This is a genomic window from Bradyrhizobium glycinis, from assembly GCF_016031655.1.
GTDB lineage: Bacteria > Pseudomonadota > Alphaproteobacteria > Rhizobiales > Xanthobacteraceae > Bradyrhizobium > Bradyrhizobium glycinis.
Genome location: NZ_JACCHQ010000025.1, coordinates 57,170 through 112,429 on the forward strand (window position 1 = coordinate 57,170; position 55,260 = coordinate 112,429).

The following is a 55,260-nucleotide window of genomic DNA, read 5'->3' on the forward strand; positions in this document are numbered from 1 at the left end:
TCTACGACACCGCAAAGCTCGGCGTCGGAGGAACGCTCGTGCTCAGGAATGCGAACCAGGTCGTGCTCGCCGCCCGGGGCGTGGACCAGGGTTCCGTGCTGGGACAAAACGCGCCGAGCCGCGTCGAACACGAACTGGGCGATGGCTTCTATGCGCAATATTGGAGCGAGAATCGACCGGACCGCAGCGACCGGCTGATCACGGCGCGCAGGTCGCGCGCGTTTCCGCTCATCTTCACCGTCGGCATTTCGGTGCAGGAGATCTATTCCCGCTCCGCCTTCAGGCAGAAGGTCTATCTCGGCGGCGCACTGCTGCTTACGTTCATCATCCTCGTCGCGACGACATTCCATTGGCGACGGCAGCAGGCGCTGGATCGCGCCCACCGCGAGCGGCGCGATTTCGCCAGCAAGTTCGAGGATGCGCTCAGGAACCTTCCCCAGGGCTTGAGCATGTTCGATGGCCATGATCGCCTGATCGCGTTCAACCGGCAATGGCTCGAACTCTATGACCTCGTGCCGGAAGACATCCGGATCGGCATGGACTTCCGGGAGGTGTTCGCGAAGCAGACCGCCGTGCTCGACGTCGAGGCATACCTCGTCGATTTGAAGAACCGGCTCGCTCAGTCGGAGCAAATCTCGAATACCGTGCAGTTTCCGGATGGACGGGTCGTCTACATCTCCTACGGCCGGCGCGAGGGCGGCGGCTGGGTTGCCACGCATGAGGACATTACCGAGCGCAAGGCGTCGGCGGACCGCATCGAGCGGCTCGCGCATTACGATAGCCTGACCGGCCTTGCCAATCGCAACCTGTTCAAGGAGCGCATCGATGAGGCGCTGGCCCGCTCGCGCCGGCTGGAGCCCGCGTTCGCCGTACTCCTGCTCGATCTGGACAAGTTCAAGTCCGTCAATGATGCGCTCGGCCATCAATGCGGCGATGCGTTGCTGAAGCAGGTTGCCGACCGGATCAAGGCGCAGATCCGTGATATCGATACGGCGGCGCGAATCGGCGGCGACGAGTTTGCCGTGATCGTGGCACCCGGCCGGGCTGCGATGCGCGACGGCGCTGCAAGCCTGGCCGCGCGGCTGGTCCAGGCCATTGCCGAGCCCTATCACATCGATGGCCACCCCGTCGTGATCGGCTGTAGCATTGGCCTTGCGCTCGTGCCCGAGCACGGCACGCGGGTCGACGAGATCCTTCGCAACGCCGATCTTGCGCTCTACAGGTCGAAGAATGCCGGCAGAAGCTGCTTCCACGTCTATTCAGCGGAGCTCAAGGCGGAAGCGGATCAGCGCAACGTGCTCGAGATTGAGCTGCGTGAAGCGATCTGGCGCGAGGAGATAGAGTTGTTTTATCAGCCTGTGATCGAGCTCGGCACCGGTCGGGTAAAATCGGTCGAGGCCCTGGCGCGCTGGCATCACGGCACCAGGGGCTACATCCCTCCGGCGGAGTTCATCGCGGTTGCCGAGGCGGGGGGACTGATCGTCGAGCTCGGCCACCAGGTGCTCGCCAGAGCCTGTCGCGATGCGATGAACATGCCGGCCGACGTCAAGGTCGCTGTCAATCTCTCCGCCCTGCAATTTGCCAGCGCCAATCTTGTCGACACCGTGACCTTTGCGTTGACGCAGAGCGGGCTTCCGCAAACCCGGCTCGAGCTCGAGATCACCGAGAGCGTATTTCTCGCCGACACCGAGGAGAACCTCAGGACGCTGCAGCGCCTCAAGGCGCTCGGCGTCTCCATTGCCCTCGACGATTTCGGTGTCGGATACTCGTCTTTGTCCTACTTGACGGCCTTTCCTTTCGACAAGGTCAAGATCGACAAGTCCTTCATCGACAGGATCGATCGCTGCGAGACCGTCGCCGTGCTGAAATCCATCGTGCAGCTCGCAAAGACGCTGAAGCTGTCGATCGTCGCCGAGGGGGTCGAGTCCTCCGAACAGGTCAGACGGCTCCAATCACTCGGCATCCCGCTCGGCCAGGGATTTCACTTCAGCAAGCCCGTGCCGCTCGCAAACCTCTCCTGGCAAGCCCCCACGGCGCGCCGGAAGCGGCGGGTGGCGTGAGCTGAATGCCTCAGGCGTTTGTCATCATGACGCGCCGCTGCAGCCCCTTGGGCCCAAGAGAGAGCTGCTCAATTGTCGGTTCCGAAGCCTGCGCCCGCGCCCGCCCTCCTGGCACTCCCCTTGCTCAGTCATGACCCAAGGTCAGGTCTCGGCGGAGAGGCCGTTTCAGGTTGAGGCAAGTGATGCAGGAAGTGTCCCGTTCTGGTGCTGCTGACGAACTCCGGCTCGACGCGTTGATCGCCGATCTATGGTGGCGCGTTCGGCTGATTAATACCGACATTCTCGAGGAGGAGGCGCGCGCCGGGGTGTTCGATCCGGCTCAGCCGACCTATCCGCTTCTCGCGCTCAACCTTCGCGCCCGACGCGACAATTTGGTCGCGACGATCGGCATGCTCGAGCAGCGTGCGAGATCGGTGTCGGAAGCGGCTTGAGGCGGTCGCGGGGCGCGCAGCCTTGACGACTTCGTCAACCGGCCAGCTGCAGCGCCAGAGGCGGGCGCGGGATGCAACGCGCATCATCGCATGGCTCGAATGCCCTCCGGCGCTTTGCGGGTAACAGTTGAATTCAGGCCGCCGCCTGCCCGTGTTATGGCTGGTCTCTGCAACTCCGCGAGGCCATCATGCTCCCCATTCCCGCCGATATCTTCACCGAACCCGAGGACGTCTCGCCCGACGGCCTGGCCAATCTCGGCCCGCTTCGGCGTCTCGCCGGCACCTGGCAGGCGGACAAAGGCATTGACATCAATCCGAAGGCGGAAGGGCCGGAGCGGCGGACCTTCATCGAGCATATTCGCATGGATCCGATCGATCCGCAGGCCAACGGGCCGCAGCTGCTGTACGGGCTGCGGTACCACATCCACATCAACACGCCCGAGGAAGACATCACCTTCCACGACCAGGTCGGCTACTGGCTGTGGGAGCCGGCGACCGGGCTGATCATGCAGACCCTGGCGATCCCGCGCGGGCAGGTGCTGCTGGCCTCGGGCAAGTCCGGGCCTGATGACAGAGCACTCTCGGTCACCGCCAAGCGCGGCGACACCGCCTACGGGATCTGCTCGACCGATTTTCTGGAACAGGCCTTCCGCACCGATGCCTACCGCTGCGACATCACCTTCAACGACGACGGCAGCTGGACTTATCTGATCCAGACCGAGTTGTTCGTGCGGGGCGCGCCGTTCAATCACCGCGACACCAACACGCTCCGGCTCATGGCGCCGCCCAAGCTCAATCCGCTGGCGGCGATCGTGAACGATCGCGCCGCTCGCGGTGGACCCGCGGCCTGAGCGCTGCCCGGAGGATTGCATGAAACCCTACGTCATCTGCCTGATGCACTCCAGCCTCGACGGGCGCACGCATCCCAGCCGCTGGCGTCCGAAAGGCGCGGGCACGGACTGGTTCGAGAAGATTCACGACGAGCTCGGCGGTGATGCCTGGGTGATCGGCCGCGTCACAGGTTCGGAGTTCGCCAAGGGCAAGCCCTATGACGCGACGGACGCGAAATTTCCACGCGAGAACTGGTTCGCTCGGCGCGATGCGAAGACCTATGGCGTCGTGCTCGATGCAGAGGGCAAGATCGGCTGGGGGCGCGCGGAGATCGGCGGCGATCCGATCGTCGTCGTGCTGACCGAGAACGTCCCGGATTCGCATCTCGCCGGTCTGCGCGGCGAGGGCGTGTCCTACATCTTTGCGGGCAAATCCGAGATCGATCTCGCTCTGACGCTGGACATTCTCAGCCGCGAGCTCGGCGTGAAGCGTCTGCTGGTCGAGGGCGGCGGCGTCGCCAACGGCGCCTTCCTGCGTGCCGGCCTCATCGACGAATTCAACCTGATCCTCAGCCCCGCGATCGACGGCGCCAAAGGCGCCCCCTTTGTGTTCGATTCGACCGAGGCGGACAGCGACCGGCGCGCGCCGATCGCCACAATGACGCTGGAGAGCACGCGCGAGCTCGGGGGCGGCGTCCTCTTGCTGCGTTATCTGATCCAGAACGATCCGCAAGCCGTGAGCCGGTAAGGCGCGGCCATGTCCGACACATCCGAGCACATCGTCATCGTCGGCGCCGGCGCGGCCGGCCTGATGGCGGCGCGCGAGCTGGCGCGTGCCGGCCGCAAGGTGACGATCCTGGAGGCGCGTCAGCGCTGCGGCGGCCGCATTCATCCGCTGCCGGCCTCGGAATTCGGCTACGCCGCCGATGGCGGCGCCGAGTTCGTCCATGGTGAGGCGCCGGTCACGCGCGCATTGCTGCGCGAGGCCTGCCTGTCGCTTCAGGAGATCGAAGGCGAGCAGTGGAGCTTTGACGGGACGAAGCTCACACGCGAGGCGCGCGACGATCCCCATGAGGCGGAGCTTCAGGCCGTGCTGGGGGACTTGAAGGACGACCTCACGGTCGCCGACTTCCTGCGCCGGCATTTTGCAGGCGACGACTATGCGCGGATGCGCCATTCGATCGAGCGGATGGTCGAGGGCTACGACGCAGCCGATCCCGAACGCGCCTCCACGCTGGCGCTGCGCGCGGAATGGATGGACGGCGGACACGCTTCCTTGGCGCGCATCGACGGCGGCTATGGCGCGATGATCGACGTCATGGCGGCCGACTGCCGCAGGCACGGCGTCACCATCCGCCTCGGCAGCATCGTGTCGGCCATTGTGGAGGAGGGCGGCGCGCTGGCCGTTCGCTGCGCCGAGGGCGACGTGCACACCTGCGACCGCGTGATCCTCACCGTGCCGCTGCCGCTGCTGCGCGAGATCGCGCTGCCGACCGGCGCGCGTGCCAAGCTTGCGGCTGCCGACGACATCGGCTTCGGCAACGTCATCAAGATCCTGCTGCGCTTCGCGCGGCCATGGTGGCGCGAGCGCAAGGCAGACCTCGCCGACATGACCTTCCTGCTGTCGGATGAGGCGATCCCGGTCTGGTGGACGCGCTACCCGGACCAGCATCCCGTGCTGACGGGCTGGTTCGGTGGCCCGCGCACGGCGGAGCTGGAAAGCCTCGACCCGCAAGCGCTGATCGATGCCGGGCTCGGTTCGCTCGCCGCCGTCTTCGGCCTGCCGCGCAATGACATCGCGCGCGAGCTGGTGGCGTCTGCCGCGACCAACTGGGCGCATGACCGCTTCGCGCGCGGCGCCTATTCGTGGGCGACGCCGCGCACGCGCGCGGCACAAGCGACCCTCGCGCGTGGAGACGGACGGGTGCTGTTTTCTGGCGAAGCGCTCTATCGCGGCCGCGACATGGGCACGGTCGAGGCGGCACTGGCGAGTGGCCTGGAGACGGCGGGCACGGTCCTGCGGGGACAATAACGAAAGAGGCCCGCATCCGATGCGGGCCTCTCGTCGCGTGTCTTACCAGCGGCCGCCGCCGAAGCTGAACGTCACGCCGGGGCCTCCGCCGTAATAGCCGTACGGCCCGCCGCCGTAATAGCCGTGGTGCCGCGGATAATAGCCGTAGCTTCTGTAATAGGGCCGGTAATAGCTGTGATGACGCCGCCAATGATGATGGTGCCAGCGGTGGTGCCTGCGGTGCGCGCTGATGTCGGTGGTCTGGCTTTCCTGTGCGGTCTGCTTGGCGCTTGCGCTGCCGGCCGCGCTCGCCGATCCGCCGGCCAACGCCACAGCACCGAGGGCGATCGCGGCAATGAGATATTTCATGTCATCACTCCAGTTGAAGGTCGCGTGACAACACATGAGCATCCCGCGCGTTCCTGCCAACGTGGGCGTCGAAACGACGCAGATTTTCAGTTCCCGATGAACAGGCGTTAACGTTTGTGAACGATAGAAGGCCGCGCGTTCTATCGTCGCACGGCGAGGCGTCGCCTCGTTGTTGCCCAGTGTCGCGCGGCGCATCGTCTTGCATGTAGCTCGGCCACGCCTGCCGGAATAATCCCGGATACCCTGCTACGGATACACTATCAGGGATGCGGATCGGGAAAGCCGTGCCGCTCGGAGAGCGCAGCGAGGATCGCGTCCTTGTCTGCCATGAATGCGCGGCCATGATAGCTGCCAGTCTGATGCGGCGAGGTCGCCCCAGTCGCGAGCACGAGCAGAGGCAGCGATTGATTCTCCTCGCCGACCAGCGCGATCACGGCTTGTCGCGGCCGTGGCCAGGGGATCCGCTCGACGTCGAGCTTCTCGGCGAGCTCTGGAAATGAGGCCAGCACGCCCTCGATCAGCGCGCAGTGCCAGCAATAGAAGCGTTGGCCCGGAAAGGCCGGATCCTCGAAGCCGGGACGCAGCAGAAACAGGCGGTCACGTTTCATGGGTCGCTCCGAAGCGGGCCGCAATGTCACCGGGGAATCAATCGCGTCGTCGTGAAAGGACGCCACGGCAGGGCCGATCAGTCAATCGGCTCAACGCAACGTGATCTGCATGCAGGTCGCGCTTGATCCAGCGCAACTTTGGCCGCTGCCGCCCGATGCGATGTCGCTGCGACATTGGAATGAAGAATCGAGGCAGGTCATGAAGGCATATTTCATCGGCGGTGGCATCGGATTGCTCGCGGGCGCGGCGTTCCTCGTCCGCGATGCGCAGCTGCCGGGACGCGACATCGTGATCTGCGAGGCGCAGCCGCTGGTCGGCGGCAGCCTCGACGGTGCGCAGCTCGCGAACGGCGCCTATTCGCTTCGCGGCGGGCGCATGCTCACCACCGACCATTACGAATGCACCTGGGACCTGCTCTCGAGTATTCCTTCGCTCGAGCATCCCGGCCTCAGCGTGCGCGACGAGACGATCGCATTCAACGTGGAGAATCCAGCGCATTCGAGGGCACGTCTGGTCGACCGCAATCGCTTCAAGGTCGACGTCTCGCATATGGGCTTCTCCGCCCGCGATCGGCTCGAGCTGTTGCGGCTCACCGAGGCTTCGGAGGAGACGCTCGGCAACAGCCGCATCACTGACTGGCTGTCGCCCGGATTCTTCGAATCGAATTTCCAGGAATTCCGTCAACCTCGCCTTCGTCAGCCAGTTCGTCGAAATCCCTGATGACGTCGTGTTCACCGTCGAATATTCGGTGCGTGCGGCGCAGATGGCGGTCTATCAGCTCATGAAGATCGACCGCCCGGTGCTGCCGGTGACGCGGCACGACAAGTCGCTCGCCGTGATCTTCGCGACGCTCCAGAAAGCGTTTGCGTGATGGACGGAGTTACTTGAACGGATCCTGGATCGACGGTGCCGATTGCCGGATGCGCCGCACGCTGACCGGGGTGCCGTCGGAGACGAACAGCAGCTCGTATTTGCGGCCCTGGCTGTCGGTCGCCGAGCAGGTGACGTCCTTTACCTTCCTGGCGGCGAAGTTGCCGGTCTGGCGGCAGATGCCGGTCGAGGTCTGCTCGGCGGGCACCGGCAAGCCATCGACCTTGGGGCGGTTCTTGGAGTTGAGCAGCACGCGGTCGATCGGCAGCTCGTAGGAATTGTCGTCGGCGCGCTTGCCGTTCTCGCCGGAGAACGACACCACATGGCTGTCATCGGAGGGATCGTCGACCGCGACCGCGAAATTGACCCGGCCCGTGTCGCCGTGGGCATAGGCCACCGTCTTGCAAGGTAAGGTGCGGCCTGCGACCCTGAACGTCTTGCAGTGGCCCGACATCAGCGCCAGGAGATCGATGAAGGCGTTCGGCTGTGCCGGCGGATTGTTGACCGGAATGGGCTTGGAAGTCTCGGCAAAACAAGGACTTGCCGCGACCACGAGCAACGCGGCGAGGACCAATCGGCGAAGGCGCATCGTCGGGCTCACGGGCCAGGGGGCCATGGCGGCGGAAGAGTTCCGCACCATAACCATCGAACCGCAAATTGGTTGCGATCCCGTTTGTGCTGCAAGTCCCGACTGGAATACCACCGCGTCAACCCCGACGGCGATTCGTTCAAATCGCCCGATCCATCCCAGCGGCCACATTGCCATCAGGGCGGTGTTTTTTTCGTGGCGGAGCTAGAGCAATGATCCGGAAAAGTGCGTAGCGGTTTTCCGAAAAGATCATGCTCAAACAACAACCGAAAGCGCGATGAGGATTCATCCTTAGCCCATCGCCGCCTGCCAGCGCCCATCGCGTAAGGAGGGGCGGCGGTGGAGGCGGGCGTCCAGCGCGGCGCGGGCGCGGGGCAGCTCGCCGCTGCGCATGAGCGCGACGATATAGGTGTCCTCGATCAGCTCGCGCTGGGCGTGACTGCCGCCGATGCGCACGACCTCGCCAAGAACGGGCGCGAGCAAGCGTACGCAAGCCCCATAGTCCTCCTCGGCGAAGGCCGCCAGCGCGCGGCAGATCGCGGGGACCACAGGGCCGGCCGGCAGCTTGCCGTCGGCGAGGCGCTGCTCGATGGCGGCAAGGCGCGTTTGGAGCGCCTTCGGATCGTCACCCGCGGCCGCGAACAAGGCCATGTGGACGTCGACGAAAGGGAGGCTGGATTTCGGAAACAGGCCTTGCGCGACAGCATCAGCTTCCGACCAGAGACGTTTCGGCACGGTATGGCCATAGGCGGAGAGCCGCCACAACAGTGAGGCGATGTCGGTGACCATATTAAGCGGCGCCGCCTTCGTTACAGAGGGGTGCAGTACGTCGGCGTAGATCGCCAGCGCGCGTGGCGCGTCGTCCTTTTCCAGCGCGACCAATGCCTGGTGCCAGCGCAGATGGCTGTAGAGAAGCCCGGAGCGGTCGTAGGCCGGGATCCAATGCTCCACGAACCGGTCGGCTTCCTCGATCGAGCCATCCTCGAACATCGCGTGCAGCACGGTATGCGCACCATGGGCGTTCTCCCGTCGCAAGGCGAATCCGCGCTCGGTGATCGCGCGGCCGCGTGAGACGTTGCCGTTTTCGGTCAGTGTCCAGCCGTGCGTGGTGAGGAACCACCAGTCCTCGTCATAGTGACGCGCTACACTGTCGCAGAGATCCTGCCGCGCACGATCGTGGTCGGCCATGCCGGAGAAGGCGAACAGGCCGAAGGCGCCGAGCGGCAGCGACAGCACCACGGCATCGCGCGGCCAGGTGTCGATATGCTTCAATGTCGCGGCAATCGCTTCGGGAAGGCGTCCTTCGACCGCGAGCGCAAGCGTCTCGACATGGGACCGCTCACGCATCGAGCCGCGCCTTGCCACGAGTTCGCGCGCTATCGCTGCCTTCTTCCGCGCGAGATCGCCCTGCTGATAGAAGGAATGCACGCGCGCGCGCGCGATATGCGCCAGTGCAAAATCCGGATCGGCGTCTATGGCGCGCTCGAAAGCCTCGGCCGTCCCCTGCCAGCTCGCGAGCAGGAGGTCGACGCCCTCGCGGTAGGCATCCGCCGCTTCCTCCGACGACGTTGTGAAGGCATTCCCGTAGCGATCTTCATGCATCATCGACCGCTCCCTTTCACGCCGTCCGCGCGCGACGGCCCTCGATCGGATAGGCCGGGTCGTTATAGCCCGGCGTCGAGGGATGGCCCGGCGTCACCAGGCGGTCGATCAGCGCCTCGTCCTCGGCGGTGAAGCGATAATCGAGCGCGCTGATGTAGCCGTCCCATTGCTCCTCGGTACGGGGACCGGCGATCACCGACGAGACGAAGGCGGAGTTGAGCACCCAGCCGACCGCGAACTGGCCGGCGGTGATGCCTTTCTTCTCGGCGTGAGCCTTGATCTCCTGCGCGAGCTGGAGCGATTCCGGCCGCCATTCCGTCTGCATCATGCGGGTGTCGTTGCGCCCGGCCCGTGTCTCCTTGTCGGGCGCTGCATCCACCTTGTACTTGCCGGTGAGCACGCCGCGCGCAAGCGGGCTGTAGGGCACGATACCGAGACCGTAATAGGCGCAGGCCGGGAAGTGCTCGACCTCCGGCATGCGGTTCATGGCGTTATAATAAGGCTGGCTCACCGCGGGCCGGTCGATGCCGAGCCGGTCGCAGATGTTGCAGATCTCGGCGACGCGCCAGGCGCGGTAGTTGGAGACGCCGAAATAGCGCACCTTGCCAGCGTGGATCAGGTCACCCATCGCGCGCACCGTTTCCTCCAGCGGCGTCGCATGGTCTTCCTTGTGCAGATAGTAGATGTCGATGTGATCGGTGCCGAGCCGCATCAAGCTCTCGTCCGCCGCCTGCAACACCCAGCGCCGCGACAGCCCGCCGCGATTGGGATCATCGCCCAATTCGTTGCTCATGGGGTTTGCGAGTTTTGTCGCGAGCACCCAGGCGCCACGATTGCGGGCGATGGCGCGGCCGACGACCTCCTCGGAGGCGCCTTTCGAATAGGCGTCCGCCGTGTCGATGAAATTGATCCCGGCGTCGCGTGCCTTGTCGATGATCCGTTTTGACGTGGCTTCATCGGTCGCTCCGCCGAACATCATGGTGCCCAGGCAAATCGGCGAGACCTTGAGGCCGCTGCGGCCGAGCTGGCGGTATTGCATGAGCGAGTCCTCGAATTTGGTGGACGGCAGCATAGCCAGCAACGCCCGTCATTGCGAGCGCAGCGAAGCAATCCAGAGATGTGTCCGCGGAGGGATTCTGGATTGCTTCGCTGCGCTCGCAATGACCGCTGAGGGAACAGCCCGCCACACCCACAACTGTCATCGCCCGATCTGAGCCGGGCGACGACAGCGGCGGGTGTGGATAGCGGGTGCCTAACGTGGGCCTATCCCGGCCCCTTCAATATCTTGAACACGCCATTCGCCATCACGATGCAGCGGTCGTCCACGGTCACCTCGGTGCTCATGAAGATCAGGCTGCGGGTCGAGCGCACCACGCGCGGACGGGAGATCAGGGTGTCGCCGATCTGGCCGGCCTCGACGAAATGGGTGTCGAGCTGCACCGTCGCCAGGTACTCCTTGCCGGAGACGTAACGGGCCGTCATGCCGCAGGTGCGATCGGCGAACGTCATCATCACGCCGCCCTGCACCATGCCGCGGCGGTTGTGGTGCTTGTCCTCGGTCGCGAGCGCGAACTCGTAATGGCCGTCGACCTTGCGCTCCCACAAGGGGCCGATCAGGTGCAGGAAGCCCGTGGTCTCCAGGATGCTCCAGCCCTCTGATTTCAGCCTTGCGGCGGCCTTGCTGGTCATGTCGTCGTCCGTCCTTGCAACGCGATGTCTCCTCGTTTCATCAGATGCGGTCCTGGTGTAGTCAAGCATCATGAGAGCGTTCGACGATGCCACCAGGCGGAATATCGCAGAGGCCTGCGCGGCCTTCGCGCGGCTGCCCGAGATAGCCGAGCCGTCGGCGCTGAAGCGCGCCGCGGTGGTGCTGGCGCTGACTGAATCCGACGACCGTGGCGACACCGCCTTCCTGCTCACCAGGCGCGCCTCGCACCTGCGCGCCCATCGCGGCCAATGGGCGCTGCCCGGCGGACGCTGCGATGCCGGCGAGACGCCGGTCGAGGCGGCGCTGCGCGAGCTCGACGAGGAGCTCGCACTCGAGCTGGCAGCCGATGCGGTGCTCGGCCTGCTCGATGATTATCCGACGCGCTCGGGCTATCTGATCACGCCGGTCGTGGTCTGGGCGGCTGACAGTGCTGCGATCCGCCCGAATCCGGACGAGGTCGCCTCCGTTCATCGCATTGGGCTGGCCACGATCGAGCGCGACGATGCCTTCGATTTCACTGAGATCCCCGAGAGCAGCCGCCGCGTGATCCGCTTCCATCACCAGATGAGCCTGATCCACGCCCCGACCGCGGCGCTGATCTACCAGTTCCGCGAGGTGCTGGCGGGGCGGCACACCCGCGTCACCGACCTGGAGCAGCCGGTATTTGCCTGGAGGTGACGATGGTAAACGGCGCGTTAACGCGACGGTTACCCGATGCCTGCTAAGAAGGCAGCATGCATCATTCGATTCGAAATAACCTGGCGCTGGTTCCGCTCGCGCTCGTCCTGATCTCGCCTGCGGCGCGCGGCGCCGAGGCCGACACACTGCCGCCCGCCGTTCGCAATGCCAACGCCCAGCTGCTGTCGCAGTTTTTCGCACAAGGCGCGGGGGCTTCGCCCGCGGTGCTCGAATATCGCCGCAAGCTCGCCGAATATCAGGCCGCGCGCGCCGCCTTCGATGCCGAGGCCGGCGCCTATTGGAGCCAGATCTCGGAGAAGCGGAAGACGCGGAACGCCAAGCGGCGCAATGGACAGCAGATCACGCTCGATGATTACGTGCTGGAGCATCCGCCGCTCTATACCGGGCCGAAGAAGCCGATGAACCCGGAGCCGGAGGAGGCGCCGGACCGGCCGGTCCGCAAGCCGATTCCCGTGGTCGCCGATCTGCTGCGCGCGGCGCAGGAACTCTACCAGTTCACGCCGCAGCGCCCGTCCAGCGAGCTCGAGTTCAAGCGCGCCTATGCGCGCTACGCGCTGGCCTCCGGGCTGACGCGCGAGCAGGCGGTGCGGGTCTATTCGTTCGAGACCGGCGGCACCGGCAGTTACGACGTGCAGGCGGGCATCGAGCATGGCGGCAAGCGCGCGATCTCGACCGCGATGGGCTACAACCAGCTGCTCACCACCAACAGCGTCGAGCTGCTCGCCGAGCAGGGCAACGAATTCATTCGCGCGCTGTCCGAGAAGGTGGCGCGGAGCTCGGGGCCGGCGCGCCAGGCGCTGGAGCACAAGCTCGCCGTGCTCAAGAAGATGGTGGCGCATGCGAAGTCGGTGCCCGACACCTGGTCGGAGCACGAGAAGATCGGCAACACGCCGCAAGGCTGGGCCATGCATGCCATGGTGCTCGACATCGACATCGGCCCGATGCTGCAGACCCACAAACTGCTGACTTCAGTGCATTTCGCCCGGGCCAAGGGATACTCGCGCCCGCTGTCGGCGGCCGAGCTCGAGATGATGAACCTCACCGGCGACGGCACCGGCCTCGACATGGTGACGATGCCGCAGGCGATGCGCGAGCGGGTGCCGACCTCGAACTTCTTCCAGCGCGGCGGCTACGAGCGCAACCCGGTCGCGATCCGCCATAACACGGTGGCGAAGCTGCTGGCCGTGACCGATGAGCGGATGGACTTCAACAGCAGCAAACCCGGCGCAAGGGAGCTGGCCGGAGCGTTTTAGATATCGGTGTCGTCCCGGACAAGCGCGTCTCAAGCGCGCGCAGATCCGGGACCCATAACCACGGAATCAGATTTGGCGAAGACTCGTGGTTACCGGCTTCGCGCCGCAACTGCTCCCTGTGGTTATGGGTCCCGGGTTCGCGCTTCGCGCGCCCCGGGACGACAAAAAGGGACTACTGATCCGGCCCGAACTTGAACTTGCCGTCACCTTCCAGATACGGGCCGGTGCGCATGTAGAGCTGGCCGTTGTGGCCGATGAAGAACAGCGTGCCCTTGGGCACCTTCTTGGCGCCCTTCAAGAGCTCGCCGGCGTTGCTGGTGCCCATCTTGTAGGAATAGGTCTTGCCGTCCTTGTCGTAGGCATAGCCCGTGTCGGGCTTGAGCTCCCAGGGCATTGCTGCGGTTTGCGCCGATGCGGGCCCTGCCAATGCGCCGAGCGCGGCTGCGATTGCAAATGTCTTGATTGAAAATGCCGTCATCCCATCCTCCCGAGGTCGGGACATTCCAGGCTTGAACAAATCACGAACGATGCGTCCCGGTCAATTTGCGAAAGCGCCGCAGCGCATCACGTCTTGCCCAGCAGTTTGTGATTTTCCCTTCGTCCCCTCGCGACTATGTTCCGCTTTCCGTCTAGAACGCAACTCGACAAAAATATTGGTGGGGGTGATTCGAATGAACCTTGTCGTCAAAGCCTGCTCGGCTGCCGCGCTGTTGCTCACGGCGCTGGCGCCGGCCGCTCAAGCCGATGACTACCAGCTCAGCCACAACCAGCGGATTTCGTGCAGCCGCGGCCTCGCCCCGGGCAAGCTGAACACGGCGACCTGCAAGTCCTACACCTATCTCTTCAACACCAAGACCTCGGAATATTTCCGCTGCCAGGTCTCGCTGGCGCTGACCCGCGACAACAAGGAAGTCATCAACGTCCAGACCGACGGCGGCTGCACCAAGAAGCCGCGCATTTTCGAGACCGACGGCAAGTACGATTTCGACGCCACCGAGACCGAGCCGCCGAACACCAATTCGTTCTTCGGCCCCGGCGGCTATTCGGTCTGGGCCGCCGACGTCGGCGCGCAGAAGGTGCGCGGCTGCATCATCATCTCCTCCGGCCTCGGCTCCGATATCTCCAAATGCCTGGACATGACGTTCCAGTAGAAATTTGCGCGACGAGGCGCGCTCCACGGCTAGGCTGCGCTACCTCGCCGCACCATCCCGGTTCCAAAAACACCAGCGGGAACGACCCTTTGCCGCAGTCCTGTTGTGCCTTTTGGATGGGTTGACCCGCATCCCTCCTCCGGCCAATTTCGCCGCCGGTTTGGGGAGAACAACAACCATGAAACGGACCATTTTCGGCGCGGCCGCGGCCCTGGCCCTGGCCGCGTCGGCACCTTGCGCCCAGGCGCAATCCTTCATCAACGTGCTGACCGGCGGAACCTCGGGCGTCTACTATCCGCTCGGCGTCGCCATCGGGAAGATCTACGGCGACAAGATTCCGAACGTGAAGACTCAGGTGCAGGCCACCAAGGCGTCGGTCGAGAACCTGATCCTGTTGCAGCAGGGCCGCGGCGAGCTGGCGTTCACGCTGGGCGATTCGCTGAAAGCCGCCTGGGACGGCGAGGAGGAAGCGGGTTTCAAGACCAAGCTCGACAAGCTCCGCACCATCGGCGCGATCTATCCGAACTACATCCAGATCGTCGCGACCGCCGACAGCGGCATCAAGACGCTCGCCGATCTCAAGGGCAAGAGCCTGTCGGTCGGTGCGCCGAAGTCGGGCACCGAGCTGAACTCCCGCGCGATCCTGGCCGCTGCCGGCATGAGCTACAAGGATCTCGGCAAGGTCGAATATCTGCCCTTTGCCGAATCCGTCGATCTCATGAAGAACCGGCAGCTCAACGCCACGCTGCAATCGGCCGGGCTCGGCGTCGCCTCGCTCAAGGACCTCTCGACCTCGAGCCCGATCACCGTGGTGTCGGTGCCGAAGGAGACGGTCGACAAGATCGGCCCGCCCTTCGTCGCGGCGACCATTCCGGCCAACACCTATACCGGCCAGGACAAGGACGTGCCGACCGCGGCCGTGATCAATTATCTGGTCACCAGCTCCGCCGTGTCGGACGATCTCGCCTATCAGATGACCAAGCTGGTCTATGAATCGCTGCCCGAGCTCGTCAATGCGCACGCGGCCGGCAAGGAGATCAAGCTCGAGACCGCCGCCATCGGCAGCCCGGTCCCGCTGCACCCCGGCGCGATCCGCTATTACAAGGAAAAAGGGCTGATCAAGTAGTACAGGTGTCATGGCCGGGCTTGACCCGGCCATCCATCTTCCAAGACTCATCTTCGATGGATGCCCGGGTCAAGCCCGGGCATGACGATTTCAGGGCGCGGGGAATATCGATGTCGCAGGCAGAGGCCACCGAGGCCCCTATCAAGGTGGAGTTCGACAATTTCGAGCACGGCTTTCCGGAAGGCTTCGGCCCGGGCTGGTGGGGCCAGCTCGCCTACTGGATTGGCATCGCGTTCGCGACCTTCCAGCTCTACGTCGCCGCCTTTAACTATCTGCCGAGCCAGGTGGTGCGCGGCGTCCATGTCGGCTTCCTGCTGCTGCTGACCTTCGGCCTGATCGCCAACTTCACCGCGAAGAGCAATTTAGGCCGTGCGCTGGGCTGGGTGATCGGCGCCGCCGGCTTCTTCTGTGGGCTCTACCAATGGATCTTCTACGCCGACCTGATCGCGCGCGACGGCGATCCGACCAGGCTCGATCTCGCCGTGGGCACCCTGCTCGCGGTGCTGATCTTCGAGGGCACGCGGCGGCTGATGGGCGCGGCATTGCCGCTGATGTGCGGCGCGTGTCTCCTCTATTGGTTCTTTGGGCAGTACCTGCCGTCGCCGCTCAACCATCGCGGCTATGATTTCGACCAGATCGTCACGCATCTGTCGTTCGGCACCGAAGGCTTTTACGGCGTGCCGATCTACGTCTCGGCGACCTACATCTTCCTGTTCATCCTGTTCGGCTCGTTCCTGGAGCGCGCCGGCATGATCCAGCTGTTCACCGACGTCTCGCTCGGCCTGTTCGGCCGCACCCGCGGCGGCCCAGCCAAGGTCGCGGTGTTCGCCTCGGGCATGATGGGCACGATCTCCGGCTCGGGCGTCGCCAACGTCGTCACCGTCGGCCAGTTCACGATTCCCTTGATGATCAAGTTCGGCTACCGCCGCGCCTTCGCGGCCGGCGTCGAGGCCACGGCCTCGATGGGCGGCCAGATCATGCCGCCGGTGATGGGCGCAGTCGCCTTCATCATGGCCGAGACGCTCGGCGTGCAATATTCGGAGATCGTCAAGGCAGCCGCTATCCCTGCGATCCTCTATTTCGCCTCCGCGTTCTGGATGGTGCATCTAGAAGCCGGCAAGCACGGCCTCGTCGGCATGAAGCGTTCGGAGATTCCGAGCGCCTGGAAGGCGCTGGTGACGCGCTGGTACCTTGTGCTGCCGCTCGCAGCTTTGGTCTACATGTTGTTCGAGGGCTTCACGCCGCTCTATGCCGGCAGCATGGGTCTTGCGCTGACAGTGACCCTGATCCTCGGCACCGCCATCACGACGGGCGCCTCCTCGAACGTGATCCGCACTATCTTCTGGGTCGGGCTCGCGCTCGTCGTCGCGGCGCTGTCGCGCGACGGCCTCCAGATCGTGCCGGTCGCGACCGTCGTGGTCGGCCTGATCGTGATCACGGCGTTCGTGCGCGGCGGCTTTACGGCGTTGCGCGCCTGCCGCGACGCGCTGGCCGAGAGCGCGAAATCCGCCATCACCGTCGGCATGGCCTGCGCCATCGTCGGCGTCATCATCGGCATGATGTCGCAGACCGGCGTCGGCACCATCTTCGGCGGCTGGGTGATCGGTCTCGGCGAGAAGAGCCTGTTCCTGGCGCTGGTCATGACCATGCTGCTGTCGATCCTGCTCGGCACCGGCATCCCGACCATCCCGACCTACATCATCACCGCCGCGCTCGCTGCTCCCGCGCTGGCCAAGTTAGGGGTGCCCTTGATCGCGAGCCACATGTTCGCGTTCTATTACGGCATCATGGCCGACCTCTCGCCGCCGGTGGCGCTGGCCGCGCTCGCGGCCGCACCGATCGCCAAGGAGAACCCGGACAAGATTGGCTGGGAGGCGATGCGCATCGCGCTCGCCGGCTACGTCATTCCCTTCATCTTCGTCTATTCGCCGGCCCTGATGCTGCAGGGCGGCGATCCCATGGCGGCCAAGCTCGGCTTCTACGGCGCCGTGGCGTTGGCGAGCTTGAAGGCGCTGGTGGCGATCGGCCTGTTCGGCATGGTCGCGATCGGCTTCCTGTTCACGCGGCTGACGCTGATCGAGCGCCTGGTTGCGCTCGGCGCCGCGTTCTGCCTGCTCGGCGAATTCCCGTTCAGCGACACCGCGGGCTTCGTGCTCGCCGCCGCGCTCGTGCTGTGGCAGTGGCGGCAGCGTCCGTCGGCGCCGGTCGAGGCGGTGTGAGTCTCTGTCTTGCGACAGCCGGCGGCGTGAAGGCACTCGCCCTCTCAGCCTTCACGCTTGCATGGACGCATTCGATCGCGAAGGTCGAATGGCAGGAAGACTGGCGCCTCACGCCCGCCGGCCTCGAGCTGGTGCAGGCCCGCGTCAAGGGTACCGGCCCCGGATTGGAGCCGCCGGCCGAGGCGCGGCTGGTCGACGGCTGGTTTCAATGGCGGCCGCAGCGGGCGCCGATACCGGAATTGGTGCTCGGCAATTCCGGCGCGGCCGGGGAATGGCGGCTGTGCCATGAGGGAAAGTGCCGGACATTGTCCGAGATTGCCGGGCATCCCATTGGTGCTAACGTCACCAGGATGAGCGTCTGCGAAGAACAAGAGAAATAAGGGAGATCACGATGGATCGGCTCAAGGGCAAGGTCGCGATGGTGGTGGGGGCCGGCTCAATCGGACCCGGCTGGGGCAACGGCAAGGCGACGGCAGTAACCTTTGCGCGCGAGGGCGCGCAGGTGTTCTGCGTCGATCGCAATGGCGCCGCGGCCGAGGAGAGCGCAGGGATCATCAGCGGCGAGGGCGGCAAGGCGATTGCATTTACGGCCGACGTGTCGCGCGCGACCGAGATCGAGGCGATGGTCGCGGCGTGCCTGAAGGCCTATGGCCGCATCGATGTGCTCGACAACAATGTCGGCATCGCCGAGATGGGCAGCGTGGTGGAGGTGAGCGAGGAAAGTTGGGACCGCGTCTTTAGCGTCAACCTCAAGAGCGCCTATCTCGCCATGAAGCACGTGATCCCGATCATGGTGAAGCAGGGCGGCGGCTCGATCATCAACATCTCCTCGATCGCCTCGATCCGCCACATGGGCATCTCCTACGTCACCTACGGCACCTCGAAGGCGGCGATGAACCAGATGACGCGCACCACCGCGATTGAGTTCGCGCGCCATCATGTCCGGGTCAACGCGATCCTGCCCGGCCTGATGAAGACGCCGATGGTCGAGCACTCCGCCGGCCTCGCCGCCAGCTATGCCAAGGGGGATGTCGAGGCGATGTGGCGCGCGCGCGACGCGCAGGTGCCGATGGGCCACATGGGTGATGCATGGGACGTTGCCAACGCGGCGCTGTTCCTGGCCTCGGACGAGTCGAAATACGTGACGGGCATCGAGCTCGTCGTCGACGGCGGGATCACGTGCAAGGCGGGGGCTTGATCCAGCTCCAGCTTGTTCCGTCATCACAGCAGGGCGTATTGCGCGCGTTCGCGCCTGGCCAGCAGCGGCAGCGCCTGTTCAGCGATGTAGCTCCTGAAATGCGCGCTCTCCTGGTGCGCCTTGAAGGCGGCTTCGTCGCGGAACAACTCGTAGAACAGGAACTGAGCCGGATTGTCCTTGGCGCGCGAGATCAGGAACAGCTTGACGCCTGGCTCGCGCTGCGCCTGCGGCAGGAAGCGGCGCAGGATTTCGGCAACGCGGTCGGCCTCTTCGGCCTTTGCTTCCCATTGCGCCACGACGAGAAGTCCGCTGCCGGTGACCTGATGGATGGCGTGTTGGTTCGTTGCCGGTTCGTTCATGATGGAGCTCCTTTGGGACGAGAACCATGCGACCGGTAGCGAAGTCTCGGGTGAAGATGGTTCGATGATGATCGAAGTGCGGATGTTGCGGGAGCGGAGACTGACGTACACTCCAGATCCCGCGAGCGACCGCGACGCTGTCGTCTCGAACCCATGAAGGCTCGGCGGTTGCAGCTCGGCTTTCATCCCTCGAGACGCTTGCTGCGCCGAGCTCCCCGGGACGACGAAAGCGCCACGCTCGGGGGAGGCCGCCAACGTCCGCAACCCTCGTTGTTGCATTCGGATCGCTCACACAAAAAAGCCGCCGGTTGAGACCGCGGCGGCTGTTGTCATTGGCCTCTTTGGCAATTGCGAGACGACCGTCAGTAGCCACTCTTCGTGCTCGTGCCAGTGGTTTGGCCAGGAGCGTAGCCAGAAGCGCCGGGGTGACCTTTCTTGGAGCCCATGGCGTGCTTCTTATGTCCCGGAGCGTACCCGGACGCTCCCGGATGGCCCGCCTTGGAGCCCTTGGTTTGCATCTCGTGGCCCGGTGTCTTGCTTGAGACGCCTTGGGCAAAGACGGCCGGCGCAGTCCCGATGAGGGAGATGGCAGAAAGTGCAATCATCATTTTCTTCATCTTCATTCCTCCTCTTCAAACAACTCCGGTGATCAACGGGTTAAAAACTGTGCCGTTCCATGAACGTCTGTTCATCAGCTATCATCGCAGGTCCAGCAAATGCTGATATGCGTCGCCGGTCCTTGCCCGCGTCGGCCTGCCGAGGATAATCCCGTTCAGGACAGCCGAGCTATCCAGGCAAGATCACCACAGCACCAAAAACGACCTGCCCAACGACCGTGCGCAGGCGCGTTTAGGCCGCCGGCACGACAGGCCGATCCGGCTCCCCATTCCGTCCGAGGGCTCAGGTGGACTTGAGCACGCCGTTCATTCCGTTCGGATAGAACCCGCCTTTGCTGACACCCTGCTTCTCGGTCAAATAGACGATATGCAGCACCTCCTGCGGTGTGCGGCGGAAGGCGATGGCATCGGGCGTTGACGGAACGATATTGGCTTTGCCGTTCATCCGGATGCCCTGGTCCTTGTCCTGACCACCATCGAGCTGGTCTCGGGCGTCGGAAATGCCGTTAGCCGCATTCCAGGCCTTTTCACCCATCAAATAGAGCTGCGAGCGCGCCATCCCCATATGGTACGCCTCGACGGCCAGGATGCCCGCCGCAGCCTCGACGAACTCCTTGCTCTTGATCAGCGGCGCTGCCCCCGCATAGGCGGTCACGCCCACGTCCTCAAACAGCATGCCGCCGAGCAAGACACTCATATCGTCGGCAAACGGATCGAAGTCGGCAGGGAGACCGGCTGCCTGCGCGGCTGCCTTGAAACCCGCGTCGAAATCGATTGCCGGCCGCGACACCGCCGCCCTGCCCAGCGTCTTGCGATAGAAACGCACATGGGCAAGCTCGTTTTCGGCCAGCTCCTCGACAAACTCGCGGATTTCCTTCCTGTCGAATTTGGCTTCGTGTCCGCCAGCGACCCTCGCGGCGTCGGGTCCAGCGTCGGAATCGTCGACCCCCTTGCCGGTCGTGGCCCGCAGATAGAACTCGGCTTCCATGTATTCCAGATTCAACGCGAACTGAAAGATGTCCTCATCCTTCACTTCGCCGGCATGTATTCCCACGCCAGTGGTTTCTTGGCGCTTCTGTTGCGCTTTGTGCTGCGCATAGGCAGTGGGGATCAACAGACCGCTCAGGCCCAGGACCGATAAACCGGCAACGGATTGCCGTCGGGAGATACGAAATCGCTCCACGTTCATGGCAAACCTCCTCTTCGTGGCGATTGTGACGCGTCTTACAAGAGCAGCAGATCGCCTGCCCATTTTCGCCCGCTTCGCGCTGGCGCGTCGAATGCATGACAAACGCGGGAGCTCGCGTCCGTTCCTACCAAGGCTCTCACTCAAAGAGCAGAAACTCCTATGTTCGCAATCGCGCTGACGACAGTTCGTATTGCGCCTGCTGACGCTTGCCACCAAGGGAGCGCCCGGCCACACAGCGCTTCCGCGTTGCACCAGAGATTACCAGCCCCGGGGCGACGCAGTGTCTGACGGGTTTGATTTCCTGCGCGAATTTCGCTACCGCCTTTTCCCGTGGATACGCTCAAAGTCAGAGACGCCAAAGACGTCGAAGAGGTGGTGCGCGCGGCGATCGCGAGCGAGCAGCCGCTCGAGATCATCGGCCATGGCTCTAAGCGCGGCATCGGCCACGCGATGGCGACCAACGCCGTGCTCGACGTTTCCGCGCTTAGTGCCGTCACCGCCTACGAGCCCAATGAGCTGATCATCACGCTCCAGGCCGGCGCGCCGCTGGCCGACGTGCTGGCGCTGATCGACGCCAAGAACCAGCAATTCGCCTTCGAGCCGATCAACACCGCTCCGCTGCTCGGCACGCCGGCAACAGGCACCATCGGCGGCATGATCGCGGCCGGGCTCGCCGGGCCGCGGCGGATCCGGGCGGGCGGGGCGCGCGACCATCTGCTCGGCGCGCATGCGGTTTCGGGTTTCGGCGACAGCTTCAAGACCGGCGGCAAGGTGGTGAAGAATGTCACCGGCTATGACCTCTGCAAGCTGCTGGCGGGGTCCTGGGGCACGCTGTCGGTGATGACCGAGGTGACACTCAAGGTGATGCCCAAGCCCGAGGCCGAGCGGACGCTGTTGCTGCGCGGGCTCGACGATGCCACGGCCAACAAGGCCATGACCGCGGCGCTGGGCTCGCCCTTCGACGTCTCCGCCGCCGCGCATCTGCCGAAATCCGCGTTCCGGGCCGGGACCGAGGGGCTGGACGACATTGCGGGCCAGGGGGAGGGTAAGGCCGAGGCGCTGACGGTGCTGCGGCTCGAGGGCATCACCGCGTCCGCCGCGCACCGCGCCGGCTCGCTGCGCGACCTGCTGGCGCCGTTTGGAACCGCGACGCTGATCGAGGACGTGGCATCCGCGGCACTGTGGACCGCGATCCGCGACGTGCTGCCGTTCGCGGCGAGCGGCGCGCTCGGCGCCTGGCCGGTCTGGCGGATCGTCTGCCCGCCGGCCTCGGGCGCTGCGCTGGGCACGCAGCTGGCGCGCGAGACCGGCGGCGAGTTGATCTATGATTGGGGAGGCGGCCTGATCTGGGCGGCGCTGCCGCCGAAGCCGGACGCGCATGCCCCGGCCGTGCGTGCCCGCGCGAACGCGGTCGGCGGGCATGCCACGCTGATCCGGGCGGGCGAGGATGTCAGGCGCGAGGTCGACGTGTTCCATCCGCAGGCGCCGGGCATTGCCGCGTTGAGCGAGCGGGTGCGCGCCAGCTTCGATCCGAAGACCATTCTCAACCGGGGGCGGCTCACGCGGAGCGCTGGCTGAATGAAGACCGAATTCTCACTCGCGCAGCTCGCCGACCCCGATATCGCGGAAGCCGACAAGATCCTGCGCGCGTGCGTCCATTGCGGCTTCTGCACCGCCACCTGCCCGACCTATGTGCTGCTCGGCGACGAGCTCGATAGCCCGCGCGGCCGCATCTATCTGATCAAGGAGATGCTGGAGAAGGACCAGGCGCCGACCGGTGAGGTGGTCAAGCATATCGACCGTTGCCTATCGTGCCTTGCCTGCATGACGACCTGCCCCTCGGGCGTGAACTACATGCACCTGGTCGACCAGGCCCGGGTCCGGATCGAGCAGCGCTATCGGCGCCCGCTGACCGAGCGGCTGTTGCGCCAGGTGCTGGCCTTCGTCCTGCCGGACCCGCGGCGCTTTCGCATCAGCATGTGGCTGGCGCGGCTCGCCCGTCCGCTCGGCGTCTTGCTGCCGACGCCCCGGCCTCAAGCGACGCCGGGCTTGATCCAGCGCATCAAGGCGATGCTGGCGCTGGCGCCGAACCGGCTGCCGCCCGCAGGGCCCGCCGCCGGCAGCGTGTTCGCGGCGCTCGGCAAGAAGCGCGGGCGTGTGGCGCTGCTCCAGGGCTGCGCCCAGCAGGTGCTGGCGCCCCGCATCAACCAGGCCGCCATCAGTCTCCTGACCCGCCACGGCATCGAGGTTGTCCTTGTCCGGGACGAACAGTGCTGTGGCGCGCTGACCCATCACCTCGGCAACGACCAGGATGCGTTGGCGCGGGCTCGCGCCAACGTCGCGGCGTGGGGCAAGGAAATGGCCGGCGAGGGGCTCGATGCCATCCTGGTGACGACCTCCGGCTGCGGCACGGTGATCAAGGATTACGGCTATCTCCTGCGCGAGGACAGAGCGTCCGCGGTGGATGCGGCGAAGGTCTCGGCGCTCGCCAAGGACATCACCGAATACGTCGCCGGCCTCGAGCTTGCGCCGGCGGCGAGAGCGGACGACATCGTCGTCGCCTATCACTCCGCGTGTTCGCTGCAGCATGGACAGAAAATCACGGGCCTTCCGAAAGAATTGCTTTCCAAGAATGGATTCGTGGTGAAAGATGTGCCCGAGAGCCATTTGTGTTGCGGTTCGGCGGGGACCTACAACATTCTCCAGCCCGAGCTTGCGGGTCGGTTGCGCGATCGCAAGGTCGCCAACATCGCGAGCGTCAAGCCGGACATGATTGCCGCGGGCAATATCGGCTGCATGGTGCAGATTGCCAGTGGCACGTCAGTTCCGGTCGTACACACGATTGAGCTTCTCGATTGGGCGACGGGCGGGGCGCGGCCGGAAATGAACGCGCAAGTTTGAGCTTTCAGGAGCCTGAACTGTCCTCCCGGGGTGACGACTGAAGACGCCCGATCAAGCATTGTTCGGCGGCAACAGGAGGACCACGATGGCGAAAGCGAAGAAGAAGAAAAGCAAGAAGGCCAAGAAGGCCGTAGCGGCGAAGAAGACCGCGAAGAAGACGACGAAGAAGAAGGCAGCCAAGAAGACCGCGAAGAAATCTGCCAAGAAGGCCGCCCCGAAGAAGGCTGCCAAGAAGACAGCAAAGAAGGCGGCGGCCAAGAAGGCTGCTCCGAAGAAGGCCGCGAAGAAGGCGGCACCGAAGAAGGCGAAGGCAGCGCCTGCTCCGAAGCCGTCGGCACCGGCGGAGGCTCCAGCGCCCGCCGAGACAAGCTGGGCGATGCCTTCGTCTTCTGCGGAAGCGGCGCCGGCCGAGGGGCAGGGGTAGGAAGGCGGCCTCTCATCGCCTTCGAACTGTCACTTGGACTGTCACTTGGGACTGTCACTTGGGACTGTAACAACAAGGCCGCGGCACCCCTGGTGCTGCGGCCTTTTTGCATCGCGGCAAGCCGCCACGGCTGTTGCCGTGCCGGACCCAGCCTGATTCGGCAGCGAAGGTGTGGCGCCGCCTCGCGGTCCCGGGTTTACACGGGCCTGCCTTGCACCCTGGAATGCAAATAATGTGATCGGGAAGCCACACAGGCTGACAACCTTTCGTGAATTCGTCAAAACGCCTAAAAAGTCGGCAGATGCCCGCGCTTTTTGCTTCACGGTTCCTATCCATCGATCCAAATTGCCGCAGTGACGCAATTTTGCAGGTAGGCCGCATGCCCCGGGGGGCTTCCGGGGGCGACTGCTAAGTAAGAACGGGTAGATGGGGACCGAAATGAAAAAACTGGCTTTGTTGGCAACGGCGCTGGCAATGGTGACGACGGGTTCGGCGTTCGCGGCAGATCTGCGCGTGAAGGCATTGAAGGCTCCGCCGCCCCCGGCCTTCGATCCCTGGGATATCGCCTTCGGCGGCGGCATCATGAGCGATTACATTTTCCGCGGTATCACGCAGTCGAACCATAAGCCGTCGGTCACGGCCTATTTCGAGCCGCGCTACAACGTCAACAAGGACCTCCAGCTCTACATCGGTACGTCCGCCTCGAGCATCTCCTTCCCGAACCGCGCCGCGGCGGAAGTCGATATCTACGGCGGTATCCGCCCGACCTTCGGCATGTTCGCCTTCGACTTCGGTGTCTGGGGCTACCTCTATCCGGGCGGACAATGCTTCGGCTCGCAGGGCACCCTGCTGCAGGGCAATTGCGGCAGCGACATCGACTACTCGCAGGGCGCGATCGGCCTTCCCATCAACGGCAACTTCGCCAAGAAGAACGCGAGCTTCTACGAAGGCTATGCCAAGCTGAACGTCACCATCAACGATCAGTGGACGGTCGGCTTCAACGAGTACTATTCGCCGAACTTCCTGAACCTCGGCGCCTGGGGCAATTACGCCTCGATCACCGCCAAGTGGACCGCGCCGAGCACGATCTTCGGTGCCAGTGGCGTCGGCATGTATGTGTCGGGTGAGTTCGGCCGTCAGTGGTTCGGCACGTCCGACATCTTCTACGGCATCGCGGGCGATCCGGTGTACGCGAACGGCATCAAGGAGCCGAGCTACAACACCTGGAACGTCGGCGTCGGCTTCACCTACAAGGTGTTCACGCTCGATCTGCGCTACTACGACACCGACCTGAACAAGGGCGACTGCAACGCCTTCACCAGCGATCACACCGCGAAGTTCACCGGCAGCTTCACCCCCATCAACCCGGGCGGCTTCGGCTCCAACTGGTGCAGCGCGGCCGGCGTGGCCAAGCTCTCCTTCGACCTGACGGCGATGACCAACCTGAAGTAAGTCTCTTCCCGAGACTATCCACGAGGGCGGCAGAGCGATCTGCCGCCCTTTTGCTTTCTCCATGGTCATGGCCGGGCTTGACCCGGCCATCCACGTGTTAGCTCCGAGGCCAGAAAGACGTGGATGCCCGGGTCAAGCCCGAGCATGACGAGTGTATGGAGTGACGACTCGAACTTGACGACCAGCGGCCACAGAGTGCGCCTCAGCGCGCGGCGCTCGGCTCCGCCGCAGCCCGCTCGCCGCCGACGACGTGGATCGCACCGTCCTTCACCAGCGCCACCTTGCGGCTGTGGAAGGCATCGAGCGTTGAGCGGTGGCCGATCGAGACGATGGTGGCGTGCGGCAGTCTCTCCGCCAGCAACCGGTAGAGCCGGGCTTCCGACGGCTCGTCGAGCGAGGCGGTGGCTTCGTCCAGGAACAGATAGTCCGGCGCATGCAGCAGCGCGCGCGCAAGCGCGAGACGCTGCTGCTCGCCGAGCGAGAGCGTCCTGTTCCAGTGGCCATCCTCGTCCAGCCGCCCGGCGAGATCGGGCAGCCCGACCGCGATCAGGGCGTCGCGGACCTGCGCGGCGTCGAACGCGCTCGGCGCTGCCGGATAGACCACGGCATCGTGCAACACGCCGACCGAGAAATAGGGCCGCTGCGGCAGCATCATCAGCTTTGCCTTTTCCGGAACCACAACCGTGCCGGTGCCGAAGGGCCAAATGCCGGCGATGGCCCTGAACAGCGTGGACTTGCCGGAGCCGGACGGTCCGGTCACCAGCACGCGCTCCGAGGCCTGAATGGTGAAGGCCTTGGCGGCCACCAGCGGCGTGCCGTTGGGCAGGTTCACGCAGAGCTGCTCGAGGTCGATACGGCGGCCGGCGACCTCCAGCGCGATGGCAGGCTCATGTGCCGGCAGATTGACCGCCGAGGCGACCGACATCTCGAAGCCATCAAGGCGGGCAATCACCGCGCGCCATTCGGCCAACGAACGGTAGGCGGTGACGAAGAAGGACAGCGCGTCCTGCACGCTGCCGAACGCTGAGCCGGTCTGCATCATGTCGCCGAGCTGGATGCGCTTGGCGAAGTAGGCAGGCGCCACCACCACATAGGGAAAGATCGTGGCGGCCTGACCGTAGCTCGCGGTGAAGGCGGTCAGGCGCTTGGTCCGGCGCATGATCTCGTACCAATTGCCGATGACGAAGCCGAAACGCTGCAGCAGACGCCCGCGCTCAGCGTTCTCGCCTTTCAGAAGCGCGATCTGCTCGGAATTCTCGCGCACGCGGATCAGGTTGAAGCGGAAATCGGCTTCGAAGCGCTGCTGCTCGAAATTGAGATTGATGAGGGGAGAACCGATCCAGTGGGTCAGCGCGGTTCCCGCGATCGCGTAGGCCACCGCGCACCAGACCAGAAAACCGGGGACGACGATATCGGTGCCGTAGAGATACAAGGGCGCCTTGTAGGACAGGCCCCACAGGATGACGACGAACGAGGCCAGCGTCACGACCGAGGACAGAAGGCCAAGGCCGATGGTCAGCGTCTGTTCGACGAACGTCTTGACGTCCTCGGTGACACGCTGGTCCGGATTGTCGGCGGCGTCGCCCTTGAGCTGCATGCGGTAATGCGTGGCACCGTCGAGCCATTCGCCGAGATAATGTTGCGTCAGCCATTGGCGCCAGCGGATCTGGAGCCACTGGTTCAGGTAGAGCTTGTAGACGGCCAGCGCGACGAAGGTGAAGGCAAGGCCAAGGAAGATCCAGACTTCCTTGATGAACTCGGGCAGATCGTAGGCCTGCAGCGCGCTATAGAACCGGTTCTGCCATTGATTGAGCAGCACATTAATCGCGACCAGCACCAGCTCCATGGCGACGACGACGGCAAGCAGGCCGCGGCCCGCCCATTTGTCCTCCGACCGGAAATAGGGGGCGGCGATTCGCCAGACGATCGCGAGCGTGGCGCTGATGTTCTTCACAGAGCAGGGTCTCCTCGGGGGATGTGCACAAATGCCCGGAGCCAACGACTTGAGGCAACGGCGGAAACGGGCGCGCTTAGACTAAAGTCGCAAGTTCTGCAATTTGCGTTGGATTGTCGCAGCCAGCAACCCTAGCATGGCACCCGACGGTGCGGGGCGGGGTGCTCCGGGATTTCGCGACCTTGTGAGCGGCCGGGAACCGCCGCATCGCGAGGAATTCACGTCCAACGCGGGGGCTATCGCTTCCCGCGTCAAGCAGGACCGGCTCTCCACGCGGGCGCCTGTAGCGAACATGCGTGGGGAGGAAGACGATGTGGAATCAAATCTATGACCCGCTGCACAGCCCGGTGCTGTCGACGATTGCGGCGGCGGTTCCCGTCGTCACGCTGCTGGTTTTGATCGCGAGCGGCCGCGTCCAGGCGCATATCGCAGCAATCATCGCCGTGATCGTGACCAACCTGATCACGATCTTGGTCTTCACCATGCCGGCGAACATGTCGATCCGCGCTTCGGTGCTGGGCATCGTCACCGGGTTCTTCCCGATCGGCTGGATCGTCCTCAACGTCATCTTCCTCTACCAGGTCACGGTGACCACCGGGCGTTTCGAGCTGCTCAAGCGCGCGGTCGGCGGCGTCACCGAGGACCGGCGGCTGCAATTGCTGCTGATCGCGTTCTCGTTCGGCGCGTTCTTCGAGGGCGCCTCGGGCTTCGGCACGCCGGTCGCGATCACGGGCGCGGTGCTGATCGGGCTCGGCTTCTCGCCGCTCGCGGCGTCGGGCCTGTCGCTGATCGCCAACACCGCGCCGGTCGCCTATGGCGCGCTGGGCACGCCGATCCAGGGCCTCGCCTCGGTCACCGGCCTCGATCCCTACATCCTGGGCGCCATGGTCGGACGGCAATTGCCGTTCTTCTCGCTGATCGTGCCGTTCTGGGTGGTGTGGGCGTTCGCGGGCTGGAGGGGCATGAAGGACGTCTGGCCCGCGATCCTCGTCACCGGCGTCTCGTTCGCCATCCCGCAATACGTGATCTCGAACCACATCAATCCCTGGATCGTCGACATCGGCGCCTCGCTGATCTCGATGGGCGCGCTGATCCTGTTCCTGAAGGTGTGGCAGCCGAGGCAGCTCTGGCTGTCCCCGGCGCTGCGCGGCCGCGACGAATCGGCCGCGACGATGGCGGCGGCGAAGCCGCTCGACAAGACGCCGCTGACGCAGAGCGAGCTGTTTAGCGCGCTGTTGCCATGGATCATCGTCTGCGTCGTGATGCTGGTCTGGGGCAACGGCGCCTTCAAGGCCTGGGCAAACTCGATCTTCGTCTGGAACTATCCCGTTCCCGAGCTGCACCAGATGATCAACAAGATGCCGCCGGTTGCGCCAGGGCCGACGAAGGAGAGCGCGGTGTTCGCCTTCACCTACCTGTCCTTCACCGGCACCGGCATGCTGATAGCGGCCGTCATCTCCGGCCTGTTGATGGGCGTCGGTCCCGGCAAGCTTTTGATCCAATATGGCCGCACCATCCGGCTCTGCGCGATCTCGCTGATCACGATCTCGGCGATGCTCGCGATCGGCACCTTGACGCGCCTGTCCGGTGTCGACGCCACGCTCGGTCTCGCCTTCGCCGCCACCGGCGTGCTCTATCCCTTCTTCGGCACGCTGCTCGGCTGGCTGGGCGTCGCGCTGACCGGATCGGACACCGCCTCCAACGTGCTGTTCGGCAACCTGCAGAAGATCACCTCCGAGCAGCTCGGCCTGTCGCCGGTGCTGATGGCGGCGGCGAACTCCTCCGGCGGTGTGATGGGCAAGATGATCGACGCGCAGTCGATCGTGGTCGCCTCCACCGCCACCAATTGGTACGGCCATGAGGGCACGATCCTGCGCTTCGTGTTCTGGCACTCGATCGTGCTGGCGTGTCTCGTCGGCGTGCTCGTGACGTTGCAGGCCTATGTCTGGCCGTTCACGGCGCTGGTCCTGAAGTAGGGTTCCAAGCCGCGCCCACAAATCCTCGCGAGGCTCGTCCCCGCGGGGATTTGTGCGTCTGCCGCGAACCTTCTCAACGGCACGGTCGTCCTATAGAAGGTGCCGCAAATCAGGTCGGGTCGAGAGGTCTCATGGTTTCGCTTCTGCGCTTGCAGTGTGCGGCGGTTGCAATGCTCGCGATGTCTACGCTCGCGCGTGCCCAGGAGGGGTTTCCGTTCGGCACCGAGATGACACTTGAGGCGTTGCCGCAAGCAGGCTCGAAGCGGATTCCCAACATCGAGATCGGCGACAATGGGGAGGTCGTGCTGGAGCTCTGGTGCAAGGGCGGCAAAGGCCAGTTCTCGGTCGCCGGCAACACCGTGATCTTCGTCCCCGGCCAGATCCAGGACCGCAACTGTCCGCCGGCGAGAGCGCAGGCCGACGACGAGCTCGTCGCAGCCCTCGGCAGCGTCGAGACCTGGAAGCGCCAGGGCGACGTGCTGACGCTGATCGGCCCGAAGCCATTGCGCTTCAGGACGACGGGGAACTAAAATCGCAAGCAGCGCTCTCGTGTCCCGGACGCGGTGCGGCACGAAGTGACGCTCCGCAGAGCCGGGACCCAGACTCTTTCTGCAATCGTGTGTGTGGCCTCTGGGCCCCGGCTCGCAGCGCTTCGCGCTGCGTCCGGGGCACGAGAGCCTATTTCCACACCGACTTGTCGGCGTCCCAGCGCTGGCCCTTCAGCTCCTTGACGAGCGCCTCGATCGAACCGTTGTCGTCGGGCAGATCGCCTTCTTCGTCGAGGCTCGCATCGTCGGACAGATTGAGCCTGGCACCGCTGCCCTCGTCGGCGGTGGTGATCACCGGGCTGCCGATCCAGAGCATGAGCTTGTCGGTGGTGCCCGGCTTGTCGGGCGAGACCAGGCCTGCGACCTCGATCGTGTCGGTGAGTTCGAGCGCCGGATGATCCTGGTTCGGCCGCTTGAACACCAGCTTGAGCTTGCCGGTGGCCGGGTTGAAGTTTTGCGCGACCGGCTTTGCCGCGAGCGTCCTGCTCAGCACGTTCGCCACCGCCGTTGCGAGCTTGCCCTTGTTGATCTTGTCGCCCTCGCGCCAGTCCGCCGCGGGGAAGCGGATGGTACGGTCCATCTCGGTCATGCCCGCGGTCCAGCCTGCGGCGGTGACGCCGGGCATCGCCTTGAACTTGGCCAGCAGCGCGCCGGCGCGCTCGGGATCGACGGACATGGTGATGGTCTGCTCGCCCGCGCGCAGCGCATCGCAGCCGACATTGAGGCTCGCCAGCGTCACCTCGACCTCCTGGCCCTTCAGGCTCTTCAGGAAGTCGGTCGCGGCGTCGAGCTTGACCTTGACCGCGATCGCTTCCGGCGAGACGTCGGTGAAATCCTTCGGCTGCGGCGTGATGCCGTCGTCGGAGCTCTGACTGTCCAGGAATTCCTTTTCGCTGAGATCGGAATTGTCCGGCGAGGTGACTTCGGTCACCGCCTGGCCGATTGCGATCTGGCCGCGGAATTCGAACATGTCGCCGGACTGCTTGCGCGTCAGCTTGACGCTGACCGGCGACTTCTCACTGATGCTCTGCGTCGTTCCGGTCAGCGTCTGGCCCGCGACCTGGAGGTTGACGACGAAGCGGTCCTTGCGCTCGGAGTTCTTCGCGATGGGGTAGCAGACGTCGAGCACCGCCGCGGTCACCGTCTTGCCCTGGCGCGTCTCCTTCAGGATCACGTCGGCATTGCCGTCCATCAGCCCGTCGATCGAGGTGAAGTAGCGCGTCTCAAGTCCGCCCGGCGCGGTCGCCTTCGGCGACAGCTTCATCTGGGCGGAGGCCTGCGGCGGAACGGCGAGCAGGGCCAGAACGGCCGTGGAGCAAACCAGGAGCGCACGCATCGATGACATCCTCGCGCAACGGCCATGATCCGGAAAAAGTGTGAAGCGGTCTTCCGAGCGGATCATGCCCAAACATCAGAATCGGCGCGCCACCGTAGTGGGTTTTGGCCGCTGGTTGAATCGGAAAGCGAAACGGGCAGGGTCGGCAAAAAAGAAGGCCGCCCGGAGGCGGCCTTCGCAACTTTGTCACGGAACGACAGGCTTAGAAGCCGCCCATGCCGCCGCCCGGGGGCATGGCGGGCGGGGCTTCCTTCTTGGGCAGCTCGGCGACCATGGCTTCGGTGGTCACCAGCAGGCCGGCCACGGAGGAGGCGTCCTGCAGCGCGGTGCGCACCACCTTGGCGGGATCGATGATGCCCTTCTCGACCATGTCGACATAGTCCTCGTTCTGGGCGTCGAAGCCGAACGTCTCGGACTTGTTCTCCAGGATCTTGCCGACCACGATCGAGCCTTCCACGCCGGCGTTCTCGGAGATCTGGCGGATCGGGGCTTCCAGCGCCTTCAGCACGATATTGATGCCGGCCTGGACGTCGTCATTGGCGTTGGTGAGACGGCCGACTGCCTTCTTGGCGCGGAGCAGCGCGACGCCGCCGCCGGGGACGATACCTTCCTGAACCGCGGCGCGGGTGGCGTTGAGCGCGTCCTCGACGCGGTCCTTCTTCTCCTTGACCTCGATCTCGGTGGCGCCACCGACGCGGATCACCGCGACGCCGCCGGCGAGCTTGGCGAGGCGCTCCTGCAGCTTCTCGCGGTCGTAGTCCGAGGTGGTCTCCTCGATCTGGGCCTTGATCTGGCCGACCCGGGCCTCGATGTCGGGCTTCTTGCCGGCGCCGTTGACGATCGTGGTGTTCTCCTTGTCGATCACCACTTTCTTGGCACGGCCGAGCATCTTCACCGTGACGTTCTCGAGCTTGATGCCGAGCTCCTCGGAGATCAGCTGGCCGCCGGTCAAGATCGCGATGTCCTCCAGCATGGCCTTGCGGCGGTCACCGAAGCCAGGCGCCTTCACCGCGGCCACCTTCAGGCCACCACGGAGCCGGTTGACGACCAGGGTGGCCAGCGCCTCGCCCTCGACGTCCTCGGCGATGATGACGAGCGGCTTGCCCGACTGCACGACGGCTTCCAGCACCGGCAGCATGGCCTGCAGGCCCGAGAGCTTCTTCTCGTGCAGGAGGATGTAGGCGTCCTCGAGCTCGGCGGTCATCTTCTCGGCATTGGTGACGAAGTAGGGGCTGAGATAGCCGCGGTCGAACTTCATGCCCTCGACGATGTCGACCTCGGTCTCGAGCGACTTGTTCTCCTCGACGGTGATGACGCCCTCGTTACCGACCTTCTGCATCGCCTGGGCGATCATCTTGCCGATGGCGGCATCGCCGTTGGCGGAGATGGTGCCGACCTGGGCGACCTCGGAGGAGGCGGCGACCGGCTTGGCGCGCTTCTCGATGTCCTTGATGACGGCGGCAACCGCACTGTCGATGCCGCGCTTGAGGTCCATCGGGTTCATGCCGGCAGCGACCGCCTTGGCGCCTTCGCGCACGATGGCCTGGGCCAGCACGGTCGCGGTGGTGGTGCCGTCGCCGGCGAGGTCGTTGGTCTTGGAGGCGACTTCACGCACCATCTGGGCGCCCATGTTCTCGAACTTGTCCTCGAGCTCGATCTCCTTGGCGACCGTGACGCCGTCCTTGGTGATGCGGGGGGCGCCGAAGCTCTTCTCGATGACGACGTTGCGACCCTTGGGGCCGAGCGTCACCTTGACGGCGTTGGCGAGAATGTCGACGCCGCGCAGCATGCGATCGCGCGCGTCTCCGGAAAACTTGACGTCTTTGGCAGCCATGGTCTGCAATCCCTCGTGTTACGTGATGTGTGTTGTCTTGTGCCGTGCGGCGCTCTCTTCGTCATTGCCGGGCTTGACCCGGCAATCCATCATCTTGTGAGGAGGGATGGATGCCCGGGTCATCTAGCGCGAAGACGCGCTTCGCGCTTCTGCCCGGGCATGACTGCGGCACATTCAGTGGCCGTTCAGGCGGATGGCCTTAGGCCAGCACGCCCATGATGTCCGACTCCTTCATGATCAGGAGCTCTTCGTTGTCGATCTTGACCTCGGTGCCCGACCACTTGCCGAACAGCACACGGTCGCCGACCTTGAGGTCGATCGGGATCAGCTTGCCGGTCTCGTCGCGGCCGCCGGGGCCGACGGCGACGACCTCGCCCTGGGACGGCTTTTCCTTGGCCGTGTCCGGAATGATGATGCCGCCCTTGGTCTTTTCCTCGGCGTCGATACGTTTGACCACGACACGGTCATGCAGCGGACGAAATTTGGATTTAGCCATGACGTTTCCCTTTGGAGGCTCGCTTCGGAAGTAGTGGGGTCGGTGGGGCGGCGCTTCCGTCCCCCTCTCTTCGAGGGTGAACGGTACGCTTAGCAATCGGGCTTTCCGAGTGCTAATAGTGGGTCCGGAAATATGGCTTGGCCGCGATCCTGTCAAGCAAAGGTGGTTAAGCGGTTGTTGAGGCGGATATAGGATGGTGGCATTGGAAACTCGCTCGGGGCGTCGGCGTAAAGAACGACGTCATTGCTCCGGCAGCGGTTTTGCGCTTGGCTGCGGGAGGGGTGCGGCCATGGTCTTGTTCGGGGGAATGCCATGATCAGTTCGGCTCACGCGCGCACGGTTGCCAATCTGGCGGCCGCTTCTTGTCTGGCGCTGCTGCTGGGCGCCTGCGGCGGCGGCTTCAGCCTGCCGTCTCTCACGTCGTCCCCGCCGCCGGAGACCGAACCGGGCGTCACTCCCGAAATGCCGGCCACCATCCGCGCCGACGAGATCGTCGGCCGCTGGGGCCTCGCCTCGTTCCAGAACCCGGCCGACCGCGCCCGCACCGAGAAGATGGCGCGCGAGCAATGCAAGAACCCCTACGTGATCACCGCCGGTTCCTCCGGCGGCGTGATCATGCATCTCGCCGACCAGGCAACGCCGCAGGAACTGCGGCTGAAGGGCTCGCCGAGCGGCAAGAACTACATCGGACCGGCCGGCCCGACCCCCGGCGAGCAGGACCGCGAGATCGTCTCCTTCGACGGTCGCGTCATGATCACCCGCTTCATCGACAAGGACGCCGCCACCCGCTACGGCAACATGGTCTACGTCCGCTGCGCGCCGAGGGCGTAGTCTTCTGTCGTTCCGGGGCACGCGAAGCGTGAACTATGGTGCGCACTTGCGCACCTGAGAACCTCGAGATTCCGGGTTCGGTCCTGCGGACCGCCCCGGAATGACAGCGAGAGACAAAAAAAACGCCGGCCCAAGGCCGGCGTTTTGTTATTCCTTTGTCGTCGCCCGCTCAGTCGAACAGCGCGTCGATGTCGTCCTGCGAGGCGTGGCCGACGTCGCCGGCGAGCTTGGGGCCGTTGAGGAGCTTCTCGTCCTCGGTGCGGTTGTCGACCTGCGCCGGCACATGGGACTTGATAGCGTCGACGCCGCCCCAGATCTCCATCATCGCGTTGATGTGCTGCTCGATGAACTTCATCGTGCCCATGACCTTGCTGATGCGCTGACCGGTCAGGTCCTGGAAGTTGCAGGCTTCGAAGATCGAAATGACGCGTTCCTGGATGTCGTCGGCAAGGCGCTTCTGCTGATCGATCGAGTCCACCTTGGACATCGCGCTGGCGGCCTGGTCGATCGATTCCGCGGCTTCAAGGATCTGCTGGGTCGCCTGCTCGGTGCCGCCGACCACCGCGCCGAGCTCGCCGTTGACCTTGGCCATCTCGCCGCCGTCGAAGCTCTTGCCGTGCAGCGTCGCGATCTCGCGCTTGGTGCGGTCGATGGCGTCGTGGATGAGGTCGAGCTCGACCTTCAGCTTCTCGCATTGCTCGATCTGCGCCCGGTAGGTCTCGAGCATGGTGCGCGCTTCGGCAAGCTCGTGCGCGGTCGAGGCGTCGATCGCCGCCATCGCAGCGCTGCCGGACAGCGGGGCCGCGACGATGCCCTTCGCCATCTGGGCGCGGATCGCGCGAAGCTCGGCCATGATCTCGCTGTGCATCGGGAGTGCCTCTTCAGTTACGTCTACAATGGGCATCTCGCCACCGACGATATCTTCGACGCGAAAACGCTTGCGGTGAACAGCCATCAGGATACTCCCCCCACCTCACTCACGCGTCTTTGTAGGCAGAAGCGATTTAACACGAAGTTCACAGCAGGAACTGCTGATCGGCCGCGCGCGACGCGGCGCAAAGAAGCGATTAACCATCACCGGGCGGCGTTCATCGAAAATAAACGCTGATCGCCAAATTGCAGGCGCGCTCGCGACGTGGTGAATCGAAACGCGCCTTCCGTTTACCAAACAAAACGGCTTTTGCTTTTTATTGACCACGTCGAAGAGCGCGGATCAGCCACCGGCTCTCCACGACGCATGTGATCTAGACGAAACAGTACAGAGTACGTCGATGTTCAAGAAAATGTCTGTCGCGCTGCTCGGCAGCGCTTGCACCTTCATGGCCGGCGCGAACGACGCCAGCGCCTTCGACAACAGCGTGCCGAACAATCCGCCTGCAGTGCTGTACCAGCCGCGCGTGCCGCCGGCGCCGGTGCGCATGGCGTCCAATTCCAACATGGGCGGTGGCTTCATCGAATTCCTGTTCGGCGATGGCCCCGGCCGCGGCCCGGCCTACGCGCCGGAGCAGCCGGTGTATCAGCGGCAGCCGGGCTATTACGACCAGCGGCGCCTGCCGCCGATGGGCGAGCCGCAGATGCAGGGTGGTTATCAGCACGGCGGATATCAGCAGGGCGCGTCTCTCCAGCAGGAGGCGGTCGATCCGCGGCAGCGTCCGTTCGATCCGAAATTCGAGAAACAACTCGTTGACTATAGCGGCAAGGAAAGTCCCGGCACGATCGTGGTCGATACGCCGAACAAGTTCCTCTATCTCGTCGAGGGCAACGGCCGGGCACTGCGCTACGGCATCGGCGTCGGCCGTCCCGGCTTCACCTGGTCCGGCGTGAAATCGATCACCGCCAAGCGCGAATGGCCGGACTGGACGCCGCCGGCGGAAATGCTCGCGCGCCGGCCCGATCTGCCCAGGCACATGGAAGGCGGCCCGGAAAATCCGCTCGGTGCCCGCGCGATGTATCTCGGCTCGACGCTCTATCGCATCCACGGCTCCAACGAGCCCTGGACCATCGGCACCAACGTCTCCTCCGGCTGCATCCGCATGCGCAATGAGGACGTCATCGACCTCTACGGCCGCGTCAATGTCGGTACCAAGGTCGTGGTGATGTGATTTCTTTTTACCCTCTCCCCTTGTGGGAGAGGGTGCCTCACGCAGCGAGGCGGGTGAGGGGTTCTCTCCTCACGAACAGCTTTGCGAGCGGAGAGAACCCCTCATCCGGCGCTTCGCGCCACCTTCTCCCACAAGGGGAGAAGGAAAAAGCTTCGAGCCAAGCTGCTTAAAAATGAAAACGGCCGCCTTCCGGGCGGCCGCTTTTGTTTGTGACGTTAGCAGGCGACCTTACGCGTAATCGCTGCCGCCGTCGTCGCTGCCGAAGTCGCTGTCGTCGGCCGCCGTGTCGAAGCTGTCATCGCGATCGTTGCCGTAGTTCTGGTCGCTGTTGTCGCGGTCGTTCGACGCCTGGTCGAAGAAGTCGTGACGGGACTCCCGGTTCGAGCCGATGTCGTCGAGACCGGCATCGCGCGCGAGCGAGCCGCCGGACTGATCGCCGCCGCCGCCCCAGGGACTGCGGTCGCCGAGCGCGTTGGTGTCGCCAAAAGCCTGCTGGTGCGATCCGCCCATCATGCCGCGGATGCTCGAGAGCAGCAGCGAGCCGCCGACGACGCCAGCGGCGGCCGCCGCCGCTGTGCCAAGGAACGAGCCGCCGCCACCGCCGATCGGCGCAGCGCCATAACCCTGACCCGGACCCTGGCCATAGGCCTGTCCATAAGGCGGCGCGCCGTAGCCCGGCTGCGTCTGCTGCATTGTCTGGCCGGTGTTCCAGACCGGCCGCTGCTCACGCGGGGGCACGTTCGGAACCGATCCGCGCGAGGGGCTCGATCCGAACAGCGTGTCGCGCATGGTATCGAGGAAGCCGCCGGACTGCGCCTGCTCGGGCGCGTGGGCCGCTTCCAGCTCCTGGATGCGGGCATTGGCGCGCTTTAGCGCTTCGTCCTGGACGAGCGTGGTCTGCACCAGCGCGTAGATGGCGCCGGGCGCCTTGCGCAGGCCGTCGGAGATCGCGGCGATCGCATCGGGATCGCGCGGTGCATTTTCCAGCTTTGAAAGCCGGTCGAAAAGGTCGTCGACGAGCTGGCGTTCCTGCGGCGTCATGATCTGTCTCCTTCGCGCGAAACCAAGCGCGAGAGGAGATGTAGGGTTCCATTATGGCCCCAACAGTGCCGGCCGGATTAAATTTCGGTATGCGACAAGCTGCCTCTGGCGCGCTTTTCGCCGTTCATCCCAGCGTCACGTTGCTGTCCGCCAGCAAACGCGCGAAAGCCTCGCCGGCGAGATAAGCATGTTCGCGTTCACGCACGTCGGTCATGGGGTCGAGGCCGGTGAGGACATCGTCGACGAAGCCGGGATGGCACATCACGAGGCCGCCATCGGGAAGGCCGTCCAGGAATTGCCGCATCAGCGCGCCGAAATCGGCGGCGCGCGTGAAATCATAGGCGCCGGCGAAGCCTGGGTTGAAGCTGAGGCCGGCACGGCCGGCGCGGCGGCGGAATTGCGCGCTGAGGATATCGAGCACCATGGCCTTCGGCGAGGCCAGCCGCTGCGCCAGCGGCAGATCGCGGCCGCCCTGGCGCACCCAGGCGCTTGGCGCAGCCTCGACCACCGCATCGACGAAGCCGTCGCGCACCTGCGGGAACAGCTGCACGTGCTGGTGACCGTCGACGAAGTCAGGGGCGCGGCCGAACGCGTCCGTGAAGGCCGCCAGCTGCGCCTTCACCTCGTTGCGGATGAATTCACGGTCGAGCCGGCGCATCAGTCCGGCGCGCAGCAGCTTGGGAAAGGCGAAGAACATGTCGCCGTCCAAAGGGCGGAAATGCATGGTGAGCGGCCGGAACGGCGCCGACAGCGTCACGTGCAATCCGATCGCGCAACGCGGGCTTTGCGTTGCCGAAGCCTGCAGCGCCTCGACGTCGCTGCGCGCGATCGCCGGCCCCACCATCATCACCGACGTGGCGTTGAGACGGCCGCGTTCGATCAGGTCGCGGATGGCGCGGTTGACGCCCGGGCTGATGCCGTAATCGTCGGCGCAGAGCCAGATCCGCCGCGGGCTCGCGGCCACGCTCATTCGGCTGCCGTCCTGCTCGCAGCCTCATCGGCTTCGAAATGCTTCTCGCTGTGCTCGGCGACGAAGTAGATCGGGCGTGCCTTCAGCTCGGAGAGGATCTTGCCGATATATTCGCCGACGATGCCGATCATGATGAGCTGCACGCCGCCGATCGTCATCAGGCCGATCACGAGCGAAGGATAGCCGGGCACCTGTTTGCCGGTCGTGAACACCTCCCAGAGGATCGAAAGGCCGAACAGGAAAGCGCCTCCTGCGAGAATGACGCCGAGCAGGCTGGCGAAGCGCAAGGGCGCCACTGAAAACGAGGTCAGGCCCTCGATCGACAGGCCAAGCAGGCTCGCGGCGTTGAAGGTGGTGACGCCATGTGCACGCGCTGCGGGCTCGTAGTCGACGCGGATCTGGCGGAAACCGATCCAGCTGGCGAGGCCCTTGAAGAAGCGGTTGCGTTCCGGCAGCTGCCTCAGCGCAGCGACCGCGCGCGGTGACAGCAGGCGGAAATCGCCGGCGTCCTCCGGAATCTTCTGGCGGGCGCCCCAATTGATCAGCGCGTAGAAGCCGTGCACCGCGACCCGGCGCAGGAAGGGCTCGTTGTCGCGATGCGCCTTGGCGGTGTAGACGACGTCATAGCCGTCATCGATCCAGTGCCGCACCAGCTGTTCGACCAGCGCCGGCGGATGCTGGCCGTCGCCGTCCATGAACATGACGGCGCCGAGGCGGGCATGGTCCAGGCCCGCCATCAGCGCAGCCTCCTTGCCGAAATTGCGCGACAGCGACACCACCTGAACGTCGATGGCGTCGGCCGGCAATGACCGCGCGATCGACAGCGTCGCATCCTTGCTGCCGTCGTCGACATAGACGACCTCGCAAGACAGGCGATAGCGCTGCCGCAGGGTCTTGGCGAGCTCGCAGATGCGCTGGTGCAGAGCGGTGAGGCCTGCCGCCTCGTTGTAGACGGGGATGACGATCGACAGCCCCTTCGCTGCGGCGTTGGCTGCGGTGGTCGTCATGCCGGAAACGTCAGAGCCCAGCGTCATCGATCAAGGTTCCAGAGGCCTTTAGGTCATCTCAACAGCATATGGTAGCTGCCGTTTTCTGTCGCAAAGCTGAACGGAACGGACCTGGGGCTCACCGCCGCAGGAACGCCTCGAGCTTGACGAACAGCGGGTTCTCCCGGTCGAACACGTAGTCGAGCGAGACCACCGAGACGGTCTCGGCGCCATGCTCGCGCAGGAAGCTCGCCAGCGCGTAGAGCTGCCCCGGTGGGCAGTGCAGGGTCAGCATGCCTGACGAGGTCGGACCGCCGAACGGGGCCTCCACGCCGAACCGGCTGTGGGCTTCCTGAAGCAGGGCGGCATCGCATTGCCGGAAGCGGGTGCGGACTTCGCGATACTTGTTGGCTCGCGCCCGTGCTGCGATGTGATCGAGGATGACACGCGCCGTCTCGCGCGCCTGCGGCGACCAATCGGCCTCCTTGGCGGCCACCAGGTTGGCCTGGCTGCGCAGGATCACGCCGTCGTCGAGCACCCGCAGGCCATTGGCGGCGAGCGTCGCGCCGGTGGTGGTGATGTCGACGATCAGCTCGGCGCTGCCGGCCGCCGGTGCGCCTTCGGTGGCGCCCGCGCTTTCGACGATGCGGTAATCGGTGATGCCGTGAGCCTGGAAGAAGCCGCGGGTGAGGTTGACGAACTTGGTCGCGACCCGCATTCGCATGTGATGCTGCTCGCGGAAGCCGGTGGTGACGTCGTCGAGGTCGGCCATGGTGCGGACGTCGATCCAGGCCTGCGGCACCGCGACGACGACGTCGGCATAACCGAAGCCGAGCCCGTCGATCAGCGATACGCGCTTGTCGGCATCGGCGATGTTCTCGCGCACGAGATCTTCACCGGTGACGCCGAGATGGGCAAGTCCGCGGGACAATTGCGCGGCGATCTCGCTCGCCGAGAGATAGGCGACCTCGACATTGTCGAGCCCTGCGATGATGCCGCGGTAGTCGCGGACGCCGCCGGCCTTCGACAGCTTGAGGCCGGCACGGGCAAAGAAGGCCTCGGTGTTCTCCTGCAGGCGGCCCTTGGAGGGAACGGCCAGAACGAATGGCGCGCTCATGACTTAAGCTCCCACCTTGCGGCCGATCCGGTTCAGCGCGTCCACCCAGACCGAGAAGCCAACCGCGGGGATCGGCGCGGCCGAGCCGAGCTGGGTCAGCAGCCCGTCATAGCGGCCGCCGGCGACCAGCGGCTCGGCGCCGTTGCCCCTGTGATGCAGCTCGAATTCGAAGCCGGTGTAATAATCGAGCCCACGCCCGAACGCGGTCGAGAAACGAGTCTGCTTCACGTCGATGCCGCGCGCGGCCATGAAACCGACCCGGCTCTCGAACTGATCGATCGCGGAGGCGAGATCGAGCTTCGCGTCGGTCGTGAGTGTGCGCAGCTCGGCGATGGCATCGTCGGGATTGCCCGCGATCGACAGGAAGCGCTTGAGCACGGCGATCGCCTCGCGCGGCAGCGCGCCGCCCTTCAGCGTCGATTGCTCGAGGAAGCGATCGGCGATCTCGGCCGTGGTGCGGCCGCCGACATTGGTGGTGCCGGCGATCGACATCAGATCGGTGACGAAGGCGAGCGCCGCCTTGCGGTCGGAGCCGGCAAGGGCCGCCAGCACGCCCTCATACTCGCTGCGCGTCGCTTTGGTCGCGGCCGCGAGCCGCTCCAGATCCTGTTCCAGGCTGATCTTGCGGTTGAAATCCTTGATCAGGCGGCGGCGCCAGACCGGATAGAGGTTGAGCGCGTCGAGCAGCGCATTGAACAAGGCGACATCGCCGGTACGGATCTCGACGTCGCGGACGCCGAAAGCGGCCGTCGCCTCCAGCGCGAGCGCCAGCATCTCGGCATCGGCCGCGGCGCGGTCCTGACGGGCGAATGATTCGATGCCGGCCTGGAGGAATTCGCTGGCCTGGCCGCTGCGGTAGCGGAACACCGGACCGAGGTAGCTGAACCCCGCCGGCTGGCCGGCGCGCCCCGAGGCCAGATAGTCGCGCGCGACAGGAATGGTCAGGTCCGGGCGCAGGCAGAGCTCCTCGCCGGAGAGGTCGGTGGTCAGATACAGGCTCTTGCGGATGTCCTCGCCGGAGAGGTCCAGGAAGGGCTCGGCCGGTTGCAGGATGGCGGGCTCGGCCCTGACGTAGCCGGCCTGCGCGAACGACAAGAGCAGCGTATCCGCCCAGGCGGCGGAGCCGGCAGCATTTGAGGTGGCAGTCGCGGTCATCTCAGGGGTCCATCGTCCCGGCGGAACCGGGCAGGCTAGGGGAGGCGAATTGGCGCAGCCCTTAGCATGGCCCGACAGCGGTTTCGACCTCCAAAGGGTCAATCGCTTAACGGGTGGGCAATGCGCAGGATCAGGCGCTTTTGCCGTTCCAATCGCCCAGCACCGCCTGCACCAGCGCCAGGGCGGCGACGGCGGCGGTGTCTGCCCGCATGATGCGGGGGCCGAGCGCCAGCCGCAGGATCCTGGGCTGGCGCAGCAACAGCGCCCGCTCTTCCTCGGCAAAACCGCCTTCGGGGCCGATCAGCACGTCGATACCGCGTCCGGTCTCGCGTGCGGCTTGCAGGCCCTGAATGGGATCCTGGACCTCGGCCGCCTCGTCGCAGAAGATCAGCAGGCGATCAGCGGGGCGCTGGCTCAGGAAGCGCTCCAGCGGCACCGGCTCGGCCACGCTGGCGATGCTGAGGATGCCGCATTGCTCGGCCGCCTCGACCACATTGGCGCGCATCCGCTCGGTGTTGACCCGGGACGCCTGGGTGAACCGGGTCAGGACCGGCTGCAGGGCGGCGGCGCCCATCTCGATGGCCTTCTGCACCATGTAGTCCAGCCGGGCATGCTTCAGCGGGGCGAAGACGCAAGTGAGGTCGGCGAGCCGGTCCTGAGGCCGGGTCTGCTGCAGGATCACGAGGCCGTCCGGCCGCTTTCGGCCTTCGATGGCAGCCTGCCACTCGCCATCCCTGCCGTTGAAGGCCAGGACCTCGGCGCCGGCCGCCAGCCGCAGCACATTGCCGAGATAATTGCTCTGGTCGCGGTCGAGCGGCACCCTGGCGTCCTGGGCCAGGGGGGCATCGACGAACAGGCGGGGGGCGCGAAAGTCGTGGGAAGGCATCGCTTGGGGTCCGATTACCGGCCGTTCTTAACCGAAAGGCGCCATTTCGGGGGTAAATATTGCCGAACTGGTGCGTCCCAGCGCCGCGCTCTCGCCCTATTCCACGGGTTGTTAAGCGCCGGCGGGAATCGTAAAAACGCGAACACGCTGGTCGCGCTTCAATTGGGAAGCTCTGAACCTCGTAAGCTCCTGCCGGAGAGACTATCTTGATGATCCGTCATTTGATGGTTCCGATCACTGCCGCCATGGTCGCCATGGGTGCTGTGGGCGCTCATGCGCAAAGCGCGTTCCCGGCGCCGCTGCCCAATCAGGCTGCCGCCAATTCCCCATTTCCTCCGGTCAACGGTTCGGCACCGACCGCTTCGGTCGGTGCGGCTCCGCAATCGTCCTTTCCCGTGAACGGTGCTGCCCCGATCGGCGGCGCTGGCGCCTTCAGCGCGGCTCCCCCGACGCAGGCCGGTCCCGGCGAGGACTGCATGAAGGCTTTCATTCCGCTGCGCGAGGAAGCCGAGAAGCGCGGCAAGCTGATCAAGGCCGCGAGCGACCGTCACGCGCAGCCGGACGAGGCGTGCAAGCTGATCCGCAATTTCAGCCAGGCTGAAGTCAAGATGATCAAGTACATCGAGACCAACGCCGCCAAATGTGGAATCCCGCCGCAGATCGGTGCGCAGCTGAAGGAAGGTCACAAGAACACCGAGGCCATGGCGACGAAGGTCTGCAACGTCGCGCAGCAGATGCAGAACCAGCCGCGCGGTCCAGCCGGCCCGTCGCTGAGCGAAGTGCTGGGCTCGGGCTCGGCGCCCGAGGCCAATGCGGGCAAGAAGGGCGGCAGCACCTTCGATACGCTCAACGGCAACGTCCTGACCCGATGATACACGTGCCGCCGATTTGAAGTTCCTACGGTGCTTGCCGCGAGATCCTCATAGGAACTTCAAATCTATAAGCGGCACGTGAATTATGGTTTTCTGGCTAGTGCCCTTGTAGTTTTCGAAGTTCGTACCGGAATGCGCCGCGATGGAATACGAACTTCGAAAACTGGGCACTAGCACATCCGCCCGCGTTGCCGATTCCACCGGCAACTGGGTCGATACGCTCGCGCCGCATTGGGCGCGGCCTTACCTGCGCCTGTCCCGCTTCGATCGCCCGATCGGCTCCTGGCTTCTCCTGATGCCATGCTGGTGGTCGGCGGCGCTGGCCGCCGGCATGGCGCATGACATTCGCGGCCTGCCGCTCACCATCGTGCTGTTCTTCATCGGCGCTTTCGTCATGCGCGGGGCCGGCTGCACCTGGAACGACATCACCGATCGCGACCTCGACAGCAAGGTCGAGCGCACGCGCTCGCGGCCGCTGCCGTCGGGGCAGGTGACCACCAGGCAGGCGCTGGTCTTCATGGTCGCGCAGGCGCTGGTCGGTCTTGTGGTGCTGTTGCAGTTCAACCGCTTCGCGATTGCAACGGGCATCGCCTCGCTCCTGATCGTCGCGATCTATCCCTTCATGAAGCGCATCACCTGGTGGCCGCAGATCGTGCTCGGGCTCGCCTTCTCCTGGGGCGCGTTGATGGGGTTTGCCGTCACCTTCGGCCGCATCGACGCCACCGCGCTCGTGCTCTATGCCGGCGCGATTTCCTGGGTGATCGGCTATGACACGATCTACGCGCATCAGGACGCCGAGGACGACGCGCTGATCGGCATCAAGTCGACCGCGCGCCTGTTCGGCGCGCATACGCACCAGGCGCTGATCCTGTTCTACGGGCTCGCGGTGATGCTGATCGGCGTCGCGCTGGCATCTGGCGAAGCGCGCTGGCCGGCCTGGCTCGGCCTTGCCGCCTTCGCCGCGCATCTGGCCTTGCAGATCGTGCGCTTGAAGATCGGCGATCCCGAGCTGTGCCTTCGCCTGTTCAAGTCGAACCGCGACGCCGGCCTGCTGCTGTTTGCGGGATTGCTGGTGGATGCCGTGCTGCGGGCGGCGTAACTCGAATGCCTAGGGTGGGCAAAGGCGCCCTTGCGCCGTGCCCACCATCTTTCCAAGATTTCAACAGAAGCGGTGGGCACGCTACGCTTTGCCCACCCTACGGCACCATTAATTCCTCGCGATGATCTCGCGCTCGCCCTGATGAACCGGCAGCTCGCGCGCCATCGCGGTGCGCCGGCGCATCAGGAATTTCGGACGGCGGGCGCGGATCGCGTTGGCGCGGCGGCGGCGCGGTGCGGGCTTGCGGGCACCCTCGTCGAGCTGCGGCAGCGCGAAGATCTCGCTCCAGATCGCCCAGGCCTGCGCGATCTCGTCCGCGTCAGTGCTGATCAGCAGCGGGATGGACAGCGACGGATCGCGGTGCACGAGGACGAGCGTCTGCGCCTCGTCGTTGCCGCGCAATGCGACGCCGGTGAAGTCGGCGACGCGCACGTTGATCGCCATCTGCATGCCGCGCACGGCACGGCGCAGCACGACGCGCTCGCGATGAAGCTCGATCTGCCTGACATATCCGTCGGCGCGCGGATCATGCGCATCGAAGCGGACCGGAAGGGAAAGAGGGTCGAGCCGCAGGGAGCGGCTCGACCCGGCGGGGTGGACCCCGCATGTTGCTGTTTGACGCCTCACGGCTTCGTTCTCCCCGCCGGGATTATGTTCCCGGTCGATGCGAGGACCTTAGCGCGGGGCGGTCCGAAACCGCTTAAAAAGGCTGGTTAATCCACCGTCACTCGCTCCTCATGATTGACAAGACCTTGGCGTGCATGATTGACGAGACGTTGCGCCGATGTCGCGAATCTGAGCTTTTGGCGGGCTGAAAATGCTTGAAGTCCGCGCGATCAGGGCACATCTGTGGGTTCCGGTCCCGAACCCCGCCCCAACAGGATTTCGTTCGTGAACTCTTCACCAAGCTCGACGCTTTCGCCTGCCGCCAGTCGCGACCTGTTCGATCAGTCCGCGCTCTCCGATCTCGCGCAGCGGCTGGTCGAGGCGGCCAGGCGCGCCGGCGCGGATGCGGCCGACGCGGTCGCGGTGCGCGGCGTCTCGCAGGGTGTCGAGGTTCGCGACGGACGCGTCGAGGAATCCGAGCGGTCCGAGGGCGACGATGTCGGCCTGCGCGTGCTGGTCGGTCAGCGTCAGGCGGTGGTCTCTACCAACGACGTCAGCGGCGATGCCGTCACCAAGCTTGCCGAGCGGGCGGTTGCGATGGCGCGCGTCGCGCCCGACGACAAATATGTCGGTCTCGCCGATCCCGCGCTGCTCGCGCGCGACTTCCCCGATCTCGATTTGCTCGATCCCGCCGTGCCCACGACCGCCGAGCTCGAGCGCCGCGCGCTCGCGGCCGAGGCGGCCGCCCTCGGCGTCAAGGGCGTGACCAAGTCCGGCGGCGCCTCGGCCTCATCAGGCATCGGCGGCATGGTGCTCGTCACCTCGACCGGCTTCCACGGCTCTTACCTGCGCTCCAGCCAGGGTATCTCCGCCACCGCCATATCGGGCGAAGGCACCAGCATGGAGCGCGACTACGACTTCACCTCGGCGCCGCATGGCGCCGATCTGTTGTCGCCCGAAACCATCGGCCGTTCGGCCGGCGAGCGCACCGTGGCGCGCTACAATCCGCGCAAGGTCGAGACCTGCAAGGTCCCGGTCGTGTTCGATCCGCGCGTCGCCGGCTCGCTGGTCGGCCATCTCGTCGGTGCCATCAACGGCGCCTCGATTGCGCGCAAGACCAGCTTCCTGAAGGACAAGCTCGGCCAGCAGCTGTTTGCGAAGAACATCCGCATCATCGACGATCCCTTGCGCAAACGCGGCCTGCGCTCGCAGACCTTCGATGCCGAAGGCGTCGCGGTGAAGCGGACCGCGCTGGTCGACGACGGCGTGCTGACGACCTGGCTGCTCGACTGCGCCACCGCGCGCGAGCTCGGCCTCACCACCACCGGTCACGCCCATCGCGGCGTGTCCTCCTCGCCCTCGCCGGGGCCGTACAACCTGCATCTCGAGCCCGGCACGCCGACGCCGGCCGAGCTGATCGCCGATATCAAACAGGGGTTCTACGTCACCGATCTGATCGGCTCCGGCGTCAACGGAGTCACCGGCGATTACAGCCGCGGCGCCTCCGGCTTCTGGATCGAGAACGGCGAGATCACCTATCCCGTCAGCGAGGTGACGATCGCCGGGCACCTGTTCGAGATCTTCAAGTCGATGCAGCCCGCGAACAATCTCGAATTCCGCTACGGCATCAATGCGCCGACGGTGCGCATCGAGGGTTTGACGCTTGGCGGACGCTGACGCGCACTCTCTCGACGACACCATCCTGATCCGCGACGCGGCGCTGCTGAAGGACACGGTGCGGGAGGCGGGCGCGCTGGCGCAGTCGATGTTCCGCACCGAGCTGAGGAAGTGGACCAAGGGCGCATCCTCGCCGGTGTCGGAGGCGGACATCGCGGTCAATGATCTGCTCGAATCGCGCCTGCGCGCCGCGACGCCCGATTACGGCTGGCTGTCCGAGGAGAGCGCCGACGATACGGCGCGGCTGTCGCGGCGGCTGACCTGGATCGTCGATCCCATCGACGGCACGCGCAATTATCTCGGCGGCCACGACGAATGGTGCGTCAGCGTCGCGCTGGTGGCGGACGCTTCGCCGGTGCTTGCCGCCGTGTTCGCCCCGGCCACCGACGAATTCTTCTTCGCAACGCGCGGCCGGGGCACGACGCTCAACGACAAGCCGGTGCGCGCGACGCGCGGATCCGAGCTCGACTTCGCCCGCGTCGCCGGCCCGAAGCCGCTGGTCGAGCGGCTGAAGCCGTCACTCGGCGAGATCAAGCTGCACCGGCGGATCGGGTCGCTGGCGCTACGGCTGTGCCGGGTCTCCCATGGCGCGCTGGATGCGGCTTTTGCGGGCGGCAACAGCCATGATTGGGATCTTGCGGCGGCCGATTTGATCGTGCAGGAAGCGGATGGTAGGATGAGCGACCTCTCCGGAGAACCCATCCTCTATAACCGCCGGGAAGTGGCGCACGGGGTGCTGGTGGCAGCGGGACGCGAACGTCATGCGGGCATTGTCGCGCATTTTCGCAACCGTCCCATAGCCTAAGGCGCTTTCGTCGTGCTTCTCGAACACTGCTTTGCCGGGCAGCCCTTAGGAACAGAACTCATGCCAGATAGTGCCCCGCAACAACTGCTCCACCTCGTCATCGGCGGCGAGCTCGTCGATCTCGAGCACAACACCTTCAAGAATTTGGACGAGGTCGACATCGTCGGCCTTTATCCGAACTATGCCACCGCCCACGCCGCCTGGCGGGCCAAGGCGCAGAGCACGGTCGACAACGCGCAGATGCGCTACTTCATCGTCCACCTGCATCGGCTGCTCGATCCAAATCAAGAACCGGCGCGTTGAAAAGACTGCTTCGCAATACGCTGCGAAGCAGCTGGTTTCAGCGTGCCGTCGGGGTCCTGGCGGCCGAATATCTGCGACTGGTCTGGCGGACCAACACCTTCACCTTCGACCCGCCTGACGTCTACGAACGCGTCGAGCCGCAGCTCCCTGCGATCTTCGCGTTCTGGCACGGCCAGCATTTCCTGACGCCCTTCATCAAGAACCAGAACAAGGCCTCCTATCGGGCCAAGGTGCTGATCTCCCGGCACCGCGACGGCGAGTTCAATGCCATCGCCGCCGAGCGGCTCGGGATCGGCACCATCCGCGGTTCCGGCGACCATGGCGGCGCGTTTCACCGCAAAGGTGGCGTCGGCGCCTTCAAGGAAATGGTGCGGACGCTCCAGGCCGGTTGTAATGTCGCGCTGACCGCCGATGTCCCCAAGCGCTCGCGCGCGGCCGGGCTCGGCATTATCATGCTGGCACGCGAATCGGGGCGGCCGATCATGCCTTTCGCGATGGCGACCAGCCGCTTCGTCCGGCTCAAGAACTGGGATCGCACCACCATCAATTTGCCATTCGGGCGGGGCGCATTGGTCGGCATCAAGGAAATCCACGTTCCCGCAGATGCCGACGCCGCCATGATGGAGACGTTGCGGCAGGAGCTGGAAGACACGTTGAACGAGGCGACCCGGCGCGCCTATGCGCAGCTCGGACGCCCGGGACCAGAAGATGCCTAAGTCGCTGCCCATTGCGCTGCCGATCACGCTGCGGATGTACCGGCGCCTGGCCGCCGGCCTGGTGCCACTTGCGCCTGCGCTGATCAAGCGGCGGCTGAAGCAGGGCAAGGAGGATCCCGCTCGCGTCGGCGAGCGGCGGGGGCTGTCCCGCGACGTGCGGCCGCATGGCCCGCTGGTCTGGATCCACGGTGCCAGCGTTGGCGAGGTGCTGGCGGCCGCCGCGCTGATCGAACGCCTGCGCGATCTCAATCTGCGCATCCTGCTCACCTCGGGCACGGTCACCTCGGCCGCGGTCGTCGCAAAACGCTTTCCGCCCGACGTCATCCACCAATACCTGCCGTATGACTCGCCGCGCTATGTCGCGCGCTTCCTCGATCATTGGAAGCCGTCGCTGGCGCTGTTCATCGAATCCGATTTGTGGCCGAACCTGATCCTCGCCGGCGCGGCGCGGCGGGTGCCGATGGTGCTGATCAACGGGCGGATGTCGCCGCGTTCGTTCCCGCGCTGGCGGCGCATGCACGGTACCATCTCGGCGCTGCTGTCGCGGTTCGACATCTGTCTTGCGCAGTCGAAGACCGATGCCGAGCGCTTTGCCGCGCTCGGTGGCCGCGACGTGGCGACGACGGGCAATCTCAAGCTCGACGTGCCCGCGCCCCCGGCCGACCCCGCCAAGCTCGAACGGCTGATGGCGATGACGCGCGGGCGGCCGATCGTCGTCGCTGCCTCGACCCATCCGGGCGAGGACGAGATGCTGGTCGCGGCGCATCGCAGCCTGGTCGGGTTCTTCCCGCAGCTTCTCACCGTGATCGTGCCGCGGCACCCGGATCGCGGCACCTCGATCGCAGGCCTCGTCACGGCGTCCGGCCTGAAGCCCAGCTTGCGCTCGCGCGAGGAGCTGCCGACGGCGACGACCGACATCTATGTCGCCGACACAATGGGCGAGCTCGGCCTGTTCTATCGGCTCTCGGAAATCGTCTTCATGGGTGGATCGCTGATCCACCATGGCGGGCAGAATCCGATCGAGGCGATCAAGCTGGGCGCCGCGATCGTCCACGGTCCGCATGTGTTCAACTTCGCCGACGTCTACGAGGCGCTCGATACCAGCGGCGGGGCGCGGCAGGCCGACACGCAGGAGGCGCTGGTCAAGCAGCTCGGCCAGTTGCTGGCCGATCCCGTCATCCGCGACAAGATGCAGCGCGCCGCCTCCGGCGTGGTCGAGCAGCTTGGCGGTGCGCTCGATCGCACCATGACCGCGCTCGAGCCGTATCTGCTGCAGTTGCGGATCGAGATGGGGGCCGCCAATGCGTGAGCCGGCCTTTTGGTACCGGCCACGTTCCCTCCAATCATACGCGCTATGGCCGCTCGGAGCGGTCTACGGGGCGATCACTGCACGGCGCATGCTGCGCCAGGGCGTGGACGCCGGCATCCCCGTGATCTGCGTCGGCAACTATCATGTCGGCGGTGCCGGCAAGACGCCGACCGTGCTGGCGTTGACCAAGGTCCTGCGCGAGCTCGGCGAGACGCCTGTCGTGCTCAGCCGGGGCTATGGCGGGCGCCTGAAGGGGCCGGCGATGGTCGACCGCTCACGCCACAGCGCGGCCGATATCGGCGACGAGCCCCTGATGATGGCGCGTGACGTCCCGGTCGCCGTCGCGCGCGACCGCCTCGACGGCGTCGCACTGGCGAAGTCGCAAGGCGCCACCGTGATCCTGATGGATGACGGCTTCCAGAATCCTGCTCTGTTCAAGGATGCCTCGCTGATCGTGATCGACAGCGAGCGCGGCCTCGGCAACGGCGAGGTGTTTCCCGCAGGCCCGCTGCGCGCACCGCTTGAGGTGCAGCTCGCGCGCACCGATGCGCTGGTGCTGATCGGCGGCGGCAATGCCGCCAACGACGTCGCGGCGGAGATCGCGAAGCGGAACAAGCCCGAGCTGCGTGCGCGCCTGAAGCCGGATGCGGCCTCGCTCGCGCAGCTGCTCGGCAAGCGGGTGTTCCCCTTCGCCGGCATCGGCGATCCCGAGCGTTTCTTCCGCACCCTGCGCGCGAGTGGGATCGACGTCGCGCGCACGCGCGCCTTCGCCGACCACCACATGTTTTCGGAAGGCGAGATCGCGGCGCTCGCAGCGGAGGCGCAGCGCGAGCAGCTCACGCTGGTGACCACGGAAAAGGATCTTGCACGCTTGCGCGACCGCGCAGGCATACCTGACGGCATCGTGCCGTTGGCGGTTCAGCTCGAATTCGATGACCCGGCGAAGCTGCGGCAATTGATCAGCGATCATCTGTACAGAGCGCGCGAGCGAAGATTCAGTGCGCGCTGATCGCGCAGCGTGAGGCAACGTCTCTACCCTAGTCGCGAAACGCGAAATGTCGCTGCTGGCGAATCTTCTTCCGCGCGTTGTTCACGCAGGACGAGATCAAGCAGGTCCGCCAGAACGCGGCGAAGCTGCGTTCCTCCTATTCGCCGCCGGGAAGCTGATCGCCGGACCCAGAGCGCAGCCGCCGTCGTCGGACGACGCGGCGGCTGTACTCATGTCGAAGCCGGACTCATGTCTGCAACGAGCCGAGGGGGCATGCTCACCACGCGCCGACGGCCATCAATCCGATGATGGTCAGGCACGACATGCAGGCCACGACGAATGTGTAGCATTCGGGTGTATTCATTGCCGTCTCCCAAACTGTTGCCAATTGCTTGGTCACTGCTACGCGGGAGTGATCGCCGCTCTCGGAGCCGCTTCAATTCGGCTGGCCGTGATCGGTCTTGCAATGTGCGTCCGTTCTCTCATCGTCACCTTGCGTCGCGGGACGATGATCTGCTGCAATAGCTTCAGTGCGCTCGGCCGCGATCAAGAGCTGCTTGCGCATCTCAGCGAGACGGGCGCGGCAATATTCACGATAGAGCAGGTCGAAAATGGCGGGCATGATCACCCCCATCGATTAATTTACGATTACAGGTATTCCACCGCGAATTTTCAAGGTGATCGTAGCCCGTTGGGTGGCTCTTCGATATGAGCCCGTTCACAGACCGCGCCAATTCCAATGCTCGATGGCTGTTTGGTTGACCTGATCGTCTGTGCGATAAAAGAACAGGGCTAGTTACCTAACAAGCAGTATAGCAGTTCTCTGTTTCGGCAGAACTTCATCAAACAACTCTAGGGCGCCGAACCGCAGCAAAGAATCCAACCACAAGGCGAAACGACTTACCCACGGCTGCAAGGTATGTAGAACGCAAGCGACCGGCACGACAGCGACCATCTTGCTGAGTTGCCGGCGATGCCGCGCGGGAACATCGCCCTGTTCCTTCGCGCGGCAAAACCGCCGGTCGACGACCTCAACTCGGAAAACATGCACGCGCGGTCAGCGTCACCGGGGACAGGTTGATGATCTGCGGAAACTCGAATGAATAGCTCGCGCTGACCTGGTTGCCGCACGCGGCCGTGGCAAAGCTGAATGTCCCCGGCGGGAGCGTGAGGCCGAAGGCCTGCTGGGCAGCGTAGGTGGTTATGGCGCTGCTGCTCGGGCAGAGCGTGTTGTTGACGGTCGCGCAGCGCGCCGCCATTTCGCTGCCATGCTGGAGTCCCAGCTGAGTCCAGAACAAAAGTCCGCATTCGATGATCCCGAATATGAACAGGAAGAACGCGGGAGCGGTCAGCGCAAATTCCAGCGCTGAGGCGCCCCGCGTGTCTCGCCATAATGCGGTGAGTTTCACTGCAGCCTCGTGGTGGACTGCGCGGTGTACGTGTATGTGGCCGCCACGATCTGATAATCGATGATGGTAGAGTACGTCGCTCGCGCGGAGACCGTCGTATATGTTCCGGCCGGCGCACCGCCGGCACAGACCGTTCCGCAGCTGGTGGCGCTGACGCCCGCACTCGTTGGACATCCGCAGAATTGGACCGGCGGAGGTGAAGCGGTGATGTTCGTCGCGCTGGTGGCACTTGCAACGGCGTTCGCGATGCCGTTCGTGTCGAAGCCGCGCGCAATCGCGTACTGGGCTCCCGCTTGCGCGGCATTTTCGACCTGCATCTTGCGATAGAGGGCAAGCCCGATGTCCGTGATCGAGACGACCATCAGAGACAGCACGGGAATCAGAATCGCGAATTCGGCGGCCGCGACGCCCCGTTGATCGCCGGCCGCATTGCGCACGTGCCGCGCCAGAGAACCAAGCAATCGACGGCCGAACCTGGATGAGAAATTCTGGATCTGCATCGCTCCAAACCTCATTCGACGAGCTGCGCGGTTTGCGAACCGATCGTCGCGGTGCCGAGCGCGGTGCAATTGACCTGCAGGTTCGATGTGCCGCTGAAGGTCAGCGTGTCCGCGATGATCTTGGTGCAGGATGTGCTGGTGCCGTTGCCGCCGCTGAAGCTGAGATTGGCCTTCGGCAGGTAGATGGCACCGCCGAAATTCTGCGTGCTGCCGCCGGTCAGATTGAAATTGGTCCCGGCCGGCATGTTGCGGTCGCCGTACATGACGATGCCCTTCAAGGGGCCGCTGGTCGGCCCGGTCAGGTCGACCGTCGCGTTGCTGCCGATTGAGGCGGTGCCCCAGTCGCTGCCAGAGCCCGTGAACACCAGGGTGACGCCGCTGCCGGTGATGGTGGCATTTCCGGCGACGCTCAAGCTCGCGCCGTCCAGATAGTAGATGCCCGGATTGAGGTTCAGGACCGCGCCGGCATTGACCGTAATGCTTCCCATGTAGCAGCCGGGGTCGAGCGAGTTTGTTTTTCCGTTGGCGTTGACCGTGATCTTGGCATTGGTGCAACTCGGCCGCGCAGGCGGAGAGACGTCGGCATAGGGATCGGCGACAGGCGTGATGTGCGTCTTGACCCCGTTGGTCGCCGTGATGCTGCTCGCGCCGGAGACGTCGCCGACCACGCCGACCTGGTTCGCCGCGACCGTGGCGCTGCCGGCGACGTTGAGCGAGGGGCTTGCGCTCGAGTTGCTGTAGAGATTGCACTTGATCAGGTTGAGTTGGTTGCCGCCGCTGACGTTGACAGCGGGGCTTGCGCTCCTGTTGAGCGCAAGGACGCAGCCCGTCCCGGAATTGGGCACCGCGACCGAGCGCGCGGTGATTGGCACGCGATCCGAGCCGAACAAGGCCGATAGCAGCCGACGCTGCGGTTGACTGACGATGACTTCGATCGCCTGCGAATTCGACGCTTGACTGCCGGTTTTTGGCGGCTGGTTCACCGTGACAGTGACGTCGTTCGCCCCGTCGGTGTAACCATAATTTGCCGCGACCGCTTTGGCTTCCGACGAAGGGTCGGCCCCTGCACTGGCAGCGGTCGCAGCGCTGACCGCGCCGGAATCTGCGACGCTCTGCATGTTCTTGTGCTTGTAGTACCACCAGCCCACTTCCGTTCCGAGGCCGGCGGTGCCGACCAGGACCGGCATGAGCAGCGCAGAAATGAGCACGTAGCTGCCCTGCTCGTCGCGGATGAACCGTTCAAGCAAATGATCCTTTGAGCTCGAAGGTGCACCGAACGAACGGCTGAAAGTTCTCCGGAGGTCCATCGTTCCTGCCCGATTGCCACTTTATCCCGAGGCAATGTGGTGCAGGCCGGCTTAAATGGGCCCCAATGGAAGCCGGACAATTTTAGATATCGGCGAACATTCAGCCGGCATTCATGGCCGCAATCTTATTGAATGAAGCCGTCCAGGAGAGTCAGATGAAATTGCGGTCTGCAATTGTTACCGCCAGCCCCGTGTGTCTGCCGGTTTTGCCCGCTCTGCGAGAGTTACGAGAGCCGAAGGATCACGACTGCTTCAGCGCGCCGGGAAAATGCCGCTGCAGCACCGCGGCAGGCGTGGAATAGGCCTCCTGCAGGTCGACGCTCCAGTACTTCAGCTCGTCGAGCGGGATGCGGACGTCGGTGATCGCGCAGCGCACGAAGGTCCCCGGCGAGATCACGCGGAAATCGCCGTCGAGATATTGCACCTGCGCTTCGCCATGGCCCGAGGGGCCGAACTTGTTCAGCACGGTCGAAAGTCTCCGCGGAAAGCCTCTCCACGGAAAACCGTGGAAGGCACGATGTGTTGGACGGGATGTAGCATAGATGGGGTGGCTTGTCCGCCCGTTAAACCCACCGGTTCGTGATGATTTGCCGCCGTTCTCGCATGATAAGGCTTCAGTCGAAGGGGCGCTGGTTCCGGCAGCTCCTGCGGCAGATTCCGATGCGACTGCGACTGACGGCTTTGTTCCTGACGCTGTTGATGTCGGCCGCGCACGCCGGCCCGGCGCCGCAGCCGGTGGAGATTCCGCTCGCCTCCGGGGTGCTCCATGC

General features: G+C 65.0%; 57 protein-coding genes and 1 pseudogene (2 of these 58 only partly in view). 31 read left to right on the forward strand and 27 right to left on the reverse strand.

All coding sequences use genetic code 11. The annotated features are described in order from the left end of the window. The 5 genes from HZZ16_RS37995 to HZZ16_RS28780 all read left to right on the forward strand — a co-directional run. Positions 1-2,060: the 3' portion of a bifunctional diguanylate cyclase/phosphodiesterase gene (locus tag HZZ16_RS37995; RefSeq protein ID WP_197953193.1), read on the forward strand. The gene continues 508 nt to the left of window position 1, outside the view; the window shows 2,060 of its 2,568 coding nt (coding positions 509-2,568); its start codon lies beyond the left edge, outside the window; it ends in the stop codon at positions 2,058-2,060. Between the two features lie 182 nt (positions 2,061-2,242). Then, positions 2,243-2,491: a hypothetical protein gene (locus tag HZZ16_RS28765; protein WP_197953288.1), complete on the forward strand. Its 249-nt coding sequence runs from the start codon at positions 2,243-2,245 to the stop codon at positions 2,489-2,491. A 188-nt stretch (positions 2,492-2,679) separates the two neighbouring features. After that, positions 2,680-3,342, forward strand: a complete 663-nt coding sequence (locus HZZ16_RS28770; protein ID WP_197953194.1) for an FABP family protein — start codon at positions 2,680-2,682, stop codon at positions 3,340-3,342. A gap of 19 nt (positions 3,343-3,361) precedes the next feature. Continuing rightward, positions 3,362-4,069, forward strand: coding sequence for a RibD family protein (locus HZZ16_RS28775; RefSeq protein WP_197953195.1), 708 nt, complete (start codon positions 3,362-3,364; stop codon positions 4,067-4,069). 9 nt (positions 4,070-4,078) lie between these two features. Continuing rightward, the gene (locus HZZ16_RS28780; protein ID WP_197953196.1) at positions 4,079-5,353 is read left to right on the forward strand and encodes a flavin monoamine oxidase family protein; all 1,275 of its coding nucleotides are present in this window, start codon (positions 4,079-4,081) and stop codon (positions 5,351-5,353) included. Positions 5,354-5,395: 42 nt separating this feature from the next. Here the strand turns inward: HZZ16_RS28780 and HZZ16_RS28785 are convergent, their stop codons facing one another. Continuing rightward, positions 5,396-5,701: a hypothetical protein gene (locus tag HZZ16_RS28785; RefSeq protein ID WP_197953197.1), complete on the reverse strand. Its 306-nt coding sequence runs from the start codon at positions 5,699-5,701 to the stop codon at positions 5,396-5,398. Between the two features lie 260 nt (positions 5,702-5,961). Then, positions 5,962-6,309: a DUF3088 domain-containing protein gene (locus HZZ16_RS28790; RefSeq protein ID WP_197953198.1), complete on the reverse strand. Its 348-nt coding sequence runs from the start codon at positions 6,307-6,309 to the stop codon at positions 5,962-5,964. A 199-nt stretch (positions 6,310-6,508) separates the two neighbouring features. Here HZZ16_RS28790 and HZZ16_RS28795 point away from each other — a divergent pair. After that, positions 6,509-6,979, forward strand: a pseudogene (locus HZZ16_RS28795) (oleate hydratase); the annotation flags it as partial. A gap of 58 nt (positions 6,980-7,037) precedes the next feature. Continuing rightward, positions 7,038-7,181, forward strand: coding sequence for a hypothetical protein (locus HZZ16_RS37620; RefSeq protein WP_376707604.1), 144 nt, complete (start codon positions 7,038-7,040; stop codon positions 7,179-7,181). A 9-nt stretch (positions 7,182-7,190) separates the two neighbouring features. Here HZZ16_RS37620 and HZZ16_RS28800 read toward each other — a convergent pair whose 3' ends face one another. From HZZ16_RS28800 to HZZ16_RS28815, 4 genes are all read right to left on the reverse strand, one after another. Then, on the reverse strand, positions 7,191-7,769 hold the full coding sequence (locus HZZ16_RS28800; protein WP_197953199.1) for a hypothetical protein: 579 nt from the start codon (positions 7,767-7,769) through the stop codon (positions 7,191-7,193). A 291-nt stretch (positions 7,770-8,060) separates the two neighbouring features. Beyond that, positions 8,061-9,374, reverse strand: a complete 1,314-nt coding sequence (locus tag HZZ16_RS28805) for a tetratricopeptide repeat protein (protein WP_197953200.1) — start codon at positions 9,372-9,374, stop codon at positions 8,061-8,063. A gap of 13 nt (positions 9,375-9,387) precedes the next feature. Next, the gene (locus tag HZZ16_RS28810; protein WP_197953201.1) at positions 9,388-10,410 is read right to left on the reverse strand and encodes an aldo/keto reductase; all 1,023 of its coding nucleotides are present in this window, start codon (positions 10,408-10,410) and stop codon (positions 9,388-9,390) included. 224 nt (positions 10,411-10,634) lie between these two features. Beyond that, entirely contained in the window at positions 10,635-11,060 is a 426-nt protein-coding gene (locus tag HZZ16_RS28815; protein WP_036014328.1) for a PaaI family thioesterase, read from the reverse strand. 67 nt (positions 11,061-11,127) lie between these two features. Between HZZ16_RS28815 and HZZ16_RS28820 the strand changes: the two genes are divergently transcribed. Continuing rightward, entirely contained in the window at positions 11,128-11,757 is a 630-nt protein-coding gene (locus HZZ16_RS28820) for an NUDIX hydrolase (RefSeq protein ID WP_376707603.1), read from the forward strand. A gap of 56 nt (positions 11,758-11,813) precedes the next feature. Beyond that, complete coding sequence (locus HZZ16_RS28825; protein ID WP_197953203.1) at positions 11,814-13,031, forward strand: hypothetical protein; 1,218 nt, start codon at positions 11,814-11,816, stop codon at positions 13,029-13,031. A gap of 172 nt (positions 13,032-13,203) precedes the next feature. Here HZZ16_RS28825 and HZZ16_RS28830 read toward each other — a convergent pair whose 3' ends face one another. Then, positions 13,204-13,509 (reverse strand): hypothetical protein, encoded by a 306-nt coding sequence (locus HZZ16_RS28830; RefSeq protein ID WP_197953205.1) that lies wholly within the window; start codon positions 13,507-13,509, stop codon positions 13,204-13,206. A 193-nt stretch (positions 13,510-13,702) separates the two neighbouring features. On the opposite strand from HZZ16_RS28830, the gene HZZ16_RS28835 reads away from it, so the two are divergent. The 5 genes from HZZ16_RS28835 (at position 13,703) to HZZ16_RS28855 (ending at position 18,725) form a co-directional block, all read left to right on the forward strand. Further along, positions 13,703-14,182: a hypothetical protein gene (locus tag HZZ16_RS28835; RefSeq protein ID WP_197953207.1), complete on the forward strand. Its 480-nt coding sequence runs from the start codon at positions 13,703-13,705 to the stop codon at positions 14,180-14,182. Positions 14,183-14,360: 178 nt separating this feature from the next. Further along, positions 14,361-15,308, forward strand: a complete 948-nt coding sequence (locus HZZ16_RS28840; RefSeq protein ID WP_197953209.1) for a TAXI family TRAP transporter solute-binding subunit — start codon at positions 14,361-14,363, stop codon at positions 15,306-15,308. Between the two features lie 110 nt (positions 15,309-15,418). After that, the gene (locus HZZ16_RS28845) at positions 15,419-17,527 is read left to right on the forward strand and encodes a TRAP transporter permease (protein WP_197953211.1); all 2,109 of its coding nucleotides are present in this window, start codon (positions 15,419-15,421) and stop codon (positions 17,525-17,527) included. Continuing rightward, the gene (locus HZZ16_RS28850) at positions 17,524-17,907 is read left to right on the forward strand and encodes a DUF1850 domain-containing protein (RefSeq protein ID WP_311974245.1); all 384 of its coding nucleotides are present in this window, start codon (positions 17,524-17,526) and stop codon (positions 17,905-17,907) included. The genes HZZ16_RS28845 and HZZ16_RS28850 overlap by 4 nt, the downstream gene beginning before the upstream one ends. An 11-nt stretch (positions 17,908-17,918) precedes the next feature. Then, on the forward strand, positions 17,919-18,725 hold the full coding sequence (locus HZZ16_RS28855) for an SDR family NAD(P)-dependent oxidoreductase (RefSeq protein WP_197953213.1): 807 nt from the start codon (positions 17,919-17,921) through the stop codon (positions 18,723-18,725). A 23-nt stretch (positions 18,726-18,748) separates the two neighbouring features. Here HZZ16_RS28855 and HZZ16_RS28860 read toward each other — a convergent pair whose 3' ends face one another. The 3 genes from HZZ16_RS28860 to HZZ16_RS28870 all read right to left on the reverse strand — a co-directional run bounded on the left by HZZ16_RS28860 (position 18,749) and on the right by HZZ16_RS28870 (position 20,890). Next, positions 18,749-19,084 (reverse strand): putative quinol monooxygenase, encoded by a 336-nt coding sequence (locus HZZ16_RS28860; protein WP_197953214.1) that lies wholly within the window; start codon positions 19,082-19,084, stop codon positions 18,749-18,751. Positions 19,085-19,446: 362 nt separating this feature from the next. Then, positions 19,447-19,707 carry a hypothetical protein gene (locus HZZ16_RS28865; protein ID WP_197953215.1) on the reverse strand — a complete coding sequence of 87 codons (261 nt, stop codon included), beginning with the start codon at positions 19,705-19,707 and terminating at the stop codon, positions 19,447-19,449. Between the two features lie 277 nt (positions 19,708-19,984). Next, the gene (locus tag HZZ16_RS28870) at positions 19,985-20,890 is read right to left on the reverse strand and encodes a ferritin-like domain-containing protein (RefSeq protein WP_197953216.1); all 906 of its coding nucleotides are present in this window, start codon (positions 20,888-20,890) and stop codon (positions 19,985-19,987) included. A gap of 330 nt (positions 20,891-21,220) precedes the next feature. On the opposite strand from HZZ16_RS28870, the gene HZZ16_RS28875 reads away from it, so the two are divergent. The 4 genes from HZZ16_RS28875 (at position 21,221) to HZZ16_RS28890 (ending at position 25,667) form a co-directional block, all read left to right on the forward strand. Further along, the gene (locus HZZ16_RS28875) at positions 21,221-22,468 is read left to right on the forward strand and encodes an FAD-binding protein (RefSeq protein ID WP_197953217.1); all 1,248 of its coding nucleotides are present in this window, start codon (positions 21,221-21,223) and stop codon (positions 22,466-22,468) included. Further along, the gene (gene glcF, locus HZZ16_RS28880) at positions 22,469-23,791 is read left to right on the forward strand and encodes a glycolate oxidase subunit GlcF (protein WP_197953219.1); all 1,323 of its coding nucleotides are present in this window, start codon (positions 22,469-22,471) and stop codon (positions 23,789-23,791) included. It abuts the gene before it with no gap. Between the two features lie 85 nt (positions 23,792-23,876). Continuing rightward, on the forward strand, positions 23,877-24,215 hold the full coding sequence (locus tag HZZ16_RS28885) for a histone (protein WP_197953221.1): 339 nt from the start codon (positions 23,877-23,879) through the stop codon (positions 24,213-24,215). Positions 24,216-24,653: 438 nt separating this feature from the next. Next, the gene (locus HZZ16_RS28890; protein ID WP_197953223.1) at positions 24,654-25,667 is read left to right on the forward strand and encodes a TorF family putative porin; all 1,014 of its coding nucleotides are present in this window, start codon (positions 24,654-24,656) and stop codon (positions 25,665-25,667) included. A 202-nt stretch (positions 25,668-25,869) separates the two neighbouring features. Here HZZ16_RS28890 and HZZ16_RS28895 read toward each other — a convergent pair whose 3' ends face one another. Further along, positions 25,870-27,621 (reverse strand): ABC transporter ATP-binding protein/permease, encoded by a 1,752-nt coding sequence (locus HZZ16_RS28895; protein ID WP_197953224.1) that lies wholly within the window; start codon positions 27,619-27,621, stop codon positions 25,870-25,872. Positions 27,622-27,932: 311 nt separating this feature from the next. Here HZZ16_RS28895 and HZZ16_RS28900 point away from each other — a divergent pair, with 311 nt between their 5' ends. Together HZZ16_RS28900 and HZZ16_RS28905 are read left to right on the forward strand one after the other, a co-directional pair. Beyond that, positions 27,933-29,597, forward strand: a complete 1,665-nt coding sequence (locus tag HZZ16_RS28900) for an L-lactate permease (protein ID WP_197953225.1) — start codon at positions 27,933-27,935, stop codon at positions 29,595-29,597. Between the two features lie 131 nt (positions 29,598-29,728). Then, positions 29,729-30,127, forward strand: a complete 399-nt coding sequence (locus HZZ16_RS28905; protein WP_197953226.1) for an META domain-containing protein — start codon at positions 29,729-29,731, stop codon at positions 30,125-30,127. Positions 30,128-30,275: 148 nt separating this feature from the next. Here HZZ16_RS28905 and HZZ16_RS28910 read toward each other — a convergent pair whose 3' ends face one another. The 3 genes from HZZ16_RS28910 to HZZ16_RS28920 form a co-directional block, all read right to left on the reverse strand. Then, the gene (locus tag HZZ16_RS28910; protein ID WP_197953227.1) at positions 30,276-31,481 is read right to left on the reverse strand and encodes a hypothetical protein; all 1,206 of its coding nucleotides are present in this window, start codon (positions 31,479-31,481) and stop codon (positions 30,276-30,278) included. A 202-nt stretch (positions 31,482-31,683) separates the two neighbouring features. Continuing rightward, on the reverse strand, positions 31,684-33,315 hold the full coding sequence (groL, locus tag HZZ16_RS28915; protein WP_197953228.1) for a chaperonin GroEL: 1,632 nt from the start codon (positions 33,313-33,315) through the stop codon (positions 31,684-31,686). A gap of 199 nt (positions 33,316-33,514) precedes the next feature. Next, positions 33,515-33,811, reverse strand: coding sequence for a co-chaperone GroES (locus HZZ16_RS28920; RefSeq protein ID WP_025033779.1), 297 nt, complete (start codon positions 33,809-33,811; stop codon positions 33,515-33,517). 312 nt (positions 33,812-34,123) lie between these two features. On the opposite strand from HZZ16_RS28920, the gene HZZ16_RS28925 reads away from it, so the two are divergent. Next, on the forward strand, positions 34,124-34,642 hold the full coding sequence (locus HZZ16_RS28925; protein WP_197953229.1) for a hypothetical protein: 519 nt from the start codon (positions 34,124-34,126) through the stop codon (positions 34,640-34,642). A 169-nt stretch (positions 34,643-34,811) separates the two neighbouring features. On the opposite strand, the gene HZZ16_RS28930 is transcribed toward HZZ16_RS28925, so the two are convergent. Beyond that, positions 34,812-35,597 carry a protein phosphatase CheZ gene (locus tag HZZ16_RS28930; protein ID WP_197953230.1) on the reverse strand — a complete coding sequence of 262 codons (786 nt, stop codon included), beginning with the start codon at positions 35,595-35,597 and terminating at the stop codon, positions 34,812-34,814. A gap of 316 nt (positions 35,598-35,913) precedes the next feature. On the opposite strand from HZZ16_RS28930, the gene HZZ16_RS28935 reads away from it, so the two are divergent. Continuing rightward, positions 35,914-36,744, forward strand: a complete 831-nt coding sequence (locus tag HZZ16_RS28935) for a L,D-transpeptidase (RefSeq protein ID WP_197953231.1) — start codon at positions 35,914-35,916, stop codon at positions 36,742-36,744. Between the two features lie 228 nt (positions 36,745-36,972). Here HZZ16_RS28935 and HZZ16_RS28940 read toward each other — a convergent pair whose 3' ends face one another. The 6 genes from HZZ16_RS28940 to HZZ16_RS28965 all read right to left on the reverse strand — a co-directional run bounded on the left by HZZ16_RS28940 (position 36,973) and on the right by HZZ16_RS28965 (position 42,899). Further along, positions 36,973-37,785 carry a DUF2076 domain-containing protein gene (locus HZZ16_RS28940; protein WP_197953232.1) on the reverse strand — a complete coding sequence of 271 codons (813 nt, stop codon included), beginning with the start codon at positions 37,783-37,785 and terminating at the stop codon, positions 36,973-36,975. Positions 37,786-37,909: 124 nt separating this feature from the next. Then, a complete protein-coding gene (locus HZZ16_RS28945) occupies positions 37,910-38,755 on the reverse strand; it encodes a ChbG/HpnK family deacetylase (RefSeq protein ID WP_197953233.1) in 846 nt (281 codons plus the stop codon). Continuing rightward, a complete protein-coding gene (locus tag HZZ16_RS28950) occupies positions 38,752-39,789 on the reverse strand; it encodes a glycosyltransferase family 2 protein (RefSeq protein ID WP_197953234.1) in 1,038 nt (345 codons plus the stop codon). The genes HZZ16_RS28945 and HZZ16_RS28950 overlap by 4 nt, the downstream gene beginning before the upstream one ends. A 91-nt stretch (positions 39,790-39,880) precedes the next feature. Beyond that, positions 39,881-40,858: an ATP phosphoribosyltransferase gene (gene hisG / locus HZZ16_RS28955; RefSeq protein ID WP_197953235.1), complete on the reverse strand. Its 978-nt coding sequence runs from the start codon at positions 40,856-40,858 to the stop codon at positions 39,881-39,883. A 3-nt stretch (positions 40,859-40,861) separates the two neighbouring features. Further along, positions 40,862-42,013, reverse strand: a complete 1,152-nt coding sequence (locus HZZ16_RS28960; protein WP_197953236.1) for an ATP phosphoribosyltransferase regulatory subunit — start codon at positions 42,011-42,013, stop codon at positions 40,862-40,864. 130 nt (positions 42,014-42,143) lie between these two features. After that, positions 42,144-42,899, reverse strand: a complete 756-nt coding sequence (locus HZZ16_RS28965) for a 16S rRNA (uracil(1498)-N(3))-methyltransferase (protein ID WP_197953237.1) — start codon at positions 42,897-42,899, stop codon at positions 42,144-42,146. Between the two features lie 209 nt (positions 42,900-43,108). On the opposite strand from HZZ16_RS28965, the gene HZZ16_RS28970 reads away from it, so the two are divergent. Together HZZ16_RS28970 and ubiA are read left to right on the forward strand one after the other, a co-directional pair. Continuing rightward, positions 43,109-43,771, forward strand: coding sequence for a hypothetical protein (locus HZZ16_RS28970; protein WP_197953239.1), 663 nt, complete (start codon positions 43,109-43,111; stop codon positions 43,769-43,771). A 142-nt stretch (positions 43,772-43,913) separates the two neighbouring features. Then, positions 43,914-44,870, forward strand: coding sequence for a 4-hydroxybenzoate octaprenyltransferase (ubiA, locus tag HZZ16_RS28975; protein ID WP_197953241.1), 957 nt, complete (start codon positions 43,914-43,916; stop codon positions 44,868-44,870). Between the two features lie 108 nt (positions 44,871-44,978). Here ubiA and HZZ16_RS28980 read toward each other — a convergent pair whose 3' ends face one another. Then, positions 44,979-45,497 carry a DUF6101 family protein gene (locus HZZ16_RS28980; RefSeq protein ID WP_197953243.1) on the reverse strand — a complete coding sequence of 173 codons (519 nt, stop codon included), beginning with the start codon at positions 45,495-45,497 and terminating at the stop codon, positions 44,979-44,981. 264 nt (positions 45,498-45,761) lie between these two features. Between HZZ16_RS28980 and HZZ16_RS28985 the strand changes: the two genes are divergently transcribed. From HZZ16_RS28985 to lpxK, 6 genes are read left to right on the forward strand one after another with little or no spacing between them, the layout of a single operon-like run. Then, positions 45,762-47,153 (forward strand): TldD/PmbA family protein, encoded by a 1,392-nt coding sequence (locus HZZ16_RS28985; RefSeq protein WP_197953245.1) that lies wholly within the window; start codon positions 45,762-45,764, stop codon positions 47,151-47,153. Beyond that, a complete protein-coding gene (locus HZZ16_RS28990; protein ID WP_197953247.1) occupies positions 47,140-47,958 on the forward strand; it encodes a 3'(2'),5'-bisphosphate nucleotidase CysQ in 819 nt (272 codons plus the stop codon). Before HZZ16_RS28985 ends, HZZ16_RS28990 begins: the two co-directional genes overlap by 14 nt. Before the next feature lie 60 nt (positions 47,959-48,018). Continuing rightward, positions 48,019-48,261, forward strand: coding sequence for a DUF4170 domain-containing protein (locus HZZ16_RS28995; RefSeq protein WP_036009212.1), 243 nt, complete (start codon positions 48,019-48,021; stop codon positions 48,259-48,261). Beyond that, positions 48,258-48,977 carry a lysophospholipid acyltransferase family protein gene (locus HZZ16_RS29000; RefSeq protein ID WP_197953249.1) on the forward strand — a complete coding sequence of 240 codons (720 nt, stop codon included), beginning with the start codon at positions 48,258-48,260 and terminating at the stop codon, positions 48,975-48,977. The genes HZZ16_RS28995 and HZZ16_RS29000 overlap by 4 nt, the downstream gene beginning before the upstream one ends. Continuing rightward, the gene (locus tag HZZ16_RS29005; RefSeq protein WP_246510498.1) at positions 48,970-50,286 is read left to right on the forward strand and encodes a 3-deoxy-D-manno-octulosonic acid transferase; all 1,317 of its coding nucleotides are present in this window, start codon (positions 48,970-48,972) and stop codon (positions 50,284-50,286) included. Before HZZ16_RS29000 ends, HZZ16_RS29005 begins: the two co-directional genes overlap by 8 nt. Then, positions 50,279-51,295: a tetraacyldisaccharide 4'-kinase gene (gene lpxK, locus HZZ16_RS29010; protein ID WP_197953253.1), complete on the forward strand. Its 1,017-nt coding sequence runs from the start codon at positions 50,279-50,281 to the stop codon at positions 51,293-51,295. The genes HZZ16_RS29005 and lpxK overlap by 8 nt, the downstream gene beginning before the upstream one ends. A 415-nt stretch (positions 51,296-51,710) precedes the next feature. Here the strand turns inward: lpxK and HZZ16_RS29015 are convergent, their stop codons facing one another. The 5 genes from HZZ16_RS29015 to HZZ16_RS29035 form a co-directional block, all read right to left on the reverse strand. Then, a complete protein-coding gene (locus HZZ16_RS29015; protein WP_197953255.1) occupies positions 51,711-51,908 on the reverse strand; it encodes a hypothetical protein in 198 nt (65 codons plus the stop codon). 397 nt (positions 51,909-52,305) lie between these two features. Beyond that, entirely contained in the window at positions 52,306-52,683 is a 378-nt protein-coding gene (locus HZZ16_RS29020; protein ID WP_311974249.1) for a TadE/TadG family type IV pilus assembly protein, read from the reverse strand. Beyond that, positions 52,680-53,183, reverse strand: coding sequence for a TadE/TadG family type IV pilus assembly protein (locus HZZ16_RS29025; protein WP_197953257.1), 504 nt, complete (start codon positions 53,181-53,183; stop codon positions 52,680-52,682). The genes HZZ16_RS29020 and HZZ16_RS29025 overlap by 4 nt, the downstream gene beginning before the upstream one ends. 11 nt (positions 53,184-53,194) lie before the next feature. Continuing rightward, on the reverse strand, positions 53,195-54,430 hold the full coding sequence (locus tag HZZ16_RS29030) for a TadE/TadG family type IV pilus assembly protein (protein ID WP_246510500.1): 1,236 nt from the start codon (positions 54,428-54,430) through the stop codon (positions 53,195-53,197). Between the two features lie 301 nt (positions 54,431-54,731). Beyond that, the gene (locus tag HZZ16_RS29035; RefSeq protein WP_197953260.1) at positions 54,732-54,956 is read right to left on the reverse strand and encodes a DUF2093 domain-containing protein; all 225 of its coding nucleotides are present in this window, start codon (positions 54,954-54,956) and stop codon (positions 54,732-54,734) included. A gap of 194 nt (positions 54,957-55,150) precedes the next feature. Here HZZ16_RS29035 and HZZ16_RS29040 point away from each other — a divergent pair, with 194 nt between their 5' ends. Continuing rightward, positions 55,151-55,260, forward strand: partial view of a dienelactone hydrolase family protein gene (locus HZZ16_RS29040; protein WP_197953261.1) — the start only. The gene runs 679 nt beyond the window's last position; 110 of the gene's 789 nt are visible here — the first part of the coding sequence; it begins with the start codon at positions 55,151-55,153; its stop codon lies off the right edge, out of view.

Excerpts from the sequence above, each read along its gene's own strand:
- HZZ16_RS28785 (WP_197953197.1), bottom strand. The coding sequence starts at position 5,701 with ATGAAATATCTCATTGCCGCGATCGCCCTCGGTGCTGTGGCGTTGGCC.
- HZZ16_RS28860 (WP_197953214.1), bottom strand. The coding sequence starts at position 19,084 with ATGAACGAACCGGCAACGAACCAACACGCCATCCATCAGGTCACCGGC.
- HZZ16_RS28910 (WP_197953227.1), bottom strand. The coding sequence starts at position 31,481 with ATGCGTGCGCTCCTGGTTTGCTCCACGGCCGTTCTGGCCCTGCTCGCC.
- HZZ16_RS28770 (WP_197953194.1), top strand. The coding sequence starts at position 2,680 with ATGCTCCCCATTCCCGCCGATATCTTCACCGAACCCGAGGACGTCTCG.
- HZZ16_RS28965 (WP_197953237.1), bottom strand. The coding sequence starts at position 42,899 with ATGCCTTCCCACGACTTTCGCGCCCCCCGCCTGTTCGTCGATGCCCCC.
- HZZ16_RS29025 (WP_197953257.1), bottom strand. The coding sequence starts at position 53,183 with ATGCAGATCCAGAATTTCTCATCCAGGTTCGGCCGTCGATTGCTTGGT.
- HZZ16_RS28815 (WP_036014328.1), bottom strand. The coding sequence starts at position 11,060 with ATGACCAGCAAGGCCGCCGCAAGGCTGAAATCAGAGGGCTGGAGCATC.
- HZZ16_RS28835 (WP_197953207.1), top strand. The coding sequence starts at position 13,703 with ATGAACCTTGTCGTCAAAGCCTGCTCGGCTGCCGCGCTGTTGCTCACG.
- HZZ16_RS28935 (WP_197953231.1), top strand. The coding sequence starts at position 35,914 with ATGTTCAAGAAAATGTCTGTCGCGCTGCTCGGCAGCGCTTGCACCTTC.
- ubiA (WP_197953241.1), top strand. The coding sequence starts at position 43,914 with ATGGAATACGAACTTCGAAAACTGGGCACTAGCACATCCGCCCGCGTT.
- HZZ16_RS28970 (WP_197953239.1), top strand. The coding sequence starts at position 43,109 with ATGATCCGTCATTTGATGGTTCCGATCACTGCCGCCATGGTCGCCATG.
- HZZ16_RS29015 (WP_197953255.1), bottom strand. The coding sequence starts at position 51,908 with ATGGGGGTGATCATGCCCGCCATTTTCGACCTGCTCTATCGTGAATAT.
- HZZ16_RS28870 (WP_197953216.1), bottom strand. The coding sequence starts at position 20,890 with ATGAACGTGGAGCGATTTCGTATCTCCCGACGGCAATCCGTTGCCGGT.
- HZZ16_RS28865 (WP_197953215.1), bottom strand. The coding sequence starts at position 19,707 with ATGAAGATGAAGAAAATGATGATTGCACTTTCTGCCATCTCCCTCATC.
- HZZ16_RS28775 (WP_197953195.1), top strand. The coding sequence starts at position 3,362 with ATGAAACCCTACGTCATCTGCCTGATGCACTCCAGCCTCGACGGGCGC.
- HZZ16_RS28800 (WP_197953199.1), bottom strand. The coding sequence starts at position 7,769 with ATGCGCCTTCGCCGATTGGTCCTCGCCGCGTTGCTCGTGGTCGCGGCA.
- HZZ16_RS28995 (WP_036009212.1), top strand. The coding sequence starts at position 48,019 with ATGCCAGATAGTGCCCCGCAACAACTGCTCCACCTCGTCATCGGCGGC.
- HZZ16_RS28805 (WP_197953200.1), bottom strand. The coding sequence starts at position 9,374 with ATGATGCATGAAGATCGCTACGGGAATGCCTTCACAACGTCGTCGGAG.
- HZZ16_RS28925 (WP_197953229.1), top strand. The coding sequence starts at position 34,124 with ATGATCAGTTCGGCTCACGCGCGCACGGTTGCCAATCTGGCGGCCGCT.
- HZZ16_RS28920 (WP_025033779.1), bottom strand. The coding sequence starts at position 33,811 with ATGGCTAAATCCAAATTTCGTCCGCTGCATGACCGTGTCGTGGTCAAA.
- HZZ16_RS28765 (WP_197953288.1), top strand. The coding sequence starts at position 2,243 with ATGCAGGAAGTGTCCCGTTCTGGTGCTGCTGACGAACTCCGGCTCGAC.
- hisG (WP_197953235.1), bottom strand. The coding sequence starts at position 40,858 with ATGAGCGCGCCATTCGTTCTGGCCGTTCCCTCCAAGGGCCGCCTGCAG.
- HZZ16_RS29005 (WP_246510498.1), top strand. The coding sequence starts at position 48,970 with ATGCCTAAGTCGCTGCCCATTGCGCTGCCGATCACGCTGCGGATGTAC.
- HZZ16_RS28945 (WP_197953233.1), bottom strand. The coding sequence starts at position 38,755 with ATGAGCGTGGCCGCGAGCCCGCGGCGGATCTGGCTCTGCGCCGACGAT.
- HZZ16_RS28940 (WP_197953232.1), bottom strand. The coding sequence starts at position 37,785 with ATGACGCCGCAGGAACGCCAGCTCGTCGACGACCTTTTCGACCGGCTT.
- HZZ16_RS28885 (WP_197953221.1), top strand. The coding sequence starts at position 23,877 with ATGGCGAAAGCGAAGAAGAAGAAAAGCAAGAAGGCCAAGAAGGCCGTA.
- HZZ16_RS28890 (WP_197953223.1), top strand. The coding sequence starts at position 24,654 with ATGAAAAAACTGGCTTTGTTGGCAACGGCGCTGGCAATGGTGACGACG.
- glcF (WP_197953219.1), top strand. The coding sequence starts at position 22,469 with ATGAAGACCGAATTCTCACTCGCGCAGCTCGCCGACCCCGATATCGCG.
- groL (WP_197953228.1), bottom strand. The coding sequence starts at position 33,315 with ATGGCTGCCAAAGACGTCAAGTTTTCCGGAGACGCGCGCGATCGCATG.
- HZZ16_RS28855 (WP_197953213.1), top strand. The coding sequence starts at position 17,919 with ATGGATCGGCTCAAGGGCAAGGTCGCGATGGTGGTGGGGGCCGGCTCA.
- HZZ16_RS28825 (WP_197953203.1), top strand. The coding sequence starts at position 11,814 with ATGCATCATTCGATTCGAAATAACCTGGCGCTGGTTCCGCTCGCGCTC.
- lpxK (WP_197953253.1), top strand. The coding sequence starts at position 50,279 with ATGCGTGAGCCGGCCTTTTGGTACCGGCCACGTTCCCTCCAATCATAC.
- HZZ16_RS28845 (WP_197953211.1), top strand. The coding sequence starts at position 15,419 with ATGTCGCAGGCAGAGGCCACCGAGGCCCCTATCAAGGTGGAGTTCGAC.
- HZZ16_RS28840 (WP_197953209.1), top strand. The coding sequence starts at position 14,361 with ATGAAACGGACCATTTTCGGCGCGGCCGCGGCCCTGGCCCTGGCCGCG.
- HZZ16_RS28830 (WP_197953205.1), bottom strand. The coding sequence starts at position 13,509 with ATGACGGCATTTTCAATCAAGACATTTGCAATCGCAGCCGCGCTCGGC.
- HZZ16_RS28900 (WP_197953225.1), top strand. The coding sequence starts at position 27,933 with ATGTGGAATCAAATCTATGACCCGCTGCACAGCCCGGTGCTGTCGACG.
- HZZ16_RS28950 (WP_197953234.1), bottom strand. The coding sequence starts at position 39,789 with ATGACGCTGGGCTCTGACGTTTCCGGCATGACGACCACCGCAGCCAAC.
- HZZ16_RS28810 (WP_197953201.1), bottom strand. The coding sequence starts at position 10,410 with ATGCAATACCGCCAGCTCGGCCGCAGCGGCCTCAAGGTCTCGCCGATT.
- HZZ16_RS28930 (WP_197953230.1), bottom strand. The coding sequence starts at position 35,597 with ATGGCTGTTCACCGCAAGCGTTTTCGCGTCGAAGATATCGTCGGTGGC.
- HZZ16_RS28780 (WP_197953196.1), top strand. The coding sequence starts at position 4,079 with ATGTCCGACACATCCGAGCACATCGTCATCGTCGGCGCCGGCGCGGCC.
- HZZ16_RS28905 (WP_197953226.1), top strand. The coding sequence starts at position 29,729 with ATGGTTTCGCTTCTGCGCTTGCAGTGTGCGGCGGTTGCAATGCTCGCG.
- HZZ16_RS28790 (WP_197953198.1), bottom strand. The coding sequence starts at position 6,309 with ATGAAACGTGACCGCCTGTTTCTGCTGCGTCCCGGCTTCGAGGATCCG.
- HZZ16_RS28960 (WP_197953236.1), bottom strand. The coding sequence starts at position 42,013 with ATGACCGCGACTGCCACCTCAAATGCTGCCGGCTCCGCCGCCTGGGCG.